The 57,671-nt window shown below is 63.4% G+C and carries 42 protein-coding genes; 25 read left to right on the top strand and 17 right to left on the bottom strand.

The window, feature by feature from the left end; translation table 11 throughout:
* Positions 1–122: 122 nt before the first annotated feature.
* The 4 genes from G559_RS0118930 to dctM all read left to right on the top strand — a co-directional run bounded on the left by G559_RS0118930 (position 123) and on the right by dctM (position 4,839).
* The gene (locus tag G559_RS0118930) at positions 123–1,472 is read left to right on the top strand and encodes an NCS2 family permease (protein WP_028629753.1); all 1,350 of its coding nucleotides are present in this window, start codon (positions 123–125) and stop codon (positions 1,470–1,472) included.
* Positions 1,473–1,840: 368 nt separating this feature from the next.
* Positions 1,841–2,836, top strand: coding sequence for a C4-dicarboxylate TRAP substrate-binding protein DctP (gene dctP, locus G559_RS0118925; RefSeq protein ID WP_028629752.1), 996 nt, complete (start codon positions 1,841–1,843; stop codon positions 2,834–2,836).
* Between the two features lie 75 nt (positions 2,837–2,911).
* Complete coding sequence (locus G559_RS0118920) at positions 2,912–3,559, top strand: TRAP transporter small permease (protein ID WP_028629751.1); 648 nt, start codon at positions 2,912–2,914, stop codon at positions 3,557–3,559.
* A complete protein-coding gene (gene dctM, locus G559_RS0118915) occupies positions 3,556–4,839 on the top strand; it encodes a C4-dicarboxylate TRAP transporter large permease protein DctM (RefSeq protein ID WP_028629750.1) in 1,284 nt (427 codons plus the stop codon). The genes G559_RS0118920 and dctM overlap by 4 nt, the downstream gene beginning before the upstream one ends.
* A 144-nt stretch (positions 4,840–4,983) precedes the next feature.
* Here dctM and uraH read toward each other — a convergent pair whose 3' ends face one another.
* On the bottom strand, positions 4,984–5,337 hold the full coding sequence (gene uraH / locus G559_RS0118910; RefSeq protein ID WP_028629749.1) for a hydroxyisourate hydrolase: 354 nt from the start codon (positions 5,335–5,337) through the stop codon (positions 4,984–4,986).
* Positions 5,338–5,760: 423 nt separating this feature from the next.
* Between uraH and puuE the strand changes: the two genes are divergently transcribed.
* From puuE to G559_RS0118880, 6 genes are all read left to right on the top strand, one after another.
* On the top strand, positions 5,761–6,690 hold the full coding sequence (gene puuE, locus G559_RS0118905) for an allantoinase PuuE (RefSeq protein WP_028629748.1): 930 nt from the start codon (positions 5,761–5,763) through the stop codon (positions 6,688–6,690).
* On the top strand, positions 6,687–7,202 hold the full coding sequence (gene uraD / locus G559_RS0118900) for a 2-oxo-4-hydroxy-4-carboxy-5-ureidoimidazoline decarboxylase (RefSeq protein ID WP_028629747.1): 516 nt from the start codon (positions 6,687–6,689) through the stop codon (positions 7,200–7,202). Before puuE ends, uraD begins: the two co-directional genes overlap by 4 nt.
* 162 nt (positions 7,203–7,364) lie before the next feature.
* Positions 7,365–7,868, top strand: coding sequence for an ureidoglycolate lyase (locus tag G559_RS0118895; protein ID WP_028629746.1), 504 nt, complete (start codon positions 7,365–7,367; stop codon positions 7,866–7,868).
* A gap of 52 nt (positions 7,869–7,920) precedes the next feature.
* Positions 7,921–9,237 (top strand): urate hydroxylase PuuD, encoded by a 1,317-nt coding sequence (locus G559_RS0118890; protein ID WP_028629745.1) that lies wholly within the window; start codon positions 7,921–7,923, stop codon positions 9,235–9,237.
* 215 nt (positions 9,238–9,452) lie between these two features.
* Positions 9,453–10,799 (top strand): nucleobase:cation symporter-2 family protein, encoded by a 1,347-nt coding sequence (locus G559_RS0118885; protein WP_028629744.1) that lies wholly within the window; start codon positions 9,453–9,455, stop codon positions 10,797–10,799.
* 212 nt (positions 10,800–11,011) lie between these two features.
* Positions 11,012–11,824 (top strand): hypothetical protein, encoded by an 813-nt coding sequence (locus tag G559_RS0118880; protein WP_051246783.1) that lies wholly within the window; start codon positions 11,012–11,014, stop codon positions 11,822–11,824.
* A 238-nt stretch (positions 11,825–12,062) separates the two neighbouring features.
* Here G559_RS0118880 and G559_RS0118875 read toward each other — a convergent pair whose 3' ends face one another.
* The 5 genes from G559_RS0118875 to moaA form a co-directional block, all read right to left on the bottom strand.
* On the bottom strand, positions 12,063–12,872 hold the full coding sequence (locus tag G559_RS0118875) for an outer membrane protein OmpK (RefSeq protein ID WP_051246772.1): 810 nt from the start codon (positions 12,870–12,872) through the stop codon (positions 12,063–12,065).
* A 123-nt stretch (positions 12,873–12,995) separates the two neighbouring features.
* On the bottom strand, positions 12,996–13,316 hold the full coding sequence (locus G559_RS30460; protein WP_155945739.1) for a hypothetical protein: 321 nt from the start codon (positions 13,314–13,316) through the stop codon (positions 12,996–12,998).
* A gap of 236 nt (positions 13,317–13,552) precedes the next feature.
* Positions 13,553–14,371 (bottom strand): substrate-binding periplasmic protein, encoded by an 819-nt coding sequence (locus G559_RS0118865; RefSeq protein WP_028629741.1) that lies wholly within the window; start codon positions 14,369–14,371, stop codon positions 13,553–13,555.
* Between the two features lie 74 nt (positions 14,372–14,445).
* Complete coding sequence (locus G559_RS0118860) at positions 14,446–15,804, bottom strand: 8-oxoguanine deaminase (RefSeq protein WP_028629740.1); 1,359 nt, start codon at positions 15,802–15,804, stop codon at positions 14,446–14,448.
* A gap of 159 nt (positions 15,805–15,963) precedes the next feature.
* Positions 15,964–16,959 (bottom strand): GTP 3',8-cyclase MoaA, encoded by a 996-nt coding sequence (gene moaA, locus G559_RS0118855; protein ID WP_028629739.1) that lies wholly within the window; start codon positions 16,957–16,959, stop codon positions 15,964–15,966.
* Positions 16,960–17,160: 201 nt separating this feature from the next.
* On the opposite strand from moaA, the gene G559_RS0118850 reads away from it, so the two are divergent.
* Positions 17,161–17,790, top strand: a complete 630-nt coding sequence (locus G559_RS0118850; RefSeq protein ID WP_028629738.1) for a TetR/AcrR family transcriptional regulator — start codon at positions 17,161–17,163, stop codon at positions 17,788–17,790.
* Positions 17,791–17,892: 102 nt separating this feature from the next.
* On the opposite strand, the gene G559_RS0118845 is transcribed toward G559_RS0118850, so the two are convergent.
* The gene (locus G559_RS0118845; protein ID WP_028629737.1) at positions 17,893–18,330 is read right to left on the bottom strand and encodes a GlcG/HbpS family heme-binding protein; all 438 of its coding nucleotides are present in this window, start codon (positions 18,328–18,330) and stop codon (positions 17,893–17,895) included.
* Positions 18,331–18,691: 361 nt separating this feature from the next.
* Here G559_RS0118845 and gcl point away from each other — a divergent pair, with 361 nt between their 5' ends.
* The 6 genes from gcl (at position 18,692) to G559_RS0118815 (ending at position 26,431) form a co-directional block, all read left to right on the top strand.
* A complete protein-coding gene (gene gcl, locus G559_RS0118840) occupies positions 18,692–20,467 on the top strand; it encodes a glyoxylate carboligase (RefSeq protein ID WP_028629736.1) in 1,776 nt (591 codons plus the stop codon).
* Between the two features lie 132 nt (positions 20,468–20,599).
* Complete coding sequence (gene hyi / locus G559_RS0118835) at positions 20,600–21,382, top strand: hydroxypyruvate isomerase (RefSeq protein ID WP_028629735.1); 783 nt, start codon at positions 20,600–20,602, stop codon at positions 21,380–21,382.
* A gap of 16 nt (positions 21,383–21,398) precedes the next feature.
* Entirely contained in the window at positions 21,399–22,289 is an 891-nt protein-coding gene (locus G559_RS0118830; protein WP_028629734.1) for a 2-hydroxy-3-oxopropionate reductase, read from the top strand.
* Positions 22,290–22,692: 403 nt separating this feature from the next.
* Positions 22,693–23,973, top strand: a complete 1,281-nt coding sequence (locus tag G559_RS0118825; RefSeq protein ID WP_028629733.1) for a glycerate kinase type-2 family protein — start codon at positions 22,693–22,695, stop codon at positions 23,971–23,973.
* A complete protein-coding gene (gene pyk, locus G559_RS0118820) occupies positions 23,963–25,378 on the top strand; it encodes a pyruvate kinase (protein ID WP_028629732.1) in 1,416 nt (471 codons plus the stop codon). The genes G559_RS0118825 and pyk overlap by 11 nt, the downstream gene beginning before the upstream one ends.
* Before the next feature lie 144 nt (positions 25,379–25,522).
* A complete protein-coding gene (locus G559_RS0118815) occupies positions 25,523–26,431 on the top strand; it encodes an urea transporter (protein WP_051246770.1) in 909 nt (302 codons plus the stop codon).
* Between the two features lie 279 nt (positions 26,432–26,710).
* Here G559_RS0118815 and G559_RS0118810 read toward each other — a convergent pair whose 3' ends face one another.
* The 6 genes from G559_RS0118810 to recQ form a co-directional block, all read right to left on the bottom strand.
* Positions 26,711–28,834 carry a FimV/HubP family polar landmark protein gene (locus G559_RS0118810; protein ID WP_051246767.1) on the bottom strand — a complete coding sequence of 708 codons (2,124 nt, stop codon included), beginning with the start codon at positions 28,832–28,834 and terminating at the stop codon, positions 26,711–26,713.
* Between the two features lie 271 nt (positions 28,835–29,105).
* Positions 29,106–30,509 (bottom strand): DHA2 family efflux MFS transporter permease subunit, encoded by a 1,404-nt coding sequence (locus tag G559_RS0118805; RefSeq protein ID WP_028629729.1) that lies wholly within the window; start codon positions 30,507–30,509, stop codon positions 29,106–29,108.
* Positions 30,509–30,943: a MarR family transcriptional regulator gene (locus G559_RS0118800; protein WP_028629728.1), complete on the bottom strand. Its 435-nt coding sequence runs from the start codon at positions 30,941–30,943 to the stop codon at positions 30,509–30,511. The genes G559_RS0118805 and G559_RS0118800 overlap by 1 nt, the downstream gene beginning before the upstream one ends.
* 78 nt (positions 30,944–31,021) lie before the next feature.
* On the bottom strand, positions 31,022–32,038 hold the full coding sequence (locus tag G559_RS0118795) for a DUF2804 domain-containing protein (RefSeq protein WP_028629727.1): 1,017 nt from the start codon (positions 32,036–32,038) through the stop codon (positions 31,022–31,024).
* Positions 32,039–32,125: 87 nt separating this feature from the next.
* Positions 32,126–33,238, bottom strand: a complete 1,113-nt coding sequence (locus G559_RS0118790) for a GGDEF domain-containing protein (RefSeq protein WP_051246779.1) — start codon at positions 33,236–33,238, stop codon at positions 32,126–32,128.
* A gap of 164 nt (positions 33,239–33,402) precedes the next feature.
* Positions 33,403–35,526: a DNA helicase RecQ gene (recQ, locus tag G559_RS0118785; protein WP_028629725.1), complete on the bottom strand. Its 2,124-nt coding sequence runs from the start codon at positions 35,524–35,526 to the stop codon at positions 33,403–33,405.
* 144 nt (positions 35,527–35,670) lie between these two features.
* Between recQ and G559_RS0118780 the strand changes: the two genes are divergently transcribed.
* The 4 genes from G559_RS0118780 (at position 35,671) to lapD (ending at position 39,379) form a co-directional block, all read left to right on the top strand.
* Complete coding sequence (locus G559_RS0118780) at positions 35,671–36,258, top strand: UPF0149 family protein (RefSeq protein ID WP_028629724.1); 588 nt, start codon at positions 35,671–35,673, stop codon at positions 36,256–36,258.
* Positions 36,259–36,270: 12 nt separating this feature from the next.
* Positions 36,271–36,672: a YbaN family protein gene (locus G559_RS0118775; RefSeq protein ID WP_036997579.1), complete on the top strand. Its 402-nt coding sequence runs from the start codon at positions 36,271–36,273 to the stop codon at positions 36,670–36,672.
* 61 nt (positions 36,673–36,733) lie between these two features.
* Positions 36,734–37,429: a cysteine protease LapG gene (lapG, locus tag G559_RS0118770; RefSeq protein ID WP_051246764.1), complete on the top strand. Its 696-nt coding sequence runs from the start codon at positions 36,734–36,736 to the stop codon at positions 37,427–37,429.
* Between the two features lie 3 nt (positions 37,430–37,432).
* Positions 37,433–39,379, top strand: coding sequence for a cyclic di-GMP receptor LapD (gene lapD / locus G559_RS0118765; protein ID WP_028629721.1), 1,947 nt, complete (start codon positions 37,433–37,435; stop codon positions 39,377–39,379).
* A gap of 188 nt (positions 39,380–39,567) precedes the next feature.
* Here the strand turns inward: lapD and G559_RS0118760 are convergent, their stop codons facing one another.
* Positions 39,568–39,906, bottom strand: coding sequence for a hypothetical protein (locus tag G559_RS0118760; protein WP_028629720.1), 339 nt, complete (start codon positions 39,904–39,906; stop codon positions 39,568–39,570).
* Between the two features lie 60 nt (positions 39,907–39,966).
* On the bottom strand, positions 39,967–49,995 hold the full coding sequence (locus tag G559_RS0118755) for a retention module-containing protein (RefSeq protein WP_028629719.1): 10,029 nt from the start codon (positions 49,993–49,995) through the stop codon (positions 39,967–39,969).
* A gap of 467 nt (positions 49,996–50,462) precedes the next feature.
* Between G559_RS0118755 and G559_RS0118745 the strand changes: the two genes are divergently transcribed.
* From G559_RS0118745 to G559_RS0118735, 3 genes are read left to right on the top strand one after another with little or no spacing between them, the layout of a single operon-like run.
* Positions 50,463–51,818: a TolC family outer membrane protein gene (locus tag G559_RS0118745; RefSeq protein ID WP_028629718.1), complete on the top strand. Its 1,356-nt coding sequence runs from the start codon at positions 50,463–50,465 to the stop codon at positions 51,816–51,818.
* A gap of 22 nt (positions 51,819–51,840) precedes the next feature.
* Entirely contained in the window at positions 51,841–54,000 is a 2,160-nt protein-coding gene (locus G559_RS0118740; protein WP_028629717.1) for a type I secretion system permease/ATPase, read from the top strand.
* Between the two features lie 11 nt (positions 54,001–54,011).
* Positions 54,012–55,364, top strand: a complete 1,353-nt coding sequence (locus G559_RS0118735) for an HlyD family type I secretion periplasmic adaptor subunit (RefSeq protein WP_028629716.1) — start codon at positions 54,012–54,014, stop codon at positions 55,362–55,364.
* 308 nt (positions 55,365–55,672) lie between these two features.
* Here the strand turns inward: G559_RS0118735 and G559_RS0118730 are convergent, their stop codons facing one another.
* Complete coding sequence (locus tag G559_RS0118730; RefSeq protein ID WP_028629715.1) at positions 55,673–56,275, bottom strand: tRNA-uridine aminocarboxypropyltransferase; 603 nt, start codon at positions 56,273–56,275, stop codon at positions 55,673–55,675.
* A gap of 138 nt (positions 56,276–56,413) precedes the next feature.
* A complete protein-coding gene (locus G559_RS0118725) occupies positions 56,414–57,307 on the bottom strand; it encodes a LysR family transcriptional regulator (RefSeq protein ID WP_028629714.1) in 894 nt (297 codons plus the stop codon).
* A gap of 114 nt (positions 57,308–57,421) precedes the next feature.
* Between G559_RS0118725 and G559_RS29090 the strand changes: the two genes are divergently transcribed.
* A partial coding sequence (locus G559_RS29090) for a hypothetical protein (protein WP_036997578.1) occupies positions 57,422–57,671 on the top strand: 250 nt, incomplete at its 3' end.

Genomic DNA, 57,671 nt, shown 5'->3' with positions numbered 1-57,671 from the left:
CTTCCTGACCCTGCGGTCAAGTATTAAGGGGAGTGCACCACTCACGCCATCCGCCTCAGTCAGTCCGGAGCCAACTCCAGGCTCTGGGTGAACAAAACAAAAGAGATGAGGAGTACCACGCTGTGGAAAGCATCAAACAACAAGAACAAGGAACGTACGCTGCAACACCGCCCTCCAATGGCCTGCTTGAACGTCTCTTCAAGCTCAGCCTTCACGGCACCACCGTGAGAACCGAACTGGCTGCAGGCCTGACCACCTTCATCACCATGGCCTACATCATTTTCGTCAACCCGAACATCATGGCCGATGCCGGGATCGATCATGGCGCAGCCTTCGTTGCTACCTGCCTTGCCGCAGCCTTCGGCTGCCTCCTCATGGGTCTTTACGCCAACTGGCCGGTGGGTCTCGCCCCGGGCATGGGCCTGAACGCCTTCTTCACCTACACCGTGGTCAACACCATGGGCTACAGCTGGCAGATCGCGCTTGGCGCGGTGTTCCTCTCCGGCGTGCTGTTCATGATCCTCACCTTCTCGCGCATCCGCGAATGGCTGCTCAACAGCATCCCAAGCAGTCTGCGGTTCGCCATGGGCGCTGGCGTCGGCCTGTTCCTCGGGCTCATCGGCCTGAAGACCGCCGGTATCGTAGTTGCCCATCCGGCCACCCTGGTGCACATCGGTGATCTGACCTCCCCCGGTCCGCTGCTGGCCGCCATCTGCTTCCTGATGATCGCCGTGCTGGAATACCGTCGTATCTTCGGCGGCATCCTGATCAGCATCCTCACCGTCACCCTGGTCGGCGTGGGTCTGGGCATCGTCAAATTCGGCGGCGTGTTCTCCATGCCCCCGAGCCTGGCGCCGACCTTCATGGCCATGGACATCACCGGCGCGTTCGACGTGACCATGGTCAGCGTGATCCTCGCTTTCCTCTTCGTGCACATGTTCGACACCGCCGGCACCCTGATGGGCGTGGCCCAGCGTGCCAACCTGGTGCAGGAAGACGGCCGCATCGAGAACCTGTCCAAAGCCATGAAGGCAGACAGCGCCTCCAGCGTGTTCGGCGGCGTGCTCGGCGTACCGCCGGTCACCAGCTACGTTGAGAGTGCTGCCGGCGTGGCCGCTGGCGGTCGCACAGGTCTGACTGCCGTAACCGTGGGCATCCTGTTCATCGCCGCCATGTTCTTCGCCCCGCTGGCCGGCATGATCCCCGCCTACGCCACCGCCGGCGCACTGATCTACGTTGCGATGCTGATGATGGGCGGCATGGCCCACATCGACTGGAAAGAACACACCGAGACCATTCCGGCCATCGTCACCGTGATCATGATGCCGCTGACCTTCTCGGTCGCCGACGGCATCGCGTTGGGCTTCGTGACCTACGTCGTAATGAAGGCCTTCACCGGCAAGTACAAGGATGTGTCGGTAAGCCTGTATGCACTCTGCGCCATCTTCGTGGCGAAGTTCATCTTCCTGTAACCGATCAGCCACCGCGAAACCGAGCCCTGTCGCAATGCGACAGGGCTTTTCATTTTCGCCTGATGAAAAGCCCGACCAAGTCTGGCGGATTTCCGCCACCAACCGCACGCAATACGGCGGGAACCCGCCACGCAAACCTCCTCTTCACGCCCCTTCAGCACCCGCCCTCCCTTGATAATCGTGGCTTGCAGACTGCTGGCACAGTGCTTGCCATGTGATCGGCAAGCGAGCCAACAAGAACAAGCCAAGCCGCGTTTTCACGATCCAACCGACCAAATCGCGGTTGCCGCCTAGACTCCTTCTTGTTGCCTCGCTCGGACCGCCCCCGGCTGTCCGGACCTGATCTAGAACAACAAGAGGATGCATCAATGTTCAAACCTGCTCTGAAAGCGCTCGCCTGCGCCCTCGCGCTGGGTGCCGCCGGCCTGGCCCAGGCCGCCGACCCCATCGTGATCAAGTTCTCCCACGTCGTGGCCGAGCACACCCCCAAGGGTCAAGGCGCATTGCTTTTCAAGAAGCTTGCGGAAGAACGCCTGCCCGGAAAGGTGAAGGTGGAGGTCTACCCCAACTCGTCGCTCTTCGGTGACGGCAAGGAAATGGAAGCCCTGCTGCTGGGCGACGTGCAGCTGATCGCACCGTCCCTGGCCAAGTTCGAGCAGTACACCAAGCAGGTGCAGTTGTTCGACCTGCCCTTCCTGTTCAACGACATCCAGGCCGTGGACCGCTTCCAGCACAGCCCCGAAGGCCAGAACCTGCTCAAGTCGATGGAAAACAAGAACATCACCGGGCTGGGTTATTGGCACAACGGCATGAAGCAGCTCTCGGCCAACAAACCCCTGCGCGAACCGAAGGACGCCCGCGGCCTGAAGTTCCGCGTACAGGCCTCGGCCGTGCTGGAGGAGCAGTTCAAGGCCGTGCGTGCCAACCCGCGCAAGATGAGCTTTGCCGAGGTGTACCAAGGGCTGCAGACCGGCGTGGTCAACGGTGCCGAGAACCCCTGGTCGAACATCTACTCGCAGAAAATGCACGAGGTGCAGAAGTACATCACCGAGTCCAACCACGGCGTGCTCGACTACATGCTGATCACCAACACCAAGTTCTGGAACGGCCTGCCGGCGGACGTTCGCTCCGAACTGGAGAAGATCACCGTGGAAGTGACCAACGAGGTGAACAAGCAGGCCGAGGCGCTGAACCAGGGCGACAAGCAGCGCATCATCGATGCCAAGACCAGCGAGATCATCGAGCTCACTCCCGAGCAGCGCAACGAATGGCGCGAGGCCATGAAGCCGGTGTGGAAGAAGTTCGAAGCCGAAATCGGTCCTGATCTGATCAAGGCTGCCGAAGCCGCCAATCAGGCCCAGTAAGACGCCCCGCCCGGGGTTGGCGGTTTTCCGCCAGCCCCGAGCAAACGACGCTTCTGCCATCGGGAGATGCCATCCATGAACGCTCTGCGGCGCGTCTGGGACCACTTCGAGGAAGGTTTCATCGCCTTCCTTCTGGCGGCCATGACGCTGGTGACCTTCGTCTACGTCATCCTCAATAACCTCTACACCGTCTTCTACGACCTGGCCGACCGCTGGGAGGCCGCCAGCGAAGCGCTCTTCGGCATCGGCGACAGCATCCTTGCCATGGCCCAGGCCATGACCTGGAGCAACTCGCTGACCAAGGCGCTGTTCGCCTGGCTGATCTTCTTCGGCCTTTCCTACGGCGTGCGTACCGCCGGCCACATTGGCGTCGATGCCCTGGTCAAGTTGACCACCCGCCCGGTGCAGCGAGCCCTGGGAATCATCGCCTGCCTGTGCTGCCTGCTTTATGCGGGACTGCTGGCTGTTGCCAGCTTCGAGTGGGTGCAAACCCTTTTCACGGCGGGAATCGGCGCCGAAGACCTCGGCCACTACGGCGTCCAGCAATGGCACATCGGCCTGATCGTGCCCGTGGGATTCGGCCTGGTCTTCATCCGCTACGCGGAAATTTTCGTTCGTATCCTGCAGAACCGGCAGACCGGTCTAGGCCTCGCCGATGAGGCTGCCGAGGCGCTCAAGCTGACCGAGCACGACGAGCCACAGCACAAGGAAGACAAGCAATGACTGTCCTGTTTCTCTTCTTCCTGCTCTTCCTGTTGATGTTCATTGGCGTACCCATTGCCATCTCGCTTGGCCTTGCCGGTTCGATGACCATCATGCTGTTCAGCCCGGATTCGGTGCGATCCCTGGCGATCAAGCTGTTCGAGACGTCCGAGCACTACACCCTGCTGGCAATCCCCTTCTTCCTGCTGGCTGGGGCCTTCATGACCACCGGTGGTGTGGCGCGGCGCCTGATCGACTTCGCCAACGCCTGCGTCGGCCACATCCGCGGCGGCCTTGCGATTGCCGCGGTGCTGGCCTGCATGCTCTTCGCCGCGCTGTCCGGCTCCAGCCCGGCCACGGTGGCCGCAGTGGGCTCCATCGCCATCGCCGGCATGGTGCGCTCGGGTTATCCGCAGGCCTTCGGCGCGGGCATCGTCTGCAACGCCGGTACCCTGGGCATTCTCATTCCGCCTTCAATCGTGATGGTGGTCTACGCCGCCGCCACCGAAACCTCGGTGGGCAAGCTGTTCATGGCCGGCGTGATTCCCGGCGTCTTGCTTGGCTTGGTGCTGATGGTGGCGATCTACATCATCGCCGTGAAAAAGAACCTGCCGGCGCTACCGCGCGCCACATTCCGCGAATGGCTGAACGCCGGGCGCAAGGCCCTCTGGGGCCTGCTGTTGATGGTGATCATCCTGGGCGGCATCTACAGCGGCATGTTCACGCCAACCGAAGCCGCGGCCGTGGCAGCCGTCTACTCGGCCTTCATTGCCCTGTTCGTCTACAAGGACATGAAGCTCAGCGAGGCGCCGAAGGTGCTGCTGGAGTCCGGCAAGCTGTCCATCATGCTGATGTTCATCATCGCCAACGCCATGCTCTTCGCACACGTGCTGACCACAGAGCAACTGCCCCAGCAGATCACTGCATGGGTGATCGATGCCGGCCTGACGCCAGTTACCTTCCTGCTGGTCGTGAACATCGTGCTCCTGATTGCTGGCGCCTTCATGGAACCCTCGGCAATCATCCTGATCCTGGCCCCGATCCTCTTCCCGATCGCGATGAAACTGGGCATCGACCCCATCCACCTGGGCATCATCATGGTGGTGAACCTGGAGATCGGCCTGGTGACACCGCCCGTGGGGCTGAACCTCTTCGTCACCTCGGCCGTGACCGGCATGCCGCTGACCTCCACCATCCGGGCCGCGATGCCCTGGCTGATGATCCTGCTGGCCTTCCTCATCCTGGTCACCTACGTACCCTGGATCTCCCTGGCCCTGCCGAACTGGCTGGGCATGACCTGATCCCTTGCGCATCTCCCCGTGATGCGTTTCAGCCCGGCCTTGCGCCGGGCTTTTTTATGAACACCGTCTGCACTTTCCTGCAGACGAAAAAAAGCCCGCAGTGTGAACGGGCTAGAAAGACTCCAGTGAGTCGAGGGTAACGAACTAGCTACCGCGGTAAGTGGAGTAGCTGTAAGGGGAGATCAGCAGCGGCACGTGATAGTGGTCCTGTTCGGAGGAGATGCCGAAGCGCAGCACGACCACGTCGAGGAAAGCCGGCTCGGCCAGCTGAACGCCACGCGCGCGGTAGTAGTCACCCGCGTGGAAATGGATCTGGTAGACGCCGCTCTGGTAGTCGGCACCCTGCAGCAGGGGCGCATCGCAGCGACCATCGTCATTGGTGGTGGTGGTGGCGACCAGCTCCAGGCCCGCGTTTTCTACGCGATAGAGCTCGATCTTGATGTCACGGCCAGGGCAACCGTGGGCGGCATCCAGTACATGCGTGGTCAAACGTCCCATTGCTCGCTGGGCGTTCTTCGGGCCGGTGCGCTGGCCGCGATCGAAACGCCACACCTCCTCTGCTTGTTCATATCGGTGCGTGGTCAGGGCTGAGGCCCCGGTACGGTGCGCAGAATAACATGCACCTGACAGAATGTAAGACATAAACAAGAAAAATTGTACACAATTACAGCAACAAATCCCGCCGAGCCTGCGTCGCACCACAGTCATTCGAAATTTACGCGTACCGTCCACCCAGCGGGCCTTACATCGAATCTACCTGACCATATGGGCAGGTTTCTTGCTTGGTGTCTGGATAACGAATCAGGTGATTTTTTGATTTACAAAACACAAGACAGTTTGTATACAATCACCCCATCCACGGTCGCGCACCACTCCCCAGGCTGTCGCTGATCGTCCAACAGACAAGAAAGGAAGACTGCAGTGAGCGCTGAGTACCCACGCGACCTGATCGGTTACGGCAACAACCCTCCCCACCCGCATTGGCCGGGTGAATCCCGCATCGCCCTGTCCTTTGTCCTGAACTACGAGGAAGGCGGCGAACGCAATGTGCTCCATGGTGACAAGGAGTCCGAAGCCTTCCTGTCCGAGATGGTGGCCGCCCAACCGCTACAGGGCGTGCGCAACATGAGCATGGAATCCCTCTACGAATACGGTAGCCGCGTCGGCGTCTGGCGCCTGCTCAACCTGTTCAAGCAGCACGACATTCCGTTGACCGTCTTCGCCGTCGCCATGGCCGCACAGCGCCATCCGGACGCGATCCGCGCCATGGTCGAGGCCGGCCACGAGATCTGCAGCCACGGCTACCGCTGGATCGACTACCAGTACATGGACGAGGCCCAGGAGCGCGAGCATATGCTCGAAGCCATCCGCATCCTCACCGAACTGACCGGCGAACGCCCGGTGGGCTGGTACACCGGCCGCACCGGTCCGAACACTCGCCGCCTGGTGATGGAAGAAGGCGGTTTCCTGTATGACTCGGATACCTACGACGACGATCTGCCCTATTGGGACGCCGCCAGTACCACGGAAAAACCGCACCTGGTCATCCCCTACACCCTGGATACCAACGATATGCGCTTCACCCAGGTGCAGGGTTTCAACAAGGGCGACGACTTCTTCGAGTATCTGAAGGACGCCTTCGACGTGCTCTATGCCGAAGGCGCCGCTGGCGCGCCGAAGATGCTCTCCATCGGAATGCACTGCCGCCTGCTGGGCCGCCCGGCACGCCTCGCCTCCCTGGCACGCTTCATCGAATACGTTAAGGGCCATGAGAAAGTCTGGTTCGCCCGCCGCGCCGACATCGCCCGTCACTGGCACGCCACCCACCCTTTCAAAGAGCAAGCGAAATGAGCCGCTTCCAGACCCTGACCCCGTCCACCCTGTCCCGCGATGCCTTCGTCAAGGCGTTCGCCGACATCTATGAACACTCGCCCTGGGTCGCCGAGAAGGCCTTCGACCTGGGCCAGGACGCCCACATCGACGACATCGACGGCCTGCACCAACGCATGGCCGACCTGTTGCTCAGCGCCAGCCATGAAGCCCAGCTGGCACTGATCAATGCTCACCCGGACCTGGCCGGCAAGGCTGCCGTCCGCGGCGAGCTGACCGAAGCCAGCACCAGCGAACAGGCCGGTGCCGGTATCCACGAGTGCACGGCTGAAGAGTTCGCGCGCTTCACCGAACTGAACGACGCCTACAAGGTCAAGTTCGGGTTTCCTTTCATCATGGCGGTGAAAGGCAGCAACCGGCACCAGATCCTGGCGGCCTTCGAGGAGCGGATCCACAACACTCCTGAAGCCGAATTCGCCAGGGCGCTGGCCGAGATCAACAAGATCGCGCTGTTCCGTCTGCAGCAGATGTAAGCCGCAGGCGCACCGCCCCAATCAAGACCGGGCGGCCTTAGGCCCGCCCATCGGCTCTCCACCGATTCGGAGAGCCAGGAGAGAGGATGGAATGACCACCCTCTTTCCCGGCCCCTCCCCCGCTCGCGGGATGGGAACCAGCAACGAACAAGTAGAACAGCCATGCGAACCCTGAAGATCGAGCCCCTGACCAAAGAAGCCTTCGCCCCCTTCGGAGATGTGATCGAAACCGAAGGCAGCGAGTACTTCATGATCAACAACGGCTCCACCCGCCGTTATCACAAGCTGGCAACGGTCGAGACCGCCCAGCCCGACGACAAGGCGATCATCAGCATCTTCAGCGCCGAATCCCTCGAGATGCCCTTGCGCATCCGCATGCTGGAACGACACCCGCAGGGCAGCCAGGCTTTCATTCCGCTGCTCGGCAATCCCTTTCTGGTCGTGGTCGCGCCGCTTGGCGATGTGCCTGTACCGGGTTTGGTCCGTGCCTTCATTTCCAATGGCAGGCAGGGCGTTAATTACCATCGCGGCGTCTGGCACCACCCGGTGCTGACGATCGAAAAGCGGGATGACTTCCTGGTGGTTGATCGCAGTGGTTCCGGTAACAACTGCGACGAGCATTACTTCACCGAGGACGAACAGCTCCTCCTCAACCCCCACCACTAATAAGAGAAGCCCAACGATCGGCGTGCCGGTCGGCGGGAAAGAGGTAACAACTGTGGAAGCACATTTGACCGAATGGCTGAACCTGGGCATTCGCTGGGTTCACATGATCACTGGTATCGCCTGGATCGGCGCGTCCTTCTATTTCGTCTGGCTCGAGAACAACCTCAACCGCGCCAACCCGCGCGACGGTCTGTCGGGTGATCTCTGGGCCATCCACGGTGGCGGCATCTACCACCTGGAGAAATACAAGCTCGCTCCGCCGAAAATGCCCGACAACCTTCACTGGTTCAAATGGGAAGCCTATTTCACCTGGCTGTCAGGCGTCGCCCTGCTGACCGTGGTGTTTTACCTGAATCCGACCCTGTACCTGATCGCACCCGGCGTGGATATCGCCCCGGCTGCCGCCGTCGCCATCGGCATCGGCTCGCTGGTCGCAGGCTGGTTCATCTACGACTTCCTCTGCGATTCGCCGCTGGGCAAGACCCCCGCCCTGCTCGGTCTGATCCTCTTCGTGCTGGTGATCGGCGCGGCCTGGGGCTTCACCCAGGTATTCAGCGGCCGTGGTGCCTACATTCATGTCGGCGCCCTGATCGGCACCATCATGGTGGGCAACGTGTTCCGCATCATCATGCCGGCGCAGCGCGCCCTGGTTAAGGCGATCGAAGAGAACCGCACCCCTGACCCGACCCTGCCGGCCAAGGGCCTGCTGCGTTCGCGCCACAACAACTACTTCACCCTGCCGGTGCTGTTCATCATGATCAGCAACCACTTCCCGAGCACGTACGGCAGCCAGTACAACTGGCTGATCCTGGCCGGAATCGCGGTGATCGCAGTGCTGGTGCGCCACTACTTCAACACCCGCCACGAGAGCAACAAGTTCGCCTGGACTCTCCCCGCCGGCGCCCTTGGCATGATCTGCCTGGCCTTCGTCACCGCGCCGAACTACAAGGCCGCTGAACCGAGCCTGGCCGTAGAGCCTGCCCACCAGGAGCATGCTGCTCCGGCAACCAGCACCAGCGCTGCCCCCGCCAGCGCCGAAAGCAAGCCGCAGGCTGCCGCCCCGGCGCAATCCGCTCAGGCCGCCCCGGCCCAGGCCAGCGCCAGCGGCAATGACTTCGGCAAGGTCCACACCGTGATTCAGGAACGCTGCACCGTCTGCCATTCCGCCAAGCCCACCAGTCCGATGTTCACCTCGGCGCCGGGCGGCGTGATGCTCGACACCCCGCAGCAGATCCAGATGCTCGCACCGAAGATCCAGGCTCAGGCAGTCGCCACCCAGATCATGCCGCTGGGCAACATCACCCAGATGACCCAGGAAGAGCGTGACCTGATCGGCCGCTGGATCGCACAAGGCGCGAAGACCAACTAAGCGCCCCCTGCAAGCAAGACCACGGCGGGTGGTGACCCCAAGCACCACCCGCGCTTCAAGCCTGCCCCAGGCAGGCTTTTTTTCTTCCAGCAGTACCCGCAGTACCCCTGCCAGGTGTCACCCACCCGGCCGCAACATGAATACCCGGCACGCCGCACCCACGAGGCGCGGCATTGCCAAGCGACTTACAAGAACAAAAGCGCCCGAGGTGTTGCATGACCACTCCGACAGAGCGAGAGATCGCCCTTTCGCCCGCTGACCAGCGCCTGCCCCTGATGCAATTGCTGCTTGTCGGCTTCCAGCATGTCCTGCTTATGTACGGCGGCGCCGTTGCCGTACCCCTGATCGTCGGCCAGGCCGCCGGTCTTTCCCGTGAAGAAATCGCCTTCCTGATCAACGCCGACCTGCTGGTTGCCGGCATCGCCACCATTGTGCAATCCATCGGCATCGGCCCGGTGGGCATCCGCATGCCGGTGATGATGGGGGCCAGTTTCGCCGCCGTCGGCAGCATGGTCGTGATGGCCGGCATGCCCGGCGTCGGCATCCAGGGTATTTTCGGCGCCACCATTGCCGCCGGCTTCTTCGGCTTGCTGCTGGCCCCCTTCATGTCACGCATCGTGCGCTTCTTCCCGCCGCTGGTGACCGGCACCGTGATCACCTCCATCGGCCTCACGCTCTTCCCGGTTGCAGTCAACTGGGCCGGCGGCGGTAACACGGCCACGCAGTTTGGCGGGCTGGAATACCTGTCTATCGCGGCCCTGGTACTGGGCACCATCCTGTTGGTGAACCGCTTCCTCAAGGGCTTCTGGGTGAATGTCTCGGTGCTGGTCGGCATGGCCCTGGGCTACGCCCTGGCCGGCGCCTGCGGGATGGTCAACCTCGATGGCCTGGACGAAACGCCCTGGTTCCAGATCGTGGAACCCATGCACTTCGGCATGCCGAAGTTCGAGCTGGCCTCCGTGTTGTCGATGTGCCTGGTGGTAGTGATCATCTTCGTCGAGTCCACCGGCATGTTCCTGGCCCTGGGCAAGATCACCGGTCGCGAGGTCTGCCCCAACGCCCTGCGCCGCGGCCTGATGTGTGACGCTGGCGCGTCCTTCCTGGCCGGCTTCTTCAACACCTTCACCCATTCCTCCTTCGCCCAGAACATCGGCCTGGTACAGATGACCGGCGTGCGCAGCCGCTACGTGACGGTCGCTGCGGGCGCCTTCCTGATCGGCCTCAGCCTGCTCCCGAAGGCCGCCTTCCTGGTGGCCTCGATCCCGCCAGCAGTGCTGGGTGGCGCGGGCCTGGCGATGTTCGGCATGGTGGCCGCCACCGGTATCAAGATCCTTCACGAGGCCGACATCGGCGATCGCCGCAACCAGTTGCTGGTCGCCGTGAGCATGGGCATGGGCATGGCGCCGGTCGTACGCCCCGAACTCTTCGCCCAGCTCCCCCACTGGATGGAGCCCATCACCCATAGCGGCATCGCCATGGCCACCGTCAGCGCCCTCACCCTGAATCTGCTGTTCAACATTCTCGGGGAGAAGGGTCGCAGCCGGCAGTACGTCGCCCACTGACCTGAAGTTGCTCCCATCCGGCCGTTCCCATGAGGTACAGCCGGACTTCAACAGCCCGCCTACCCGGCGGGCTCTTTTAACCTCAGAACCCGGTGACGGCCGCCCTCGCGCGCTGCCGTTCAGGGGAAGGCTTTTCCGCTTTCAGCTCAACAACAAAAAGAAGGAGTACCCGAATGCGTCGTTACACCAGTCTGGCGCTTGGCGCCGCCTTGATGGCCGCGGGCCCAACCGGCTTCGCCGCGGAGGACGGCAAGTTCTTCGAGTGGATGAACAACAGCGTCGGCTTCCGCTACGGCCAGCAGTTCACCAATCCGAACAACCCGAACAAGTTTGCGAAACGGGCCTACAGCTTTACCCATGCCGACGGCTACCGGTACGGCAGCAACTTCTTCAACCTCGATGTATTCCTCTCCGACAGTCGCGACCCGCGCAAGGGCACCGACCACGGTGGCAGCGAGGTCTACGCGGTCTACCGCCATCAACTGTTTGCCTCACGGGTATTCGACCAACCGCTGGGGACCGGCCTGATCAAGGACTACGCCTTCACCTTCGGCTTCGACGCCAACCGCAACAACAACCTGGCCTCGGCCAAGAAACGCGCCCTGGTGTTCGGCCCTACCCTCAAGTTCAACGGTGCCGGCGTGCTCGACCTGAGCCTGATGTACTACCGGGAGAAGAACCACTCGGGCATCCCCAACGCCAAGCATCCGGACCACACCTTCGACGCCACGTACATGGTCAACCTGACGTGGCTCAAGCCCTTCCAGCTCGGCGAGCACGACGCCAAGTTCCAGGGGTTCGTCAACTACGTCGGTGAGAAGGGCGAGGATTACTTCGACAAGGACACCGCCCCGGAAACCCTGATGCGCACCTCGCTCATGGTCGCTGCCATGCCCGGAGCAAAGCGCAAGCCGAACCTGTGGCTGGGTGTCGGCTACGAGTACTGGCACAACAAGTTCGGTGTCGACGGTGGCCGTGGCAGCCGCACCTCGACGCCGACGGTGAACCTGGAGTTCACCTTCTGAGTTAAGGCCCGCCGCAAAATCGCTCGGTTTGTGGTGGAGTGACCTCATCTGTTGCAGGGACGAATTTGTTCGCCAAGCAGGCCAACGGCCTGCCCTCCGGTGCAATACCAGGCTGGGGGTCGCTGCGCGGCCCCTGGCGAATGAGTTCGCCCCTACAGAAACAGCCATGGCTCCCCTCCCATCCTGAACGGGCGGACGGCGCCGCGCGCCGTCCCCCTCGTCTTGTTACGCAATGCGATCAGAAGTGCGCCTTGACCAGCAGGCTGGCGGTGTTCTGGTCGGTGCCATCGAGGATCACGTCACCCAGGAAGCTGTCGTTGTCGATACCGTACTTGTCCTTCCAGTAGTCGTATTCGAAACCGACGTAGAGCTGCTTTTCACCCCAGCCCATAGCCTTGCCCAGGTCGTACTTCACCTGCGGGTTGAAGTGCAGGTTGGCGTGGTAGGTGCCGCGGCTGTTTTCGTCGTTGTCCACCACCCAGTCCATGAAGCCATCGATCAGGATGTCGGAATTGCCCACCGGAATGGTGTAGCTCCACACCGGGGTGATCTGCCAGACGTTGTCGCCCGGGCGGCTGCCATCGGTAGTGCGGTTGTAGAAGTTGACCTGGAAAAAGTCGAAGCCAGGAATGGCCAGGTCGAAGCCCGGGCCGATCAGGTAGGACTCGACGTCGCCTTCACCGAACTCGTAGGTCATGGCCAGCAGTACGTCGGTAACCGGACCGAACTGGATCTTCTGGTCGAAGATCTTGCCCAGCGACAGGCGCGGCTGGAATTCACCGTAATAGGTGTTGTCACCAACGAGATCGTCCTTGTCACCGTTGTAGAAGATCTTGTCGAGGAAGAAGAAGTTATCGCCGTACTTCCAGCCATCCGCGTGCTCGAAGGTCACCGTCTGCTGGATCTCCGGGTTGATCTTGAAGTTCTGGCCGTAGAGGTAGCTCAGGCTGTTGTTCTGCCAGAACAGCAGGTCACCGGCGATCGCCTGGCCGCCACCGAGCAATCCGGTCGTGAGGGCGAGGCAGTGCGGCAGATACTTGGCTTTCATGGTTTTTTCCTTGTTTTAGTGGGTTTCAGGTTTTTCCGCCCCGCGCCCACCCAAAGACCGCCCTGGGCATGAAGGCAGGCTGCAGGCAGGTTCGGGATTGAAGGGGGTTGCGCGCGCCGAGTGTCAGCCGGTCAGGTCGAGGCTGGAGTGGCGGGCGATGCTGGACGGGCTGTCTTCAGCGTTGCGCTGTTCGGCTGCGTCCAAGGCGTTCCGCTGGACTTCGCTCATCGAGGCCAGGGGTTCGAGTACGTGTGCGCTTGCGTCTTTAAGGACGAGGCCGGGCGGTCCGAGCAGGCCGCCAACAATCAGCGTCGACGCGGCAATGCCGGAGAAGTATGCAGATAGTCGGCCGAAAGCTGTGAAGCGGGAGTACCTCGTCCCTGGGCGATCCTCCAGGTGGTGACTGAGGTCGGAGCGAACCCCGGAAATGTCGGATGAACTCATGGGTAAAGCCTGCCTATTGTTCTTGTCGGTCGTTGGCTTACACGGGTGCCGATGAACACCCCATGTAGTTACTTCATCAGAAAAAGCTGATCTTGCGGTCAGGATTTTCCGAATTATATACACGCGGCGAACGTCACAAACAACACTTTCTTTCAGAATTGTGTACAAAACCGCCAAACAGAATAACCAAACAGCCTTCCGAGCGCTCTGCTGCGGCACTTCCAGGCCAATCGCAGTCAGGGGTTATCCTTCTCTTTCTGGCGTTTCAGGAAGTCGATCTTCCACTGCTCCATGCCGAGGTACTCTGAATCCAGGTTGGACTCCACCTGGTAGCGCGCCTTGAGCGCATCGACTTCCTGCCGGTGCTCAGCGAGGAAGCGATCGAAGCGCGCTATCAGCTCCGGATACCTGAGGCTGGAGAGATTGAAGGTTCCACGGGTGTGGGGCAGGTTCGGATCGAACACCAGGGCACCGGGGCGCGCACGGATGTTGTCCAGGTAGTAGGTGGCGACCACGACGTTGTAGTAGGCACCGTCTGCCTGCTGCTTCATTGCCTGCTTGATCATCTGGCCCAGATCGGCGCTGCGCACCACCTGGGTCTGACCGCCATCGATACGGTCCTGGTAGGTCCAGGGCGTCCAGCCATCCACCACCGCCAGCCTCGCCAACTGATCGATTCCCTTGCCCTGCCGCTTGGGCGGCACAAGCACACCGTCGACGTACTGCACCACCGGCAGGCTGTAGGCGATGTCCTTGTTGCCCTTCAGGTCACCGGCCCACTTGGCGTTATCCGGGTACTTGAAGTCGATGCTGCCATTGAGCAGGTGCTGAGTGAGCTGATTGACCGGCAGGGCCTGGTACTGAATGTCCAGCCCGGCTTCGCGCGCGAACAAGTCGAGCACATCACGGGCAAAGCCCTGGTACTCGCCCTGGTCGCTGATCCAGTAATGGGGTTGGAACGACTGCTTTTCGACACCGATTACGTAGGTCTGCGCCAAGGCGCCATTCGCGGACAACAGGCCGGCAGCCAGCCAGCCGAAAACCTGAGGTTTCATGACCTTCTCCTTGTTCTCATGTGGGCACGAACAGAAAAGGGGCGCGGCACCCGGCCACGCCCCATCAGGACGATTTACTCGCCCAGTACCAGTTGCCGCGCCAGTTGGTTGTGGCGTTCCAGTACACGCGGCAGGTCGACGGTGACCAGTTGGCCGTCGCGTACCACGACCTTGCCGTTGATCACGCTGGTGGAAACCTGGGTCGGCGTGCAGAACACCAACGCCGCGAGCGGATCATGGAGGGCGCCGGCGTAAGCGATATGGTTGAGGTCGAAGGCGACGAAGTCGGCCGCCATGCCCGGCGCAAGCGCGCCGATGTCGTCGCGATTGAGCACCTTGGCGCCACCCAGGGTGGCAATTTCCAGCGCCTCGCGGGCGGTCATCGCGTCGGGGCCGAAACCAACCCGTTGCAGCAGCAGTGCCTGGCGCACTTCACCGATCATGGTGGCACCGTCGTTGGATGCCGAACCGTCCACGCCCAGGCCGACCGGCACACCGGCATCGCGCATACGGCGAACCGGCGCGATGCCGGAGGCCAGGCGCATGTTCGAGCAGGGGCAGTGGGCAACGCCCGTGCCGGTGCGGGCGAAAAGCTCGATGCCATGCTCGTCGAGTTGCACGCAGTGGGCGTGCCAGACGTCGTGGCCGACCCACCCCAGGTCTTCGGCATATTCGGCCGGCGTCATGCCGAACTTTTCCCGGCTGTAAGCGATGTCGTTGACGTTTTCGGCCAAGTGGGTGTGCAGCGATACGCCGTACTGACGCGCCAGCACAGCGGCTTCGCGCATCAGGTCGCGGCTCACCGAGAAGGGCGAGCACGGCGCCACCACCACCCGCAGCATCGAGCCATGGGACGCATCGTGGTAGTCCTCGATCAGGCGCTGGGACTCCTTGAGGATGTCCGCTTCCTTCTCCACCACCGAATCCGGCGGCAGGCCGCCCTGGCTGCGGCCAACGCTCATGCTGCCGCGTGCGGCATGGAAGCGCATACCGATCTCGCCGGCGGCGTGAATGCTGTCATCCAGCTTGCAGCCGTTGGGGTAGATGTAGAGGTGGTCGCTGGAGGTGGTGCAGCCGGAAAGAATCAACTCGGCCATGGCGGTCTGGGTCGAGACGCCAATCATCTCTGGGGTCAACCGCGCCCAGATTGGATAGAGGTTGGTCAGCCAGTTGAACAGCTCGCCGTCCTGGGCGGCTGGCACCACGCGCGTCAGGCTCTGGTACATGTGGTGGTGGGTGTTGACCAGGCCAGGAATGACGACCTTGCCCTTCATATCCAGCACTTCGTCAGCGGTCTGAGGCAGCTCACTGCTTGGCCCGACCTGAACGATGCGATTGTCCTCGATGAACATCCCGCCCTGCCGGATCTCCCGGCGCTGGCCGTCCATGGTCACCAGAAGGTCAGCGTTCTTTACCAGTAGCGTCTTGCCCATGTGTGTTCTCCTTCGCCCTGGCGGGCGCTCTTGTTATCAGGATCTGATCAGAAAGGAATCGAGGCCCCTGGGACGCCATGGCAAGGCGCTTCATCGAACACAGCAGGTTTCCTGCGGCGAGCTGAAGCCACGCAGCCAGCGCTGATCCAGGGAACTCGATCAGCCGCCGGTCATGCTCATGAAGCGCACCACTTGCACCTGCTGGTCTGCTTCGAAGAAATGCCGCTCGGGCTTGAGCCTGAGCGCTTCGATCAGCGCCGCCCGCAGCCGCTCGCGGTCACCGGGATGCCGCCGGATCAGCGACTTGAGGTCCAGCGCGCCTTCGTGGCCAAGGCAGAGCACCAGCTTGCCTTCGGCGGTGACGCGCACCCGGTTGCAGTCGCCGCAGAAGTTGCGGCTATGGGGGGAAATGAAACCGACCTGGGTGCCGCTGCCGACCACCTGGTAGTAGCGCGACGGCCCGCCCGTGCGATAGCTGCTGGGCAGCAACTGGAAGCGCTGCTCCACCCGCTCGCGCACATCGTCCGACGTACACAGCGTGACCTTGCGCTCGTGACTGGAAACGCTGCCCAGCGGCATTTCCTCGATGAAACTGATGTCCAGGCCGCGTTCCACAGCGAAGGCCACCAGTTCCTGGACTTCATCGTCGTTACGGCCTTTCTGCACGACAGTATTGAGCTTGATGCGACGAAAGCCAGCCGCTCGAGCCGCGTCGATTCCAGCCAGTACCTGCTCCAGGCGGTCACGGCGGGTGAAGGCGGCGAAGCGTTCGCGCTTCAGGGAGTCGAGGCTGATATTCAGGCGAGTGACCCCAGCCCGGCGCAAGTCAGCAGCCATGTGCCCGAGCTGGGAACCGTTACTGGTGATGGCCAGGTCTTCCAGTTCCTCACGGGCGCCCAGACGCGCCAACAACGAGGTGAGGCCCTTGCGTACCAACGGCTCACCACCGGTGATGCGGATGCGCGAAACCCCGAGGCCAATGAACGCATCGGCGACGGCATAGAGCTCTTCGAGGCTGAGGATCTGCGCGCGGGGAGCGAAGACCATGTCCTCGCTCATGCAATAGGTGCAACGGAAGTCGCAACGGTCAGTGACCGAGAGGCGCAGGTAGGAAATTCGACGCCCGAAGGGGTCGAGCAAGTGGTTGTCTTGCATGGGTGAAGTCTGCCGCAACACACACCGGACAGGACTCCGGTGACATGGACGGATGCCGAATGGAAACAGAAGACCGTAATTTTGTATACAGGAAATTCATCCAGTGTCTCGCTTGAGGGCCTCGCAAAGCGGGTGATAACATGCCCGACCTCTCGCCGGCCGGCCTTCCTGGCGCCCGGGCGAGCCAAAAAAGGAGCCGATGTGAGCAGTATTCGCGAGCGCAACAGAGACCTGATCCTGCGCGCGGCCAGCGAGGAATTCGCCGACAAAGGGTTCGCCGCCACCAAGACGAGCGACATCGTGGCCAAGGCTGGCCTGCCCAAGCCCAACGTCTATTACTACTTCAAGTCGAAAGAGAACCTCTACCGCGAGGTGCTCGAGAGCATCGTCGAGCCGCTTTTGCAGGCGTCAGCGCCGTTCAACCAGACCGGTCATCCCTTCGAGGTGCTAACCGCCTACATTCGCTCGAAGATCCGCATCTCCCGCGACCTTCCTTACGCCTCCAAGGTGTTCGCCAGCGAGATCATGCACGGTGCACCACACCTCTCGCCCGAACAGACCGAGCAGCTCAACCTGCAGGCCAAGCACAACATCGAATGCATCCAGCGCTGGATCGACCAGGGCCTGATGGCCAAGATCGACCCTCATCACCTGCTGTTCAGCATCTGGGCCGCAACCCAGACCTACGCTGACTTCGATTGGCAGATATCTACCGTTACCGGCAAGTCCAGCCTCAGCGATGCCGACTACGATGCCGCCGCGGAAACCATCATCCGTCTGGTGATCAAGGGTTGTGAGGTCGAGGAAAAGGTTCAGGCCAAGAGCGCCTGATACCCCGACAAAAATCCCCTGAAAAAAATCGCCCCCACAAGGTACCAACCCTGTGGGGGCGAATTCATTCGCCGAGGGCTGCGCAGCAGCCCCTGCCTCGTATCAGGCCGCGCCGGCGTCCGCCTGCAGGCCCAACGCTTCCACCGCACTCACCGCGCACTGCTCGTCGATATCCGAGGTGTCACCGCTGATGCCGATGGCGCCGATCACGGCACCTTGACCATCGCGGATCAGCACGCCACCTGGCGCCGGTACCAGATTGCCGTCGGCGAGGTTGTTCACCGCGCCAATGAAGGCCGGGCGCTGCTGGGCGTCGGCGGCGATCAGGCGCGACCCCTTACCCAGCGCCACGGCGCCCCAGGCTTTACCGATGGCAATCTGCGGGCGAAGCATGCTGGCGCCATCCTCGCGCTGCAGGGTGATCAGGTGCCCGCCGGCATCCAGCACAGCGATGGTCAGCGGCGCCGTGCGCAGCTCCCGACCAACGGCCAGGGCGTGATTGGAAATGCTCACAGCGGTTTCCAGGGTCAGAGTGGTCATTTTCAAGCGTTCCTCGTGAGTGGTTGAACCTTGTGCGGCGTCGTCCGGGCCAGGGCTGGCGCACCCCTGGATCCACGCGGGCATTTTCCAGCCCGTCCTGCGACGCATCCGAAAGCTGTAGCCCACTATCCCATCGAACACAAAAAAATCAACAGATAGATACAATCAGATTCTTTTTTGTATACAGTGTGTTCGTCAGCGCTTTGAGTCTCCATGGTGAGGCCCGTGAAACGGGCGTTTTAAAAGAGTCGCCACCCTGCGACCTTTAACCTCACAAATGGCCTTGACCCTTCAGTCAGGTGCTGAATAGAATCCAGTCACGTAGCTTGTATACAATTTTCACAAGAAAGAGGCACAAAACATGGCCAAAATGAGAGCAATCGAGGCTGCCGTCCTGGTGATGCGCCGCGAAGGCATCGACACCGCGTTCGGCATTCCCGGCGCCGCCATCAACCCGCTGTACGCGGCCCTGAACAAGATCGGCGGCATTGACCATGTACTGGCCCGTCACGTCGAAGGCGCCTCGCACATGGCTGAGGGTTACACCCGCACCAACGCGGGCAACATCGGCGTCTGCATCGGCACTTCCGGCCCCGCCGGCACCGACATGGTCACCGGCCTGTACTCGGCGTCCGCCGACTCCATCCCGATCCTCTGCATCACTGGCCAGGCTCCGCGTGCTCGCCTGCACAAGGAAGACTTCCAGGCCGTCGACATCACCAGCATCGTCAAGCCGGTCACCAAATGGGCAACCACCGTTCTGGAACCGGGCCAGGTGCCTTACGCCTTCCAGAAAGCCTTCTTCGAGATGCGCAGCGGCCGTCCAGGCCCGGTGCTGATCGACCTGCCGTTCGACGTGCAGATGGCTGAAATCGAGTTCGACATCGACGCCTATCAGCCGCTGTCGGTCAACAAGCCGGCCGCCAGCCGTATCCAGGCCGAGAAGGCCTTGGCCATGCTGAACGATGCCGAGCGTCCGCTGCTGGTAGCCGGTGGCGGCATCATCAATGCCGACGCGTCGGACAAACTGGTCGAGTTCGCCGAGCTGACCGGTGTTCCGGTCATCCCGACCCTGATGGGCTGGGGCACCATCCCCGATGACCACCCGCTGATGGCGGGCATGTGCGGCCTGCAGACCTCGCACCGTTACGGCAACGCCACCGTGCTGGAATCCGACCTGGTATTCGGCATCGGCAACCGCTGGGCCAACCGCCACACCGGTTCCGTCGACGTCTACACCCAGGGCCGCCGCTTCATCCACGTCGACATCGAACCGACCCAGATCGGCCGCGTGTTCACCCCGGACCTGGGCATCGTCTCCGACGCCGGTTCCGCCCTGGACGCCTTCCTCGAAGTCGCCCGCGAGTGGAAAGCCGCCGGCAAGCTGAAAGATCGCAGCGCCTGGGTCGAATCCTGCCGCGAGCGCAAGCGCACCCTGCAGCGCAAGACCCACTTCGACAACGTGCCGGTCAAACCGCAGCGCGTGTACGAAGAAATGAACGAGTTCTTCGGCAAGGACACCTGCTACGTCAGCACCATCGGCCTGTCGCAGATCGCCGGCGCGCAGTTCCTGCACGTCTACAAGCCGCGCCACTGGATCAACTGTGGCCAGGCCGGCCCGCTGGGCTGGACCGTTCCGGCAGCCCTGGGCGTGGTCAAGGCCGACCCGACTCGTCCGGTCGTGGCACTGTCCGGCGACTATGACTTCCAGTTCATGATCGAAGAGCTGGCCGTGGGCGCGCAGTTCAACCTGCCCTACATCCACGTCCTGGTGAACAACTCCTACCTGGGCCTGATCCGCCAGGCGCAGCGCGGCTTCGAGATCGACTTCTGCGTGCAGCTGTCCTTCGAGAACATCAACGCACCGGAACTCAACGGCTACGGCGTGGACCACGTCGCAGTGGTCGAGGGCCTGGGCTGCAAGGCGATCCGCGTGTTCGACGCCAACGACCTGCAGGCCGCTTTCGCCAAGGCCAAGCAACTGATGGAAGAGTTCCGCGTGCCGGTCGTGGTCGAGGTCATCCTGGAGCGCGTCACCAACATCTCCATGGGTACCGAGATCAACGCCATCAACGAGTTCGAGGAACTGGCCCAGCGCGGCGTCGACGCCCCGACCGCCATCTCGCTGCTGGATTGATCGCTCTGACTCCCCTCTCCCATTGGGAGAGGGGCCGGGGGTAAGGGATGTTCGAGGCGACTCGGTGCCCCCCCTACCCCAATCCCTCGCCTATTCGTGGTGGGAGAGGGAGCTAGATTTGAGGAGACATTCATGCCCCGTTTTGCTGCCAACCTCTCCATGCTGTTCACCGAAGTGGACTTCCTGGACCGTTTCGCCGCTGCTGCCGAAGCCGGCTTCAGCGGTGTCGAATACCTCTTCCCCTACGACTTCCCGGTAGAGGAAATCCGTGCCCGCCTGGACGCCAACAAACTGGAGCAGGTGCTGTTCAACCTGCCCGCCGGTGACTGGGCAAAGGGTGAGCGCGGCATCGCCTGCCACCCCGACCGCGTGGAAGAATTCCGCGCTGGCGTGGACAAGGCCATCGCCTACGCCAAGGTGCTGGGCAACTTGCAGATCAACTGCCTGGCCGGCATCCGCCCGCAGGGCTTTGACTGCGCCACCATCGAGCAAACCTTCGTGGAGAACCTCAAGTTCGCCGCCGAGAAGCTCCAGGCCGCTGGCATCAAGCTGGTGATGGAAGCCATCAACACGCGCGACATCCCTGGCTTCTACCTGAACAACACCAAACAGGCCCTGGCCATCCGCGAGAAAGTGGGCAGCGCCAACCTGTTCCTGCAGTACGACATCTACCACATGCAGATCATGGAAGGAGACCTGGCGCGCACCGTCGAGTCCAACCTCGCTGCGATCAACCATGTGCAGCTCGCCGACAACCCGGGCCGCAACGAGCCGGGCACCGGCGAGATCAACTACCGCTTCCTCTTCCAGCACCTGGACCGCATCGGCTACCAGGGCTGGGTCGGCTGTGAGTACAAGCCGGCTACCACTACCGTTGCCGGCCTGGGCTGGCTGAAAACCCATAACGCCATCTAAGAAAGAGGTACATCACATGGCCAAGATCGGATTCATCGGCACCGGCATCATGGGCAAGCCCATGGCTCAGAACCTCCAGAAAGCCGGCCACACCCTGTTCTTCTCGGAGCATTTCGACAAGGCCCCGGCCGACCTGCTGGGTGACAACGGCATCGGCCTGGCCAACCCGAAAGAGGTTGCCCAGGAAGCCGAGTTCATCATCATCATGGTGCCGGACACCCCTCAGGTCGAAGACGTACTGTTCCGCAAGGACGGCGTAGCTGAAGGCGTAGGTGCCGGCAAAGTCGTGATCGACATGAGCTCCATCTCTCCCACCGCAACCAAGACCTTCGCCGAGAAGATCAAGGCCACCGGCGCCGCCTACCTGGATGCCCCGGTTTCCGGCGGCGAAGTAGGCGCCAAGGCCGCGACCCTGAGCATCATGGTCGGTGGCTGCCCGAACGCCTTCGAACGCGCCCTGCCGCTGTTCCAGGCCATGGGCAAGAACATCACCCGCGTGGGTGCCAATGGTGATGGCCAGACCGCCAAGGTGGCCAACCAGATCATCGTCGCCCTGAATATCCAGGCGGTTGCTGAAGCCCTGCTGTTCGCCGCCCGTAACGGCGCCGACCCGGCCAAGGTGCGCGAGGCCCTGATGGGCGGCTTCGCCGGTTCCAAGATCCTTGAGGTCCATGGCGAGCGTATGATCAAGGGCACCTTCGATCCGGGCTTCCGCATCAGCCTGCACCAGAAAGACCTGAACCTGGCACTGTCCGGCGCCCGCGAGCTGGGCCTGAACCTGCCGAACACCGCCAACGCCCAGCAAGTGTTCAGCACCTGCGCGGCGCTGGGTGGCAGCAACTGGGACCACTCCGGCCTGATCAAGGGCCTGGAGCACATGGCCAACTTCTCGATTCGCGAGGAGTGATGTTTCGTAGGACGGGGCGGACGAAGCACTGCCCATCGAGCCGGCAGCTCCCGCGATGGCCAGCGCCCGCCCTCCCCGTCCTACGACCCCTTTCGACCCTCCTGATCCGCGGTGACACGGCGCCAAGGATCAGGAAGGTCGATTCCAGTCCCGAGCCGCTGTACGCGGCGGCTCGGGACTGAAATCGGCCTGAAGGCCAGGCATTGCCGATGCCTGGCACGCAGCACACAAAGGACCCGTTCAAGAGCGAGCGAGCTAGAGAAGAACAAGGCGAGAATGGCTGAAGACGCGGAGTTTACGAGCGGTAAATGAGCAGTCCGAAGCCATTTCTCAACGCAGTTATTCCGACGCGCAGCCGATCTTGAGCGGGTTCCAACAAGAATCCAGCGCCCCGGAGCCTGCCATGCCCCTCGATCCCAAAGCCTTCCTGCGCGACCTGTTCGCCACCGCCATCGCCGCCGCCCACCCCCGCCAGGTGCTGGCTGATCACTTACCCGCCGATCGCTCCGGCCGCGTCATCGTCATAGGCGCCGGCAAGGCCGCTGCCGCCATGGCCGAAGTGATCGAACGTGAATGGCAAGGCGAAATCTCCGGCCTGGTAGTGACCCGCTACGGCCATGGCGCCAACTGCAAGAAGATCGAAGTGGTCGAGGCCGCCCACCCAGTGCCCGACGCCGCCGGCCTGGAAACCGCCCAGCGCGTACTTGAGCTGGTGAGCAATCTCAGTGAGTCCGACCGGGTGATCTTCCTGCTCTCGGGCGGTGGTTCTTCCCTGCTCGCCCTGCCCGCCGAAGGCCTGACCCTGAAAGACAAGCAGGCCATCAACAAGGCCTTGCTGAAATCCGGCGCCGCGATCTCCGAGATGAACTGCGTGCGCAAGCACCTCTCGGCAATCAAGGGCGGCCGCCTGGCCAAGGCCTGCTGGCCGGCCACCGTCTACACCTACGCGATCTCCGACGTACCGGGTGACGAGGCTACGGTGATCGCCTCTGGCCCGACCGTGGCTGACCCGACCACGTCAGCCGAAGCCCTGGCAATCCTCGCCCGCTACGAGATTGACGTACCGGCCCACGTGCGCGCCTGGCTGCAGGACCCGCGCTCGGAAACCGTCAAGCCGGGCGACCCTTGCCTTTCCCGCAGCCACTTCCAGTTGATCGCCACCCCCCAGCAGTCCCTGGATGCCGCCGCCGAGAAAGTCCGCGCCGCCGGCCTCACCCCGCTCATCCTCGGCGATCTGGAAGGCGAATCCCGCGAGGTGGCCAAGGTTCATGCTGGCATCGCCCGCCAAGTGGTGCTTCACGGCCAGCCGATCACGCCGCCGTGCGTGATCCTCTCTGGCGGTGAGACCACCGTGACCGTACGCGGCAACGGCCGTGGCGGGCGCAACGCCGAGTTTCTGCTCAGCCTGACCAACACCCTGAAGGGCCTGCCCGGCGTCTACGCACTGGCCGGCGACACCGACGGCATCGACGGTTCGGAAGACAACGCCGGCGCCATCATGACCCCGTGCAGCTTCGGCCGCGCGGCCAAGCAAGGCCTTTCCGCCAGCGACGAACTGGACAACAACAACGGTTACGGGTATTTCGCCGCCCTCGGCGACCTGATCGTCACTGACCCGACCCGCACCAACGTCAACGACTTCCGCGCCATCCTGATTCTCGAGAGCCCTGAAAATGACGCCTGACAAGAAAGTAAAAATCCTCGCCACCCTCGGTCCGGCTATCAAAGGAATCGACGACATCCGCCAACTGGTGGAAGCCGGCGTCAACCTGTTTCGCCTGAACTTCAGCCACGGCGAGCACGCCGACCATGCCCAGCGCTATCAGTGGGTGCGTGAGGTAGAGCGTCAGCTCAACTACCCCATCGGCATCCTGATGGACCTGCAAGGTCCGAAGCTGCGCGTGGGCCGCTTCGCCGACGGCAAGGTCAACCTCGAGCGTGGCCAGGCCTTCCGCCTGGACCTGGATAACACCCCGGGTGACGCACGCCGGGTCAACCTGCCGCATCCGGAAATTATTGAAGCCCTGGAACCCGGCATGAACCTGCTGCTGGACGACGGCCGCCTGCGCCTGCAGGTGACCGCCAAGCACGCCGATGCAGTGGAAACCGCCGTGATCGCCGGTGGCGAACTGTCCGACCGCAAAGGCGTCAACGTGCCGGAGGCCGTACTGCAACTCTCGCCGCTGACCGCCAAGGACCGTCGTGATCTGGACTTCGGCCTGGAGCTGGGCGTGGATTGGGTGGCCCTGTCCTTCGTGCAGCGCCCCGAAGACATCATCGAAGCCCGCGAGCTGATCCAGGGGCGCGCCTTCCTCATGGCCAAGATCGAGAAGCCGTCCGCCGTGGTGCACCTGGAAGAGATCGCCCGCCTCTGCGACGCCATCATGGTTGCCCGCGGCGACCTGGGCGTTGAAGTGCCGGCCGAGAATGTGCCGCGCATCCAGAAAGACATCATCCGCACCTGCCGCCAGCTCGGCCGGCCGGTGGTGGTGGCCACCCAGATGCTGGAATCCATGCGTTTCTCCCCGGCACCGACCCGTGCCGAAGTGACCGACGTGGCCAACGCCGTGGCTGAAGGCACCGACGCCGTGATGCTCTCCGCCGAGACCGCTTCTGGCGACTACCCGCTGGAAACCGTGCAGATGATGAGCAAGATCATCCGCCAGGTGGAGAACGGTCCGGACTTCCAAAGCCAGCTCGACGTCAGCCGCCCGCAGGCCGAAGCCACCTCCTCGGACGCCATCAGCTGCGCCATCCGCCGCATCAGCAGCATCCTGCCGGTGGTTGCCCTGGTGAACTACACCGAGTCCGGCAGCTCCAGCCTGCGCGCTTCCCGCGAGCGGCCCAAGGCGCCGATCCTCAGCCTGACGCCGAATCTCCACACCGCGCGTCGCCTGACCGTGGCCTGGGGTATCTATTCGGTCGTCAACGAACGCCTGCACAAGGTCGAGGAAGTCACCAGCACCGCGCTGGAGATCGCCCAGGCCCAGGGCATGGCCAAGCGTGGCGACACCGTGGTGATCACCGCTGGCGTGCCGTTCGGTCAGCCGGGCAGCACCAACAGCCTGCGGATCGAAACCCTGAACTGATGTAAAGCACCCCGAGCGACGGGGTCCAAAGAGAACCCGCGCTCCCCGCACCGGCCCCGATGCCGGGCGTTAACAGAAATCCCATCTGGCCACGGCCAGTTAGTCGGCGCCCTTTCACCGGGGCGCCTCTTTTTTCAAGCTGCCATGTACCGACTGCCTCTACGACCCGAAGTCCGTAGCTGGGCGACTGCCCAGTTGAACGGTTTTAGCCAGATTTTCCTCCAGCGCCACCCTGCTTGCGGCGCGCTGATCCTGCTCGCCATTGCCGTTGGCGCCCCCAACCTGCTGGGCGGTGCCCTGCTCGGCGGTGCCGCTTCCTGGCTTACGGCCGTGCGCCGTCGCTTTGCCCCTGAAGACATCGAGGCCGGACTCTACGGCTACAACGGTGTCCTGCTCGGCCTACTGCTCAGCGCCCGCTTCGAGCCTTCGCTCTACCTCGCGCTGCTGATCCTCTGCGCCAGCGGCCTGTCCAGCCTGCTGCTCAACCCCCTGCTCAAGGCGACGCGCCAACATAATTGGCTGCCGGCCTACACCTCGCCTTTCGTCGGCCTCGGCTGGCTGTTGCTGACCCTGAGTGGCCCGCTGGAGCTGACGCCAGCCCTTGAAGCCGCCGCAACGCTGCAACCCGGCTGGATCAACACGGCGCTGGCGTTCGTGCGGGGCATCGGCCAGGTAATGTTCCTCGACCAACCCCTCGCCGGAGCCCTGGTGCTGGGCGCGCTCTTCCTTGCCGGTTGGCGGGTAGCGCTCTGGGCGCTGCTGGGCTCGATTACCGCGCTGGTTCTCGCCTTGCTCCAGGGCATGCCGATGCAGGCGGTACTGGGTGGCCTGTTCAGCCTGAATGGCGCGCTGATCGCTTTGGCCCTGGGCAAGGATTTGCGCCGTCCCTGGTGCGCCCTCGCCGGCATCCTGCTGGGTGTCACGCTGCAACCCGGTTTCGAGGCCATCGGCCTGCCAGCCATGACCGCCCCTTTCATCCTTGCCTGCTGGTTGGTATTGGCCACCAAGCGGGTGATCGGGCTGGCACAGCCTGCACCGTCGCGGACGTCGTAGGGGCGAATTCATTCGCGATGTCGGCGTTAGCTGTTGCGAGAGATTCACCATAGGGCCAAGAGCTTGTAGGAGCTGGCTTGCCAGCGAAACGCGGCCATTCGCTGGCAAGCCAGCTCCTACGGGCAATGCAGCTTCTTGCAACACGCACCAATTCATTCGCCAGGCTGGCCGGAGCGCTGCCCATCGGGAGCCCTGCATGGACTGCATTCGATCGTTGGAATCTCCCCGAATGAAGAAGCCCGGATCAAGTCCGGGCTTCTTCATTCAGGCTGAGGCGTTTCAGGCAATCTTCGCGAGTAGGTCGCGCGCTTCCTGTTTCTGCTGATCGTCGCCTTCGCTGATGACCTCGTTGAGGATGCTGCAGGCCGCTTCGATATTGCCTTGCTCGATATAAGCCAGCGCCAGATTGAGCTTGATGAGGTTCTCCTGGCGAGCATCCAGCTTGTCCAGATCGTCCAGGCTGGCGATAGGGTCGACGAACTCGGCGGTGAGTTCGTCCAGGCTCTCCGCCTGGGCGAGCTCCGGCAGCTCACCGAACGGGCTGAGCGTGTCGGCATCCAGGGTCAGCTCGTAGACTTCCGGCAGCTCCTGGAGATTGGTGGGGAAGCCCACGTCGTCGTCCACCGTCGGGAAGGCCTGGACCACAGACGCCTTGCGCTTGGGTTCTGCGGTCTTGAAGGGGCTGACCTCTTCCCAGTCGGCATCCAGCGGATAGCCGTCGAAGTCGGCTTGCAGGCCATCGATTGGCTCGTTGCTCGCTGCTGCCAGTGTCGGTGTGGCTTCTTCCAGCACGAATACGGGATCTGTCGAAGCAGTCGCCGACGCCACGCCGGCGTAGCGGGCACGAATGGTGGCCAGTCGATCTTCATCCGCGTGCAGCTCGCGCAGGGCCGCCTCTTCAAGGGTGAAGGCCACCGGCTCACGCAGTTCGCCAAGCACTTCCAGCAGGCGATAACGCAGCTCCAGGCGTTGAGGCTCCTGGGCGACAGCCGGGCGCAGTACGGCCAGGGCTTCCCGCCAGCGGCCATAGGCGATGTAGATGTTGGCGCCCTCCAGGGCATCGGAGTGGGCCTTGGCACTGGGCACCGAGACGACCTGCAACGGCGCAACGGCAGCCTGGGCGAATACCGGAGCAGGGGCGGCCGGTTGCACGTCCTGATGACGATGCTGGAAGGCCACCTTGGCCTTGCCTGTGGTCTGGGCTTCTTCCAGCTCCTGCTCCTGGGCTTCGCGACGGGAGCGACGCAGCAGCACCCAATCCAGCAGGAACAACAGAACCAGGCCGGACACCATGATCGCCCACCAGAAGGGGCTGATGCCGGAGCTGTTTTCCTGCACCGGCATCGGCGCGGTTTGCTCGGCGGCCTGGGCGGAAGGGATCATTGCGGGAGCCGGGGACGGCTGGACTTGCGGTGCCTCGACAGCTGGAGCGGTGGTGATTTGCTGGACCTGGGTCTGCAATGCCGACATCTGCTGATCGCTGCCACTCAATTGCTGTTGCATGGCGTCAAGCTTGGCCTGCAACTCAGCAATATGCTGGCGCAGTTCAGCGCGCTCGGCGTCACCCTCGGCAATGCTGGAATCTACCCGCTGTTGGGCCTGGGTCAACGCTTCCAGGGTCGGACCGGACGGTGCCACGACAGCAGGGACTAGCGCCTCGATCGGTACGGCCGCCGGGATTGTGGCGACAGGTGCCGGGGCACTGGCCAGCACGGCGCTATCCGGCAGCAGCAGCGACTGGCCGGCATGGAGCAGGTTGATATCACCACCGGGGAAAGCCTGGGGATTCAGGGCGTAAATGCCGTCCAGCATCTGCTGCTGGGTCACGCCACTGCCCGAACTGAGTCGCTTGGCGATCAACCAAAGGCTGTCACCCCGTGCAACCTGGTAGGACTTGCCCTGGGTGGCCGCAGGGGCCGGCTTGGGTTGTACCGGCGCCACGCTCGAGGTTGCGACAGGCACCGCGCGAGCTGGGTTGATCGGCGCCGCATTGGCGGTATAGGCGGAACCGGGCGGGTCCAGCAGCAAGGTGTATTCGCGCAGCAGCTTGCCATTGGGGCGGGCCACTTCGACGATGAAATTCAGGTAGGGCTCTCGGACCGGCTTGTTCGACACCACACGGATGCGACTTCCCGAGCCACGGATCACCGGGCTGAAGCGCAGGTCGTTGAGGAAGATGAAACGGTCGACACCGGCACGCTCGAAATCGTCGGCGGACGCCAGCCTGACCTTGATCTCGCTGTCATTGAGGTCGCCGACCTCTAGCAACTCGATTTCGGCATCCAGCGGTTGGTTGAGGGCGGAGTGCAAGGTGATTTCGCCTAGCCCCAGCGCGGGCACCAGGCCTGAATAAAGTGCAGAGCCAGATGCAAGCGTCAGAAGGAGCTTGTGAACCCTTGCCATACGTCCTCCCCGGTCATTCGCACTCACGAATCACGCCTCTGATGTCCCGCCCGGGCATCCTCGAAACGTCGTGAAAACCTTGACCTCAAAACAACAATGATAGCGGGATGCCGCTCCCTATCCATCCCACTCAAGACCCATGGCACCGGGCTTCTCGCTCCCTTGCCCGTCGTAATGGCAGCTGGCCACAGACCTGCGTTGTAGCTTACTCCACAATCCACAGAATTTCGCTATTGGGCTTGACAAATTTTTCGTCGTGCGATTTGCAACCTCACTTCCTTGCAGGACGCACGCCTCGCGCCGGCACTACCGCCAGGAGGAAAAGCAGCGCAACCAGCCAGAAACTCTGCTCGAACGCCAGCGCTTCGGCCACGGCATCGCCGCCTCCGGCGGTGTGGCGCCACTCCAGGAAGAAGGTAAGCAGGTTGACCCCGAATGCGCCTCCCAGCTGACGAACGAACGTGATGGCGCCGGCGCCCAGGGCCAGTTCTTCCGGACTGAGGACATCCAGCGCCCCTGTGCTCATGGCCGGCAGAAGCAACCCGAGCCCAAGCCGGCCGACACAGGCCCAGCCACAGAGCGCCAGGAAGGATGTCCCCTCCCCCATCAGACCCAGTGCGGCCGAAGAGAGCGCGAACACCAGCAGGCCCACGACCAGCATGAAAGCAGCCGACAGACGGTCGCTGGCCCATCCACCGAGAAAGGATGCCAGCCCCAGCACAACGCCGGTCGGCAACAGCAGCAGACCGGCCTGACCCGCGCTGTAACCCTCCACGGTTTGCAGGAAGAGCGGGATCAGGTAGGTAGACCCGTACAACCCCAGACCGAGCACCAGGGCGACCCAGCTGGCGTTGCGGAACGCAGCATGACGCCAGAGCTGCAGTGGCAGCAAAGGCTTCTCGCAGGCACGGCTGCGGTGCAGGAAAGCCGCGGCACATACCAGGCCGAGCGTCCCCGTCAACCAGGTGCTCGGCGCCAGCCAGCCAAAGCGCTGGGCCTCGGCCAGTGCGCCGAGCAGGGCGAACAGTGCGATGCAAAGGAGGGCGAATGCCCGCAGGTCCACGCCGGGTGTATTGCGGTCGCGAACACTGGGCATCAACCATTGCGCGCCTATTAGCGCCAACAAACACAGCGGCAGCGGCAGCCAGAACACCGCGCCCCAACCGAACTGGTCGATCAGATAACCGCCAATGGTCGGCCCCAGCGTCGGCGCCACCATGATGCCCAGCCCATAGATCCCCAGGGCTAGGCCACGGCCACCCTCGGAATAGACGCGGAAGATCAGCACCATCGCCAGTGGCTGGATGATGCCGGCACAGGCCCCCATGACAATGCGCAGCGCAATCAGCTGCCAGGCAGAAGTAGCCACCAGCGCCAGGAGCGACGCCAGGCCAAACAAGCCGAGTCCGAGCTGCACCGTACGCCGTGCCCCCAGCCGCGCTTGAAACCAGGCCGCCAGCAGCAGGCCAGCCGTCATGGCGGCGAGGAATCCGGTGGCAAGCCATTGCGCCAGCGGCCGGCCGATGTCGAAGTCGTCCATGATCGCCGGCAGTGCGACGTTGATACTGGTGGAAGCAAGGATCATCGCCATGCTGCCGAGCATCAACAAAGCCAGTAGCCATTGCGGATAGCGGGCACCGAAGCGCCCGTGCAGCGCCTCAAGGTCCTGCCCCATCAGAAGTTGTCCAGGTTCGCCAGTATCCGCGCGTGAACCTGCTGGCAATGGCGCAATTCTTCTTCGTCGATACCGGCGAAGAGCTCCTGGCGCAATTGGCTGGAGATGGCTTCGATCTTCTCGATCAACGGGCGAGCCGGCGGGCACAGGGCAATCTTCTTCGCCCGGCGGTCCTCGATGACGGCCATGCGCTGAATCAGGCCCTGAGCTTCGAGGCTGTCCAGCAGGCGAGCCAGGGTCGGGCCTTCGACGCCGACGCTCTTGGCCAGCTCGCGCTGGGTGGGCAACTCTTCAAAACGGGATAGGTGCAGCAGCACCAGCCAACGAGCCTGGGACAGCCCGAGGCCGGCGAGACGACGGTCGAGCTCGGCGCGCCAAGCGCGAGACATCTGCGCAAGCTGCATAGCGAAACGGTGTTGATCGGGATAGGACATCGAAATTGACTCGGACTTCTTATACTAATAATTAGCCAGCTAATCATAGCCGAATGCCGCGAGCAAGCCCCCCCTGCCCTACCACTTCACATACTGGTCCTCGACGAAACCCCACATACGCTCGATTCGCACCGGCGGACGCCCGATCGGCCGCAGGGTGCCGCTGAAGCAGCCGAACACCTGCTTGAAATTACTTGCAATGAAACCGAGGTTCAGCCGCTCCTGATGCAACCCTGCCCCCTCGAAAGTCAACGCCACCTGGCCGTCATGCGAGGCGATGGTCCAGGCCTTGAGGGGCTGGTCACGATCGAAGGCGAAACGCACGGAATCGACTTTGAGCAGCTCCCCATCCAGCCAGAAACAGTTCTCGGTAAAACTGGTCTCGTTCACCCCGCACGACAGGTTCAGTCCAACCCGTAGCCCATCGGCCAGGCCGGACAGGCAGGCCCAGTTCCAGTGGGTTTCCGGGCGCATATAGCCGGCCGACCAATCGTGGTGGGCGTAGGCGCCGATCTGCCCGAGATCGAAGTTGCCCAGGACACTGTTCACCTGCCCCCGGCAGGTGACGCCCGCCACCTTCTGCGCATATACCCAACCGTCCACCGCCGTCGGCGTGCAGATGCACATGGGCTGGAAGGCAGGCTCCCGCTCGCTGAATCGCGCGTCGATGCGAGTGCCGTCATCCAGCTCCACCAGAAGCCGCTTCTCCCCCGTATCGCCACGATTCTCCAGGCGCAGCAGGTTGCGGCCCTGGCGTAGCTCGCAGACACCCTCGTCCGGCGTCTGGGAAAACGAGGTGCCCATCCCCAGCGGCAGCTTGAATTGGCGCTCGATCATGCGCCCACTGGCCGGATGGAAGAGATAGACGAAGCCGACACCCGCCAGGCTCAGGTCGGCCAGGGCGCAGCCGCCGATCAATTCGTTGCTGAGCAGGCCGAAGTACTGGAATTGGTGGAAGCGACGCCACTTGGCCAGCGCACCGCGGCGGCGCCCCATGGGCGAGCGAAAGTCGAAGTCGCGGTAGTTGATGACGCCCGGTGCGGCGGGAAAGATGCCGTAATGCGGTCGGCCATCGGCCTGGATCAGCTTGTCCATGCAGGTCGCTCAAGGCGGGAGGAGCGGCGATGCTAGCACCGGCCGCGGCCTTGGGCAGTCACGGCGCGCGCCATCCGGAGCGACTATCTATGCCACGACCCGGTTACGGCCGAAAGCCTTGCCTTCATAGAGCGCACGATCCGCGTGTTCATACAGCTCGTAGAGCTTGCCCAGGGGCATGCCTGGAATCGGATGAATGCAGGCAACGCCGATGGACATGGTCAACACCGGCGCGGTGGGTGACGCCTCGTGGCGAATGGACTGGCCCTCCAGCGCCGCGCGCAGTGTCTCGGCGCAGCGACGCGCCTCCTGTTCGCCGATGTCATAGAGCAGCACGGCAAACTCCTCGCCTCCCAGACGCACAGCCATGTCCAGAGGCCGGCGCGCGGTTCCTTCCAGCACCCGGGCCACTTGCTGCAGTACCTGGTCACCGGCCTGGTGGCCGTAGCGGTCGTTGTACGCCTTGAAGTGGTCAACGTCGCAGAGCAACAGCGCCAGCCCGTGCTTTTCGCGCTGGGCCTGGCGCCACAGGCGCTCCAGCTGACGATTGAAGCTGCGGCGGTTATGGAGACCGGTCAGGCTGTCATGATCCGCCAGGACCCGCATCAGGCGGCTGATAAGGAAGTGCTCGCGAGACTTGAATTCCAGCAGGTAGCAACCGACGGCGCCCGCCACATTGCCGAACAACAGGAACAACAGGTTGTTGATCAATCGCGGCCAGGGCAGCCCGGCCCAGAGCTCCAGGCCCACATAGGCCAGCAGGATCACCAGCGAAACGCCCAAGGCCTCCACCAGCCGCAGCCCCACCAGGAAATAGGCAGCCATGCACACCAGCACCAGCCCTTCATAGGGGAATGACGGATCGCTGCGATGGGCGATGGCTACCACCGCACCGGCGCCTATTCCCAGAGCACCGATACAAACCAGGCTCAGCGGCGCCAGCAAGTTGCGGTGGCGGCGCTGGAGCATCAGCACGCCGCACACCAGCAACAAGCCCAGCACGCCCAGTCGCACGGCCAGCATCCACCAGCGCTCCTCGCTGCTGATCAGATAGAAATCGAGCACGGCGAACGCCAGCCAGATCAGCAGGCCGACGCCAAGGGCAATGCGCTTGAGATCGAAATTCTCTTCAAGGAAATAGTCGCGGTACTCACGCTCCAAGGAGGGCGAGAAACGCAGATGCCGAAACCCCAGGGCCATTTGATCGGCATAGGGATTGGGGCGGACGTCATTGAGCCAGGCAGTATTGCTGTAGGACACGTCTACCTCTTCTGTCGGAGGCCTCTGACGCACATTAGCCGGTCGTGCGCGGCGTCACAAGTTTGTCGCTTTATCCCGCCATTTTTACGTCAAGTTCGAACCGATCAGGTCTCGAATTCCGCCTGCAGGGCCGCCCGCACGCAATGCAGCACGCCATCAGGCACCCGGCCTGCGAAAAGCTCGGCCACTTCTGCCACCGGCGGCAGCTCACCTTCGCCGTCCAGGAAGGCATCCTGGATCTCGCCCAGCAGTTCCTCCGGCAGGTCCAGCGCCTGCTCCAGACTCAGTTGCTGGTTGCCGATGGTCTCGGCCAGCAGGCTGTAGACATTCTTCTCGCTGCAATTGAGCTGACGGGCGATCTGCGCCGGGGTCATGCCCGCACGAGCCAGGCTCACCAACTCGTGGCGCAGGTCGGCAACGGCCGGCGGCGCTTCTCCGGTACCGCTCAGTACCTCGAGGAAGGCCTCTCCATAGCGTTCCAGCTTGCGCGCACCCACACCGCTGACCTGGGCCATCTCGGACAGGCTGCGCGGCTTGCTGCGTAGCATCTCCAGCAAGGTCGCATCGGGGAAGATGACGTAGGGCGGCACGCTGTGTTCTTCCGCCAGCTTGCGGCGCAGCGTACGCAGGGCTTCCCACTGCTCGCGCTCCTCGCCCCGCACCAGTTGGCTGGCAGCGCTGGCGGTTGGTTTGGGTGCTTTGGTCGACAGGTCGCGGCGCAACTCCAGTCGCACCTCGCCGCGCAGCAGCGGGCGACAAGCCTCGGTCAACCGCAAACCGCCGAAGCCTTCCAGGTCCACATCGGCCAGGCCGCGGGCGACCAACTGCCGGTAAAGGGTTCGCCATTCATTCTCGGACAGACTCTTGCCCATGCCGAACACCGACAGGTGCTGGTGGCCAGAGGACCTCACCTTTTCGTTGTCACGCCCCAGCAACAGGTCGACCAGATGGCCGACGCCATAGCGCTGGCCGCTGCGGTAGATAGCCGAGAGCGCCTGGCGCGCCGGTTCGGTGGCATCCCAGGTCTGTACGCCGTCGGTGCAGATATCGCAGTGGCCGCAGGGTTGGGGCAACTCCTCGTCGAAGTAGGTCAGCAGTGCCTGGCGGCGGCAGCGGGTTTCCTCACAGAGCGACAGCATGGCGTCCAGCTTGTGCTGTTCGATGCGCTTGTGGCGTTCGTCACCCTCGGAGTTGCTCAACATCTGCTTGAGCAGCAGCACATCCTGCAGGCCATAGGCCATCCAGGCATCCGCCGGCAGGCCGTCGCGGCCGGCGCGACCGGTTTCCTGGTAATAGGCTTCGAGGGACTTGGGCAGGTCCAGGTGGGCAACGAAGCGCACGTTGGGTTTGTCGATGCCCATGCCGAAGGCGATGGTGGCGACCATGATCAGCCCTTCCTCATTGAGGAAGCGCTTCTGGTGAAACGCCCTCAGGTCGTTGGGCAGGCCCGCGTGATAGGGCAGCGCAGGGAATCCCTGCTCGGACAGGAAGGACGCCACCTCCTCCACTTTCTTGCGCGACATGCAGTAGACGATGCCGGCATCGCCCCGCCGCTCGGCCAGGAAGCCCAGTAGCTGCTTGCGCGGCTGATCCTTGGCGACGATGCGATAGAAGATGTTCGGCCGGTCGAAGCTGGACAGGAAACGCTCGGCGTTCTGCAGGTGCAGGCGCTGGACCATCTCCTCGCGAGTACGCATGTCGGCGGTGGCGGTCAGCGCCATGCGCGGGACATTGGGGAACAATTCGGCCAACTGGCCGAGTTGCAGGTATTCCGGACGGAAATCGTGCCCCCACTGGGATACGCAGTGGGCTTCGTCGATGGCGAACAGGCCGATCTGCAGCCGCTGCAGGAATGCCAGCATTCGCGGCTGCACGAGGCGCTCAGGCGCGAGGTAGAGCAGTTTGATCTCGCCCCGGCGAATGCGATCGGCGATCTCCCGCTGGGCTTCAGCGGTCAGCATGGAGTTCAGCGCCACGGCCGGCACACCCAGTTCATCCAGGGTGGCAACCTGGTCCTCCATCAGCGCGATCAGCGGCGACACCACCACCGTCAGGCCCTCGCGCAGCAGCGCCGGCACCTGGTAGCAGAGCGACTTGCCGCCGCCGGTGGGCATCAGCACCAGGGCATCGCCACCCGACGCCACACGTTCGATGATCGCGGCCTGGTTGCCACGGAAAGCGTCGTAGCCGAATACGTCTTTGAGGATGCGCAGTGCCTGATCGAGCATGGGGGTCTCCGGAACAAGCCGCGCATTATACGTCAGCCGCACCGGCAAGATGGCCACGCCCATCGCCCATCGCGCGTGCCTTTTGCCGCGGACCTCGCACTCGACTAGAATTCAGCGTCGTTTATCCCTCAAGGTAGTCCCACGATGTCCTTCGCTGCGCAATTGTCCCGCCTGCAAGCCTTTCTCGACGCCGATGACCTGCACGAGGAGGCTCTGGACTATGTGGCCACCCACGGCTACCTGACCGCCCTGTCGATCTGCCCGGACCAGGTGCCCGAGCGTGAATGGATCGACGCCCTGTTCGCAGAGCCGCCGCACTACCGCAGCGACGCCGAGCGCGAAGAGATCGAAACCACCCTGCTGGCCCTCAAGGCCCACATCGCCCGCCAACTGGCCAGCGATGAAGACCCCGAACTGCCGTGCGACCTGGACCTGGGCAGTGACCCGGACGACTCCGACCTGCGCGGCTGGTGCATCGGCTTCATGGAAGGCGTGTTCCTGCGTGAAGAAGCCTGGTTCGAGAACGCCGAGGAAGAAGTCAGTGAACTGCTGCTGCCGATCATGGTGGGCTCCGGCCTGTTCGACGAGCAGCCCGAGTTCGCCGACATCGCCAAGGACCGCAACCTGGTGGACGAGATGATCGAGCAGATCCCCGAACTGCTGACCGCCCTCTTCCTGCTCTGCAACGCCCCGGAAGAAAAGCCCGCCCTGCTCAAGCCCCGCCACCACTAAGGCCAGGCGCGCATGGCGCACAGCGATATCCAGCAGCAGCGCCACCCGGCGCTGCGCATGGTCCTCCTGATCATCGGCTGGCTCAGCGTTGTGCTGGGCGTGATCGGCATTTTCGTGCCGGTGCTGCCTACCACGCCCTTCCTGCTGCTCGCCGCGGCCTGCTTCGTACGCAGCTCGCGGCGTTTCTACCTCTGGCTGGTGGAACACCCGAAACTCGGGCCCTGGATTCGCGACTACCTGGAAGGCCAGGGCATCCCCCTCAAGGGCAAGGTCTACGCCCTGGGCCTGATGTGGACCAGCATCACCCTCTCCTGCTTCCTCGTGCCCCTGCCCTGGGCCCGTGGCTTCATGCTCACCAGCGCCGTGCTGGTCAGCGTCTACATCCTTCGCCAGAAAACCCTGCGCAGCCACTGAAGCCCCGGCAGATCGCCGATTTCCGCCTAGACTCTGAGCATCCTGGGCGGAGAGACGGCTGATGCGGCAACGGTGGGCAGCAAAGGAACTGCGGAACCCCTCGTGGCTGGCATGGCAAGGCGGCTGCCTGCTCGCCGGTTTGCTGCTCTGCCTGGCCAGCGTGCTGGCCAACTGGGACTTCGAGCTGATCCTGCAGAACGCCTCGAAACGCTACGGCGACCTCGGCCCGGCCAAGGCGCGCATTCTTGCCTGGAGCGAGCTGATCCAGGGCAGCGCCGACCTGCCCGAGGCCGACAAGCTCAGCGCGGTGAACCGTTTCTTCAACCGCCAGATCCGCTTCACCGACGATATCCGCACCTGGCGCGAGAACGACTACTGGGCCACCCCGGTCGAGGCCCTGGTGAAGGGGGCAGGCGACTGCGAGGACTACTCCATCGCCAAGTACTTCACCCTGCGCCGGCTCGGCATTCCCGCCGAGAAGCTGCGCATCACCTACGTCAAGGCCCTGCGCCAGAACCAGGCGCATATGGTGCTCACCTACTACAAGACCCCGACCGCCGATCCCCTGGTGCTGGACAACCTGATCGGCGAGATCCGTCCCGCCTCCCAGCGCACCGACCTGCTGCCGGTGTATGCCTTCAATGCCGAGGGCCTCTACACCGGCGCCAAGCGCGCCGGTGATACCAAGAAACTGTCGCGCTGGCAGGACCTGTTGAAAAAGATGCGAGCCGAGGGCTTCGCCATTGGAGAGGGTTAGTTCATGTCGTTACTCAAGCAACTGTTCCTGGCCATCTGCCTGCTGCTCGCACTGGCCTTCGCCGGCAGCTTCCTCGCCGGAGTCGAAAGCTCCCGCGAGCAGTTGCTCAGCCAGTTGCGCTCCCATGCCCAGGACGCGGCGACGGCGCTTGGCCTGTCGATGACGCCCCATGTCGACGACGCGGCAATGATCGAACTGATGGTCAGCTCCATCTTCGACAGCGGTTACTTCGCCAGCATCCGAGTGGTGCGCATCCCCGATGGCGGCGTCATTGCCGAGCGCCGCACCACCACGACCAGCGAACAGGTGCCCAGCTGGTTCGCCAACCTGGTCGATCTGCGGCCCCAGGGAGGCGATGCGCTGATCATGCGCGGCTGGCAACAGGCGGCGCGGGTGGAGGTGCTCAGCCATCCCCAGTTCGCCCTGGCCAAGCTTTGGGACAGCGCAGTCGGCAGTCTCGCCTGGCTGCTGCTCTGTGGCCTGCTCAGCGCGCTGGTCGGCGCGTGGTTGCTGCGTACCCAACTGCGGCCGCTGGACAACATGGTCCAGCAAGCCGAAGCCATCAGCCGCCGAGAATTTCTAGCCCTGCCGAAAGTGCCGCGCACGCCGGAGCTGCGTCGCGTGGTACTGGCCATGAACCAGATGGTGGACAAGCTGCGCAACCTCTTCGCCGAGGAAGCCGCACGCAGCGAACGCCTGCGCGAAGAAGCCTATCAGGACAGCCTCACGGGCCTGGCCAACCGTCGTCAGTTCGACATTCGCCTGGCCAACCAGTTGGTGCCCAACGACCAGAACGCCGCCGGCTACTTGCTGCTGCTGCGGGTCAACGACCTGGCTGGGCTCAACCAGCGCCTCGGCGGTCAGCGCACCGACGCCTTGATTCGGGATATCGGCGAGCTCCTCCAGGACCTTGAACAGAAGCGCGGCACCCCCGACTGGCTCGCCTCACGCAGCCGCGGCGGTGAGTTCTCGCTGCTCGCCCCCGGTCTCAACAGCGAAGACATCGAGCACCTGACCGCAGAGCTCGCTGATCGCCTGGAGAACCTGCATGCCACTGGCGCCAGTGACCGCAGCCCGGTAGCCCTGCTGGGTATCGCCGCCTACCGACCGGGGGAAGACATCCATAAGGTCATGGGCCGTGCCGATCAGGCGCTGGCCCAGGCGGCCCAAAGCACGGACCGACCCTGGGTCCGCCTGGACGACTACGACGCCGCACCTGGTCAGAGCCTGCACGACTGGCGGGTCTGGATCGACGACGCACTCAACAAGGGCAAGCTGCGCCTCTACTTCCAGCCAGTGGGCCTCTGTACGAATGCCGCGCAAATCCTGCACCACAAAGTGCTGGCGCGCCTGCTCGACCCCCAGGGCGAAGCCGTCCCCGCCGGACGCTTCCTGCCCTGGATCGAACGCCTGGGCTGGGCCGCGCGCTTCGACCTGGCGATGCTGGAGCACTGCCTGGCGCATCTGCAGCAGACGCCTTCGCCTATCGCCCTCAGTCTGTCAGCCGCCAGCCTGCAACAGGGCGACAACCGCGAACGCCTGCTCGCGTTGCTGAAGAGCCATCCACAGCAAGCGGCGCTGCTCACGCTGGAACTGGATGAGCGCCATCTACCGCCCGCGAACGAGCTCGGGCAGATCTGCCAGGCAATTCGCGAAACCGGCTACAGCGTGGGCCTGCAGCACTTCGGCGGACGCTTCAGCCTGATCGGCAACCTGGCCCACCTGGGGCTGGCCTACCTGAAGATCGACGGCACCTACATCCGCACCATCGACCAGGAAAGCGACAAACGCCTGTTCATCGAAGCGCTGTTCCGCGCGACCAACAGCATCGACCTGCCACTGATCGCGGAGATGGTGGAAACCGAGGGGGAGCTGGAGGTGCTCAAGGAACTGGGAATCCAGGGGGCCATGGGCCGACTGATCGGCGCACCGGCGCCCTGGCATGAGTAACCGGCCCTGCCTGTGATGATTGAAAGACTCTGACTAGCCGGGTGAAGTCGGCGTTTCGGTAGGTGGTGAGCTGCTTGCGAACCATCGCGCTCGGACTGTTCGCGAGCAAGCTCGCTCCTACAAGTTCGGAGGTGAACCCGGCGTAGACGCGCGAGCGTTGGCTTTGCACGCGTCCAGGTGCAACCCGTTCACTGCGGCAAGCGCGTCTCGTCGGGCACCAATCCGCCCAGATCCTCCACCTGCGCACGGGCGTAGGCACGGTGCTGGAGCTTGTGACGAGCAGGTTCCGGCAGGTCGGTGTAGTTCATCAAGCCCCGACTCACCAGTACCTGCACCAGGTCCTCGATCACCCGCACCAATTCCAGGTCGGAATGCTGCAAGGACATCAGGTGGTCATGCAGGCTGCGGCTGGCGAACCAGCTCTGCACCTCCGGGTCGTTGGCCGGCATGCTCTGGGTCATGCTCTCGAAGGGCTCGTGTTCCACCCGCAGCACTCTGCCTTTTTCGTCGCGTTGCACGAAAACCATGGTTCCCTCCCTTTGCCATCGAGAATCGGGGCCGCCCTGAGAGCGGCCCCCTTCCGCCGATCAGACATCCACCTTCAACGAACCGTCATCGAGCATGTGCGAAATCACCGAGGCGGTATCCGGTGCGCTATATGCGGCCATCAGATTCACCCCTTGCAGCACGATGGTCTGTCCTTCCCCGCCCGCCGCCGCCGCGTTGCTGTCCACCGTGATGGTGGTGTTGGCACCGAAGGCCATGGTCAGGTAATCGTCCAGGCTGCCTACATCGCTGTGCTCGCCACTGAGCAATTGCGACAGGTCCAGCTTGTCCACGCCCGGGTTGAAGCCGGCGATGGTGGTGACGCCACTGTCGCCAGGCAACCACTTGAAGGTATCCGCCCCGGCGCCGCCATCGAGCAGGTCGTCGCCGCCATTGCCAGCGAGTACGTTGTCGCCGCTGTTGCCGGTGAGCACGTCATCGAAGCGCGAGCCCAGCAGATTCTCGATGTCGATGAGGGTATCCAGGCCTCCGCCGCCGGTGTTCTGCTGGCCAATCAGAGCCAGATCCACTGCAACACCCACATTGGCGCCGTCGTAAGACACCGTGTCGCTACCGACCCCTCCGTCCATCACATCGTTGCCCAATCCCCCCACCAGCACGTCATCCCCCGCCATGCCGGAGAGATGATCACTGCCACTGGTCCCCTGGATCACATCACTGGTTGTGGTGCCTACGAAGGTGCTGCCCGCCTCCATCGTCACATGCAGCGACTGGGTCGAGGTGGAATCACCGTCTGCGTCCTTGATACCCACCTGGAAGTCCAGTTCGGTATCCAGTGTATTGCTCTCGGCGGTAATGAAGCCGATATCCGAAACCTTGAGCACATCGTTATCGGTTGCCGACGAGCCAAAGCTGGTTCCATTGGCTACATTCGAGGCGCCACCGCCCCCAAGCGCCGAATTGAAGTCGATGGCACTGGAGGTGGTGATGTCTTCGACGCTGGTGAGTATCTGTGCGCCGTAAATCTGCCAACTCTCGCCGGACGCATTGAAGTCGTTGCTCTCGATGACGATGGCCCCGTCATTGTTGCCCAGGGTAATGCCGTAGGCAGCCAGTGCCACGCTGTTGGCGGTCATGATGTCACTGTTGCTCACGACCAATGCTCGCGTGGTCTTGGTACCGCCCGCACCGATCAGCTTGAGCACGACAACCAGGTCTTCATTGCCAACCCCGTCGAACTTGAGGAACATCCCGGCCGCACGGGCAGACGGCTCGACGCCGAGGTTGCCCTTGGGATTCGAGGTATAGAAGTTCAGGTCCAGCACCTCGCCCTTGCCCAATGTGTCTCCGCCCACGCCATTGTCCAAGTTGCTCACGCTGACCCATGAGGTGCTCTGGCTGAACAGCTCGCCTTGACTGAAGACCGACGTGTTGTCCGTGCCGGCCCGCAGGTTATCTTCGTCGGTGCCGCTGCCGGGTTCGGAGTAGCTGGTGTACTGGACGTAGAAATCGTTATCCAGCTCCACCACCGACACCGCCGGCTGGGTATTGTCCGGTAACGTACTGTTTACCTCGTATCCGGAGATGCTCAGCGATGTACTGGTCTTGAAGATGGTGAAGCCCTGGATCGGCTCATTCAGCGACACCGTGTAGGTGCCGTTGGCCTTATCGAACACCAGCGTACCGGCAGCATCATCGAGCACGCCCGGGCTGGCCGGATTCGGCGCATACCGGAAGCTGATATCGAAGGTTGCTGTCGAGGCAGTTTCGGAAACCCAGGTGACAGCAGTCGACGAAATAGCGCTACCGCCGACGGTGCCGCTGAGACTGATGGAAGTGAAGTCCGAGTCCGTGGCCGAGAAAGGCCCACTGCCGCGGGTATCCGCACCGGTGCTGTAATCGAAGACGCCAGTCGCTCCACCAGGATTGCTGCTATTCGAGTAGACCAGGTTCGAGGCGGCCAGGATTGTCGGAATATCGTCTTCCACCTGGATAAGCAGATCTCCTGCCAACGGCAGGTTCCCGCTGCCATTGCTCGCCTGGAGGGCCCCTGTCAGATTCAGAGTGAGAATCTGGTCGTCACCACCCGCGCCGCCGGGATGGTCCAGCGCGCCCAGCAAGGTGAAGGTGTAGCTGCCATCGCTACCCACCTGCAGGGTGAAGACGGTATCCGCATCGGCCTTGGCGACCAGGGTGTCGCCCTCGCGTGAGTAGGTGACCGCAACGCCATCGGACGTCAGCACGGGCATCGCCTGTGGGGTAGCGGTCACGCTGAACTGCGCGCCAACCGGGGTGCCGACCAGCAGCTCGCCGAGATTGCCGGTCACCACGGTCGTCTGGGCATCACCGTCGGTGATGCCACCCGGCAGCTCGTCCTCGTCCACGCGGCCGATCACTGGCGAAGCGTCTTCGATCCGCACCGTCAGCGAGGCGCTCGACGGGTCTCCATCCTTGTCGATGATGCTATAGGTGAAGCTCTCGCTGGTGTCGGCCACCACATCGTTCGACGCGACGTAGGTCCAGGCGCCGGTGGTGAAATCGAAACTCAGCTTGCCGCCGCCAGGTGTGGTGATCGCACTCAGCACGTTGCCGGACAGACTGCCACCACTGCTCAGGCTTATGCTGCCGGCGCCATTCCAGTTGTAGGTGACGGTACCGATCTGGATGGATTGGATGCGGCCCGCACCATCAGCACCGAAGGCATCGTCATCACCGCCACCCACTGCGTTGTCGCTACCCAGCAGGACGTTGCCGGACACCACGTTGAAGTCCTGGCCACAGCCTTCGGCCACATCGGCACTGTCGTTCTTCGCATGCGGTGTATCGTCATCGACCTTGATATCCAGGGTGCCGTTGGTGGAGTCGCCGTCCTTGTCGGCGACCTGATAGGCCAGGGTGAAGAGCTGGTCGTTCTCCTGGTCGCCCAGCGCATGCTGGATGGGTGCGAGTTGGGTCACCCCGTAGGCACCAGTGGTGCTGTCGAGGGTTACTTCAATGACCGTGGTAGTGCCCTGTTTGATCAACAAGGTGGTGCCGGACTTCACATAGGTGAAGCCGTCAGGCGCGCCCGTGGTCAGCCACTGGACATCACCAGCGCCATCGGCACCGAAACCGAACCCTACGCTGCCCGTGGCATTCGCCGAGTCAGGATCGTCACCCGAGCCATTCGGAATTCCGCCGGGAAGGGCGTCGTCATCCAGTTGCACCACGACATTGCTGTTCACCGTCGGAGCGGCATCGCGGAAGCTGATGGCGCAGCCCAGATCGAGGGTCGCGCTGTCCTTGTCGCCGTCGCCATCGGTAATGGTGGCGGTCAGGGTGATCAGGTCGGCACTGGACAAGCCAGCCACCTGGTCAGGCCCGCTGTCCGGCGAATGAATGATCGCGCGCTGCTGGTCCAGGGTTACCGTGCCATCGGCGGCCACGCTCAGGCGGAACGCCACCTGCCCGCTGCCGCTGACCAGGCCGACGATGTCCGAACCAACCTTGGACAGCAGGATGCTGTTGCCCGTCGCGGTGTCCTTCAGCCCGCTGTCCACACCCACAGATTTCACATCCAGGCTGTAGGTGATGGCGTTGCTGACAGCCGCTCCGTCAGCGCCGAACACCGTCGTGAAGGCCCCGGCGAAGCTGGTGCTGGCATTGAGGCTAAGATTGGTCTCGTCCACCTGCGCGCCCAGGGCGCCCAGACTCGTCACGCTGATATCGGGCACGTCGTCGACGATGCTGACAGTCAGGCTGCCGGTGCCGGTGTTGCCGTTGGCATCGACAACCTGGAAGGTGAAGGTTTCCGTGAACTGCAGGTTGTTGCCGTTGTTGCCCGGATTGACCTTGGGCGCAGAGAGCAAGGTGTAGGTGTACGAGCCGTTGCTGCCGAGCACCAACTGGCCGTACTGGCCGTTGCCCGCTCCGACACCCAGGCTGAAGCTATAGGGCCCGTTGCCGCCACTGCCCACAAGGGTGCCGCTGGCGAACTCATCGTTGCTCGTTGGCGCGCTGCCAAAGCTCAGGGCGGCTTCACGCACATCCTGATCCGAGCCGGCCTGCACACTGCCGACCACCGTGTAATTGGACACATTAATGGTCAGGGTCGTGGTGCTCAGATCACCATCGGCATCGACAATGCTGTAGGTGAAGGTATCGACCGCGCCGGCCTGACCCACGGAGTTTGCATGGCTGGTGTAGGTGTAACTGCCGTCGGCATGCAGTACCAGGGTGCCCAGACCGGTATCGATGGGCACGCCGACATCTCCCGAAACCGGGGTCGACGTGTCATTACCGGTACGCACGCCCACCACACCGGTGGTCGGCGACGGACGTCCATCGGCACCGAACACGTCCGCCACCGAGCCCAGACCGGCGCCGCTGACCACATTGCCATTGACGCTGCTGCCTTCGCTGACCGATGCACCATCGGCCTTCGCCTGCGGCAGATCATCGACGATCTCGATGGTCGCCGTGGCCCAGGCGCTGGTCACGCCATCGCTAACGGTGATCTGGAAGCCATCCGTCTCCGGTCCGGCGCCATCGGTAGTGGCTTCGGTCAGCGTGTAGCTGAAGCTGTAGGTACCGTTGCTATAGCCGGTGATCTGCACGGTGCCATGGGCAGTGGTGAAGCTCTGTCCGACCAGACTGGTGAAATCGCTGGTGGTCAGGTCCACCGTCAGGCCGCCGACGCTGAGCGACTGCAGATCTCCCAGGCCATCAGGGTCGCCAATAGTGAAGGTGCCATCGACCTGAGTACTGCCATCACCGGCGCTGGAACCCTCCGGCAACCCCTTCTCATAGACCTGGGCCATTCCACCCTGGGCATCCGGGAAACTGACCTCAACCGTCGGTGTGTCGTTGCTGCCAATGATGGTGAGGGTCAGGGTCGAGTCGCTGGCGTCGCCATCGGCATCACGCATGCTGTAGGCGTAGTGCAGGACCACCTGCTCGCCCGGCTCCAGCGCTTCCACGGCCGCCGAACCATTGGCCAGTGCGAAGCTGTAGCTGCCATCGGCATTCAGGGTGACAACGCCATAGGGTGTACTTACCAGCAGGCTGCCGTTATCGCCCGGCGTGGCACCGGCTACGCCATTCCAACGAGTGAAGGCCTTGGTCTGGTCGGCACCACCGGCATCGTTGTCCAGCACGTTGCCGCCCAGGGTGGCGGGGACGCTGCCTTCGATGATGCTGGCGCTGTCGGCATATGCCTTGGGTGTATCGTCGTCCACATTGATGACCAGGCTGCCCGTGGCGCTATCGCCATCGGCATCCGTCACCTTGTAGGCAATGCTGAAGCTCACATCGTTTTCGTCATACCCGGCCGGATGCATGATCGGGTTGTTCTGAACGACGCTGTACGCACCGGTCGCCCAGTTCAGGGTCAGAGTCAGGACAGTGAGGCCGCCCTGCTTGATCAACAGGTTGTCGCCGTGCTTCTCGTAGCTGAAACCATCGGGCGCGCCGCTGGTAAGCAGCGTGATCGAACCAGGACCGTCCGCCCCGAAGCTATGCCCCAATTTACCGGTGACATTCGCGGTATCCGGCGTGACGTCGCCCATGCCATAGGCGTTGCCGCCTGGCAGGGCATCATCATCCAGTTGCACCACGGGGCTGGTGCTGACCATGGGCGTGTCATCATCCACCTTGATGTACAGCGAGCCATCGGCGCGGTCGCCGTCGCGGTCGACGATCTTGTACTCGACCTCGAAGGTCAGGTCGTTCTCGTCGTAACCGTTGGCATGCAGGATCGGTGCGTTCTGGGTGACGGTGTAGGCGCCGGTGAACTTGTCCAGGGTGATGGTGATAACGGTCACGTCGCCCTGCTTGATGAGCAGGCCGCCTTGGGTTTCCACATAGGTGAAACCATGGGGTGCGCCGCTATCCTGCAACTCGATCTCACCCGGGCCATCAGCACCGAAATCATGGGCGATGGTGCCGCTGGTGTTCCGAGTGTCGGGATCACTGTCGCCCTCGCCGCCGGGGTTGCCGTAGGGCAAGGCATCGTCGTCGAGGCAGACCTTCACGTAGGGATCGATGCTGGGCGCGTCATCCTTGAAGCTGATGGCGTTGCCCAGGTCGAGCGAGGCACTGTCCTGGTCACCATCGCCGTCTGTAATGGTGGCGTTCAGGGTGATCAGGTCGGTACCGGCCAGCCCTGCGGCCTGGTCCGGCCCGTCATTGGGGGTGTGGAAGATCGCCCGCGATTGATCCAAGGTTAGCGTGCCGTCAGCGGCCACACTCAGGCGGAACGCCAGTTGCCCTCCTCCAACCACGCGGCCGACGATATCCGCGCCTTCCTTGAACAGCAGGATGCTGCTGCCGGTCGCAGTATCGCGCAGGCCGCTGTCCACCCCTGGCGACTTCACATCCAGGCTGTAGGTAATGGCATTGCTCAGGGCTGCGCCATCGGCGCCGAACACCGACGAGAAGGCTCCGGCGAAGCTGGTGCTGTCGGTGGCGCCGAGGGTGGTCTCGTCGACCTGCAGGTCGAGCCCTTCCAGCCCCCTCACGCTGATGCTCGGCACATCGTCGATGATGTCGATGGTCAGGGTGCCGATGCCGGTATTGCCGTTGGCATCGGTCACCGTGAAGGTGAAGGTTTCAGTGAACTGCAGGTTGTTGCCGTTGTTGTCCGGATTGACCTTGGGCGCAGAAATCAGCGTGTAGGTGTAAGACCCATTGCTGTTGACTACCAACTGGCCGTACTGGCCGGTGCCGGCGCCAACGCCCAGACTGAAGCTGTAGGGGCCGTTGCCTCCGTTGGCTACCAGGGTGCCGCTGGCGAATTCGTCATTGCTGGTGGGTTCGCTGCCGAAGCCCAGGGCTGCCTCGCGGACGTCGTCGTCCGAGCCGGCCTTCACGTCGCCAACCACGGTGATGTTCGACAGGTCGATGGTCAGGGTCGTGGTGCTCAGGTCACCATCGGCGTCGACGATGGTGTAGGTGAAGGTATCCACTGCACCCGCCTGCCCCAGGGCGTTGGCGTGGCTGGTGTAGGTGTAACTGCCGTCGGCATGCAGCACCAGGGTGCCCAGGCCGGTATCGATTGGCACCCCCACGCCGCCAGCGGCCGGCGTCGAAACATCGCCACCGGTACGCACGCCCACCACGCCGGTCGCCGGTGAGGGTCGGCCATCGGCACCGAACACGTCCGCTACCGATCCCAAGCCAGCGCCACTGACCACGTTTCCGCTGACGCTGCTGCCTTCACTGACCGAAGCATCGTCGGCCTTCGCTTGCGGCACGTCGTCGACGATCTCGATGGTCACCGTGGCCGACGCATTGGCCAGCCCGTCGCCCACATTAATAAGGAAGCCGTCCGTCTCCGGACCAGCGGTGTCGGTGATGGCTTCGGTCAGGGTGTAGCTGAAGCTGTAGGTGCCGTTGCTGTAGCCGGTGATCAGCACCGTGCCATGGGCCGCCGCGAAGCTTTGCCCCACCAGGCTGGCGAAGCCGCTGGTGGTGAGGTCGACCGTCAGGCTGCCGACGCTGAGAGTCTTCAGGTTGGCCAGGCCGTCCGAATCCGCGACCGTGAAGCTGCCGGTGGTGATGTTGCTGCCGTCGCCCGCGCTGCTGCCATCCGCCAGGCCCTTCTCGAATACCTGGGCCAGCCCGCCCTCGGCATCCGGGGTACTGACCTCGATGGTGGGGATGTCGTTGCTGCCGGTGATGGTAAGGGTCAGCGTTGAATTGCTCGGATCGCCGTCGGCGTCCTGCATGGAATAGGCGTATTGCAGGGTGACCTGCTGGCCTTCGGTCAGGGCTTCCACCGCGGCCGAACCGTTGGCCAGCGCGAAGCTGTAGCTGCCGTCGGCATTCAGGGTGACCACGCCATACGGGGTGTTCACCTGCAGGCTGCCATTCTCGCCCGTGGTGGCACCTGCCACACCGTTCCAGCTGGTGAAGGCCTTCGGCTGGTCGGCACCGCCGACATCATTGCCCAGCACATTGCCGGACAGGCTCGACGGCACGCCGTTCTCGGTCAGGCCGCCGCTGTCCGGGTTGGCCTGCGGCACATCGTCGACGATCTCGATGGTCACCGTGGCCGACGCATTGGCCAGCCCGTCGCCCACATTAATAAGGAAGCCGTCCGTCTCCGGACCAGCGGTGTCGGTGATGGCTTCGGTCAGGGTGTAGCTGAAGCTGTAGGTGCCGTTGCTGTAGCCGGTGATCAGCACCGTGCCATGGGCAGCCGCGAAGCTTTGCCCGACCAGGCTGGCGAAGCCGCTGGTGGTCAGGTCGACCGTCAGGCTGCCGACGCTGAGGGTCTTCAGGTTGGCCAGGCCGTCCGAATCCGCGACCGTGAAGCTGCCAGTGGTGACCGTGCTGCCGTCACCCGCGCTGCTGCCATCCGCCAGGCCCTTCTCGAAGACCTGGGCCAGCCCGTTCTCGGCATCCGGGGTGCTGACCTCGATGGTGGGGATGTCGTTGCTGCCGATGATGGTGAGGGTCAGCGTCGAATTGCTCGGGTCGCCGTCGGCGTCCTGCATCGAATAGGCGTATTGCAGGGTCACCTGCTGGCCTTCGGTCAGGGCTTCCACCGCGGCCGAACCGTTGGCCAGCGCGAAGCTGTAGCTACCGTCGGCATTCAGGGTGACCACGCCATACGGGGTGTTCACCAGCAGGCTGCCATTCTCGCCCGTGGTGGCACCTGCCACACCGTTCCAGCTGGTGAAGGCCTTGGGCTGGTCGGCACCGCCAACGTCGTTGCCCAGCACATTGCCGGACAGGCTCGACGGCACGCCGTTCTCGGTCAGGCTGCCGCTGTCGGGGTTAGCCTGCGGCACATCGTCGACGATCTCGATGCTGACATTGGTCGAAATCGGTAGCCCCAGGCCGTCGCTCAAACTGATGAGGAATCCATCTCGCTCGTCGCCTGCGGCGAGGTCGGAAATGGGCCTGGTCAGCGTGTAACTGAAGCTGAAGGTGCCGGTGGAAGCGTCGAATCCTGTGATCCGAACCGTGCCAAAAGCCGCTTCGAACCCCCCGCCGATCAAGCTGGCAAGCGGGTGATCCGGGTCGATCTGCAGGTCCAGGCCACCAACGCCCAGGCTCTTCAACTTATCCAGGCCGTCAGGGTCCCGAATCGTGAAGGTGCCATGCACCACATTGCTGCCATCGCCTTCGCTGGAACCGCCAGGCAGGCCACGCTCGAACACCCGGACGACACCGCCCTCGGCATTGGGGAAATTGACTTCCACGGTTGGAACGTCATTTTGGCCGACGATGGTAATGGTCAGATTTGCGGAGCTCTGGTCGCCATTGCCGTCCTGGATGCTGTAGCCGAAGTCGATATTGACGGTTTCCCCTTCGCCCAGCCCTTCGACTGCCGGCGTACCGTTGGCCAGTTCGAAGTTGTAGCTGCCGTCGGGGTTCAGGGTCACCACACCATACGGGGTGCTCACCAGCAGGCTGCCGTTCGGACCGCTGGATGCACCGGGAGCTTGCCAGGAAAGGAACTGCGTCGGCAGATCGGGGCCGCCGTCGTCGTTATCCAGCACATTGCCCTGCACGCCTTCGCCGCCCTCTTCGACCGTCTGGGCATCATCTTCGGCGACCGGCACACCGTTGACCGGAGGTACGACGACCTCCAGTTCCTCTGCCGCGATGGCGACATCGGGATTGGGAAACTCGGGAACGGAGCCGATCGGGCCAGTAGGGAAGCCGATATTGGGATCGACCCTGCCTGCGGTCTCTCCCAGCAGCACAAAGGAGTGACCGCCACCGGCGTTACCGGAACCACCGCCACCCGAGCCCGGCCCTGCCGCAGTTGCTTCGGCTGCCTGGGTCGGGTCTACGCCCGCCTCGATGGCGGCCTGCAGCTTCTCGACGTCGGTGAGGTCCTGCTCGCTGGGTGTGGCGGCGGAATCAGCGGCGGCAGATTGGGTGGCATCTGGGGTGCCGGCCAGCAAGCTGTTGTTCAGTGCCATGCTGCTCTCGCGACCGAGCACCAGTTCCTGGCCGTTGGCCAGGGCCACTGCCACCGCGCCCTGGGCGCCGGTGACCAGTTGCTCGCCAGCGAATACCCGATCGCCTTCGGTGAGCAAGCGACGCGAACCATCCGCTGCCACGGCGAAGACTTCACCTACGACCTGCCGAACGACCCCGATTGATCCAGCCATGACTCCTTCCTCCCGCACCGCGTGCTGCCAAACGGGCAGCGCCGACACTAGTCAATGAGAGTCACAGCACGTCAAACCGGACATCGGTCCGATGAAGAAGCGTCAGAGAGAAGAGGCTCACACCCGCACAAAACCACGCAATGTCAATAAAACGTCACGCAGTCCGACGTCGCCCTACTCCGTCGGATTTACCCCGCCCTGAGTTCCTTGATATGTGCTTGACCACATTTGGCACCCACAAGTGGGGCCTGGAAGCCCCAAAACATGCGATCTGCTGGCAAAAAGATGTCTTGGATTTCCGACGAGTGCATAAGAATTTTTCCTGATAATCCATGTGAAAAATTCTTCTTAGCCCCTTCTAAAGTTGTTCTTAGCTCTGATGTTACAAGCCTGAAACGGTTTGCCATGGATTTTCGCCAATTTTTCGGCGCCAGGAAGCAAGAATCCGACATGGAGAACGACAAAAAATGCGCACTTTCACTCCCCTGTGGTCCAGCATTCTGCTTGCCATGGCTGCCACGCAAATCCAGGCCATGACGCTCACGGACGCGATCCAGAGCACCTTGGACAAACACCCCGAACTCCTCGCCAGCGCCCAGAATCGACTGGTCGCCGACGAAGAAGCGAAAGTCGCCAAAGGTGGGTACTTGCCGACCGTCGACCTGATAACCGGTGTAGGTCGGGAGCAGAGCGACAGCCCGTCCACACGAGCGCTCGGCGATCACAATAAGGAAACCCTGAATTTCCGTGATGCCGAACTGCGTCTGCGGCAAATGCTGTTCGATGGTTTCAACACGCCCAACGAGGTGGATCGCACCAAGGCCGTGGTCAATTCACGCGCCTACTTCACCCTGGGTACCGCCGAGAGCCTGGCACTGCGCACCGTGGAGGTGTACCTGGACGTGCTCAAGCGTCGTGAGATGGTGGCACTGGCCAAGAACAACCTGATGGCCCACGAGCGTATCCACGACCAGATCGGCCTGCGCAGCGAGCGCGGTGTGGGCAGCACCGCCGACCTCGACCAGGCCGAAGCGCGCCTGGCCCTGGCCAAGAACAACCTCTACACCGAGGAAGTGAACCTGGCCGACGCCGAAGCCAATTTCTATAGCGCCGTAGGCGTGCCGGCCGACGAACTGGTGACGCCGGCCACCATCAAGGGTGAGATGCCCGCCGACCTCGTGGCCGCGCGCCAGGGCGTGATGGAAACCAACCCTCTGCTGAAATCGGCCCAGTCCGATGTGCAGGCCGCCGAGAGCCAGTACGAATCCGCCAAGGCACCCTTCTACCCGCGCCTGGACGCCGAACTGGCCACCACTGCTGACGACAACGTGCAAGGTGACGAGGGTCACTACAACACCTGGCGGGCCGGTGTGGTGATGAACTACAACCTGTTCAACGGCATGCGCGACAAGGCCCGTCTGCAAGCCGCCGCCCACCAGATCAACCAGTCGATGGACATCCGCAACAACGCACTGCGGGTGCTGAACGAAAACCTTGCCCTGGCCTGGAACGCCATGGAAAACGCCCGCAAGCAGACCCCCGAGGCACGCGCCTACGCCGACTACACGGCCCGCGTCCGCGAGGCTTACCAGCAGCAGTTCGGCCTCGGCCAGCGCACCCTGCTGGACCTGCTGGACAGCGAGAACGAGCTCTTCACCGCCAACCGCCGCTATGTCGAGGTGCGCTACACCGAAGAGTTCTCCATGTACCGGGTGATTTCGGCCATGGGCGACCTGCTGCGCCGACAGAAAGTCGTGGTCCCGGCTGAAGCCGTCGCCCTCACCGAGGTGAGGAGCGAAGCCCAGTTGCCGGATATGAAGTGAACCCGCATGGGAGTCCAGGACCATGACCACCATGGAACGGACTGACAGTCCCAGAGATCCGCGCCAGGGCCATGACGACCCGCTGCTCGACGGCCTGCTGATCCTATGCCGGCTGCATGGTCGTGCCGCCAGCCGCGCCAGCCTGAGCAGCGGCCTGCCGTTGCCGGGCCAGCGCCTGTCAGCGGAACTGCTGCCTCGCGCGGCGGCGCGCGCCGGTTTGCAGGGTCGTCTGCTGCGCCGCGAACTGGACGCCATCTCGCCACTCAACCTGCCGCTGCTGCTGCTGCTCAAGGGCGGCCGCAGCGCGGTACTGACCCGGTTCGACGACAAGGGCCGCGCGCTGATCCTGCCCTGCGAAGCCGACGGCGGCGAGCAATGGGTGCCCCGCGACATACTGGCCCTGGAGTACAGCGGCCAGGCCCTGTTCGCTCGCCCGCGCCATGAACTGGAGGATGCCCACGCGCCGCTCGTGCCACGGGTAACCTCCTGGTTCCGCGACACCTTGCGGCTGTCCCGCTGGCTCTATGCCGATGCCATGCTGGCAAGCCTGCTGATCAACCTGCTGGGCATGCTGGTGCCGCTGTTCGTGATGCAGACCTACGACCGCGTAGTGCCCAACCAGGCCACCTCGACGCTCTGGGTACTGACCATCGGCCTGCTCATTGGCACTGGCTTCGACCTGCTGCTGCGGGTGCTGCGCGCCAACCTGCTGGACAACGCCGGCAAGAAGACTGACGTGGTGCTTTCGGCGACGCTGTTCGAGCGCATCATCGGCATGTCGATCAAGGCGCGGCCGGCCACCATCGGGGGCTTTGCCCAGAGCATCCACGACTTTCAGGGTCTGCGGGAATTCCTCACCGCGGTGACCCTCACCAGCCTGATCGACCTGCCCTTCTCGGTGCTGATGCTGCTGGTGATCGGCCTGCTCGGCGGGCCCCTGGTGGTGATCCCGCTGCTCGCCTTCCCGCTCACCGCGCTCTTCGCCTGGATCATCCAGACGCGACTGCGCGACACGGTGCAGCGCAGCCTGACCCTGGGCGCCGAACGCCAGGCGCTGCTGATCGAAACCCTCTCGGGCCTGGAAACCCTCAAGGCCTGCGGCGCCGAAAGCGAGCGCCAGCATCGTTGGGAACACACCCACGGCGCCCTCACCCGGCTCGACAGCCACGCCCGCTTCCTCTCTGCCCTGGCCACCAACGGCACCCTGTTCATGCAGCAGTTCGCCGGCCTGGCAGTGATCGTCGCCGGGGTCTACAGCATCATCGCCGGCAACCTCAGCGTCGGTGCACTGGTGGCCTGCTACATGCTCAACAGCCGCGTGCTCTCGCCACTCGGGCAGATCGCCGGGCTGATAACCCGTTACCAGCAGGCGCGTCTGACCATGAAATCCACCGACGCCCTGATGACCCTGCCCCAGGAGCGCGAGGCCATCCAGCAGCCGCTGGAACACCAGGTGTTCAAGGGCAACCTGGACGTTTGTCAGGTGGAGTTCCGCTACCCAGGGCAAACCACCCCGGCGCTCAACAAAGTCAGCCTGCGCCTGGCCGCCGGAGAACGCGTCGGCATCATCGGCCGCAGCGGCTCGGGCAAGAGCACCCTGGCACGCCTGATTCTCGGCTTCTACGCGCCAGACGAAGGCCAACTGCTGCTGGATGGCATCGACCTCCGGCAGACCGACATCGGCGACCTGCGCCAGCAGATCGGCTACGTCAGCCACGACCTGCCGTTGCTGGCCGGCAGCCTGCGCGACAACCTGACCCTGGGCGCACGCTACGTCAGCGACGAGCGCATGCTCGAAGTCGCGGAAATGACCGGCGTCGGCGAGCTCGCCCGCCAGCACCCGCAAGGTTACGACCGACCAGTGGGCGAACGTGGCCAACTGCTCTCCAGCGGCCAGCGCCAGGCCGTGCTGCTGGCCCGCGCACTGCTGCTCGACCCGCCACTGCTGGTGCTCGACGAACCCACCAGCGCCATGGACAACAGCAGCGAAGAACAACTGCGGCAGCGCCTGGCGACCTGGTCGGCGGGCAAGACACTGATCCTCATCACCCATCGCAGCTCGATGCTGGCGCTTGTCGATCGCCTGGTGGTACTGGACAACGGCCAGGTGGTCGCTGACGGGCCCAAGGACACCGTCATCGACGCCCTGCGCAAAGGCCGCATCGGCCAGGGCAATGCCTGAGGAGACACGCCATGGCCAGCGCAGAAAAGTCCACCCCCTACTTCGGTCGCCGCAACGGCGCCGATACCGCGTTCATGCCGGAAGTGGCCGGCGCCATGCTGGAAGACTCGCCACGGGCCACCCGCATCACGGTCTGGGTGGCGTGTACCCTGCTGCTGGTGGCGCTGATCTGGGCGCACTTCGCGGTGCTGGAAGAAGTGACCACCGGTGAAGGCAAGGCGATCCCCTCCAGCAAGGTGCAGGTGATCCAGAACCTGGAAGGCGGCATCGTCTCGGAAATCCTCGTGCGCGAGGGCCAGGTGGTGGACAAGGGCGCCGTGCTGCTGCGCCTGGACGACACCCGCTTCCTCTCCAACAAGGGCGAGAGCGAGGCTGACAGGCTGGCCCTGACGGCCCGCGTCGAACGCCTTTCAGCCGAAGCCGAGGGCCGCGAACTGGCCCTGCCCGAAGAGATCATCCGCGAGGCGCCGCAACTGGCCGAGGACGAAACATCGCTGTACCGGGCACGCGCCCAGCGCCTCGAAAGCGAGCAGCGCATTCTCAGCGAACAGCTGCGGCAGAAGAAGCAAGAACTGGCCGAGTTCCGTTCCAAGAGCGGGCAGTACCGCTCCAGCCTGGGGCTGATCCAGCAGGAGCTGAACATGTCCCAGCCCCTGGTGAAGGCCGGCGCCATCTCCCAGGTGGAGATCCTCCGCCTGCAGCGCAGCGCCGTGGAAACCCGTGGCGAACTGGAGGCGACCAACCTGGCCATCCCTCGCGCCGAATCGGCCATGTCCGAGATCGAGCGGAAGATGGAGGAAAGCCAGCTTGCCTTCCGCTCCGACGCCTTCAAGGAACTCAACGAGGTGCGCACCGAGCTGTCGAAGATAACCTCCACCGGCAAGGCCATCGATGACCGCGTCAGCCGCACCACCGTGGTGTCTCCGGTACGCGGGGTGATCAAGCAGCTCAAGGTGAACACCATCGGCGGCGTGGTGCAGCCCGGCAGCGATCTGGTGGAAGTGGTGCCGCTGGAAGACAGCCTGCTGATCGAAGCGCGCATCCGCCCGCAGGACGTGGCCTTCCTGCACCCCGGCCAGAAAGCCATGGTCAAGTTCACTGCCTATGACTACACCATCTACGGCGGCCTCAAGGCCGGCCTGGAGCTGATCAGCGCCGACACCATCCAGGACGAGGAAGGCAAGAGCTTCTACCTGATCCAGGTGCGTACCGATAAGAATCACCTGGGACAGGACGGCCACCCACTGCTGATCATCCCCGGCATGGTCGCCACGGTGGACATCATCACCGGCCAGAAGAGCGTGCTCGACTACCTGCTCAAGCCGGTGCTGAAAGCCCGGCAGGAAGCCATGCGCGAGCGGTAAGGCGATTCAGTCCCCTGGGCACTGTGGGGGCGATTTCAATCGCTAGGTCTGCGTTAGCGGTTGCGAGAGACTTACCATCGGGCCAAGAGCCTTGTAGGAGCTGGCTTGCCAGCGAAACGCGGCCATTCGCTGGCAAGCCAGCTCCTACGGGCAATGCAGCTACTTGCAACATGTAATGCAGACAGAGCCATTTCAATCGCCAAGCAGGACGAAGTCCTGCCCCTTCGAGTCCCTGCATTTCCCACCGACCCTCACCCCCAACCCTCTCCCAAAGGGAGAGGGAGCTGGCTTGTGCATCCCTTCGGGATTTACTCACCATCGCCGTGATTCTTCCTGAAGGTCTCCTCCCCCATCGCCTCGATCTGTCCCTGGATCAACGCCTCGAACGGCCGCAGCAGTTCATCGAAACGATTCGGCGCTTCGAGGATGTCGAGGGCTGCAACGATGGCTTCGAGGGTGGACAGGGCACCCGCCATGGGTGCCTTGCGCAGGCGGTAGCGGGAGGTCAGCCCCTCGGGCAGGGTCACTCGTGGCAGCGCTTCGAGCTCGGGGTTGAGGTAGAGCAACTTGCGCGCCTTGCGCCAGGTGCCGTCGGGCACCACCAGCAGCAGCGGGCGCGGATCGGCGGCCCCCATTTCACCCACCGGCCGGGCCGTCTCGCCGGGGAACAACAGGCAGGCGCGGAACCGGGAATCGGCGAGGGTCTCGGCCAGATCGGTGAAGCGCTCGCCCACGCGCAACTCCGCATTCGCCAGTCCCAGGGCAGCCAGGCGCGCGGTGTTCAGGGCATGGTTCACCTCGCTCGGATGCTGCAACAGCAGCACGCGGGTGCGGCTGGCCAGATACGGAATCAGCGGGCACAGGCAATGGGTTTCGGGGCGCTGGCAACGCGGGCATTGAGGGCGAGGCATGAAGGGTCTCCTGAGAGGCGCATTCTGCCACAGGGTGTCCGGGCGGCTACGCCACCCTTGGCCAATGAATTCGCCCCTGCAAGGAACTCGCGGGTGAGGTCGCCAAACGCAAAGCACATCCCAAAAACTCTGCGAGCGTCAGCGCAGGTTCAGTTGGGCCCGCAGCAGGTCACGGAAGGTGAGGATCAACGGTTCCTTCGCCCGCCCCCGGCGCAGGATCATGGAAAACGGTGCCTGGTAGCCGAAGGTGGCCGGCAGCAGGACCCGCAGGCGCTGCTGCTCGACCCAGGGCTGGGCATAGTGCTCGGGCAGGTAGCCGATGTAGGCGCCAGACAGCACCAGGATCAGTTGCGCTTCCATGGATTCCACGGTCGCCGCACTGTGCTTGAAGCCGTGGCGCGCCAGTTCTGCCTGGCTCCAGTAGCCACGCCCCACCATGCGCTGCTGGGTGATGAGCTCGCCGGGAATGCGCCGCTCGTTGTACAGCGGGTGGCGTTCACTGCAGTAGAGCCAGTGCTGTTCGCGGTAGAGCGGCTGGTAGACCAGGCCGTTCATCCGCGTGGAGAACGCGCCGATGGCCAGGTCCAGGCGGTTGTCGAGCACGCCGAGCTGCAGGTCGTAAGGGCTCATCACCGAGAGGTGCAGGTGCACCGCTGCGTGTTCCTGGCTGTAGGCGCCGATCACTTCAGCCAGCGGCAAAGCGGGATCGCTCACCGTGGAGTCGAGCACGCCGAGGTTCAGCGTGCCGCGCAGCTCGCCCTTGAGGGACGCGGAGTAGCGCTCGAAGCTTTCCAGTTCGCCCAACAGACGCAGGGTTTCCTGGTAGTACAGCTCGCCTTTGCTGGTCAGGCTGAACCCGCCGCGCCCACGGTGACAGAGCGTCAGGCCGACCTGCCCTTCCAGCTGGCTCATATAGGTGCTGATGGCCGAGGTGGAGAGGTTCAGCTCCTGCTGCGCGGCGGCGAAGCCCTGGTTGCGGACCACGCTGGCGAAGATGCGCAGGAGTTTCAGATCAGGCATGGCGGTGGACATGGAAGTACTCACGGTTCCGGGTGCGGTTGAACGATGTAGATCCTATGCAAAGGCCGCCCGCACGCCGATTCTTAATCCGGGGGATAGAAGGTTTGGCCCAGAGGAGGAATCGACATGCGAACGGCCTACGTTGAACAGCATAGTGCGAATGAACCGGTCCTGGCAGTGGCGCTGGAGTTGGCCAAGGCCAGTTGGAAAGTGGCGCTGAGCGATGCCCGGCGCAACCCCCGGCTGAAGACAGTCGACGCACCGCAGCCCCTGGCGCGCCTGGAGCAGGTGGTGCAAACGATCGCGGAGACGCGCGCGCTCTGGGCGTTGCCGGCGTCCGCCAGAGTGGTCGTGGTGTATGAAGCGGGCCAGGATG

The organism is Metapseudomonas resinovorans DSM 21078 (assembly GCF_000423545.1).
Lineage (GTDB): Bacteria > Pseudomonadota > Gammaproteobacteria > Pseudomonadales > Pseudomonadaceae > Metapseudomonas > Metapseudomonas resinovorans.
Note: the sequence above shows the minus strand (reverse complement) of the source record. Positions and strands in the feature narration are given on the sequence as shown.

Bases quoted from the DNA above. Each gene is read 5' to 3' on its own strand.
- dctP (WP_028629752.1), top strand. From the start codon at position 1,841: ATGTTCAAACCTGCTCTGAAAGCGCTCGCCTGCGCCCTCGCGCTGGGT.
- G559_RS0118920 (WP_028629751.1), top strand. From the start codon at position 2,912: ATGAACGCTCTGCGGCGCGTCTGGGACCACTTCGAGGAAGGTTTCATC.
- dctM (WP_028629750.1), top strand. From the start codon at position 3,556: ATGACTGTCCTGTTTCTCTTCTTCCTGCTCTTCCTGTTGATGTTCATT.
- uraH (WP_028629749.1), bottom strand. From the start codon at position 5,337: ATGGGACGTTTGACCACGCATGTACTGGATGCCGCCCACGGTTGCCCT.
- uraD (WP_028629747.1), top strand. From the start codon at position 6,687: ATGAGCCGCTTCCAGACCCTGACCCCGTCCACCCTGTCCCGCGATGCC.
- G559_RS0118895 (WP_028629746.1), top strand. From the start codon at position 7,365: ATGCGAACCCTGAAGATCGAGCCCCTGACCAAAGAAGCCTTCGCCCCC.
- G559_RS0118885 (WP_028629744.1), top strand. From the start codon at position 9,453: ATGACCACTCCGACAGAGCGAGAGATCGCCCTTTCGCCCGCTGACCAG.
- G559_RS0118880 (WP_051246783.1), top strand. From the start codon at position 11,012: ATGGCCGCGGGCCCAACCGGCTTCGCCGCGGAGGACGGCAAGTTCTTC.
- G559_RS0118875 (WP_051246772.1), bottom strand. From the start codon at position 12,872: ATGAAAGCCAAGTATCTGCCGCACTGCCTCGCCCTCACGACCGGATTG.
- G559_RS30460 (WP_155945739.1), bottom strand. From the start codon at position 13,316: ATGAGTTCATCCGACATTTCCGGGGTTCGCTCCGACCTCAGTCACCAC.
- G559_RS0118865 (WP_028629741.1), bottom strand. From the start codon at position 14,371: ATGAAACCTCAGGTTTTCGGCTGGCTGGCTGCCGGCCTGTTGTCCGCG.
- G559_RS0118860 (WP_028629740.1), bottom strand. From the start codon at position 15,804: ATGGGCAAGACGCTACTGGTAAAGAACGCTGACCTTCTGGTGACCATG.
- moaA (WP_028629739.1), bottom strand. From the start codon at position 16,959: ATGCAAGACAACCACTTGCTCGACCCCTTCGGGCGTCGAATTTCCTAC.
- G559_RS0118845 (WP_028629737.1), bottom strand. From the start codon at position 18,330: ATGACCACTCTGACCCTGGAAACCGCTGTGAGCATTTCCAATCACGCC.
- gcl (WP_028629736.1), top strand. From the start codon at position 18,692: ATGGCCAAAATGAGAGCAATCGAGGCTGCCGTCCTGGTGATGCGCCGC.
- hyi (WP_028629735.1), top strand. From the start codon at position 20,600: ATGCCCCGTTTTGCTGCCAACCTCTCCATGCTGTTCACCGAAGTGGAC.
- G559_RS0118830 (WP_028629734.1), top strand. From the start codon at position 21,399: ATGGCCAAGATCGGATTCATCGGCACCGGCATCATGGGCAAGCCCATG.
- G559_RS0118825 (WP_028629733.1), top strand. From the start codon at position 22,693: ATGCCCCTCGATCCCAAAGCCTTCCTGCGCGACCTGTTCGCCACCGCC.
- pyk (WP_028629732.1), top strand. From the start codon at position 23,963: ATGACGCCTGACAAGAAAGTAAAAATCCTCGCCACCCTCGGTCCGGCT.
- G559_RS0118815 (WP_051246770.1), top strand. From the start codon at position 25,523: ATGTACCGACTGCCTCTACGACCCGAAGTCCGTAGCTGGGCGACTGCC.
- G559_RS0118810 (WP_051246767.1), bottom strand. From the start codon at position 28,834: ATGGCAAGGGTTCACAAGCTCCTTCTGACGCTTGCATCTGGCTCTGCA.
- G559_RS0118805 (WP_028629729.1), bottom strand. From the start codon at position 30,509: ATGGGGCAGGACCTTGAGGCGCTGCACGGGCGCTTCGGTGCCCGCTAT.
- G559_RS0118800 (WP_028629728.1), bottom strand. From the start codon at position 30,943: ATGTCCTATCCCGATCAACACCGTTTCGCTATGCAGCTTGCGCAGATG.
- G559_RS0118795 (WP_028629727.1), bottom strand. From the start codon at position 32,038: ATGGACAAGCTGATCCAGGCCGATGGCCGACCGCATTACGGCATCTTT.
- G559_RS0118790 (WP_051246779.1), bottom strand. From the start codon at position 33,238: ATGGCCCTGGGGTTTCGGCATCTGCGTTTCTCGCCCTCCTTGGAGCGT.
- recQ (WP_028629725.1), bottom strand. From the start codon at position 35,526: ATGCTCGATCAGGCACTGCGCATCCTCAAAGACGTATTCGGCTACGAC.
- G559_RS0118780 (WP_028629724.1), top strand. From the start codon at position 35,671: ATGTCCTTCGCTGCGCAATTGTCCCGCCTGCAAGCCTTTCTCGACGCC.
- G559_RS0118775 (WP_036997579.1), top strand. From the start codon at position 36,271: ATGGCGCACAGCGATATCCAGCAGCAGCGCCACCCGGCGCTGCGCATG.
- lapG (WP_051246764.1), top strand. From the start codon at position 36,734: ATGCGGCAACGGTGGGCAGCAAAGGAACTGCGGAACCCCTCGTGGCTG.
- lapD (WP_028629721.1), top strand. From the start codon at position 37,433: ATGTCGTTACTCAAGCAACTGTTCCTGGCCATCTGCCTGCTGCTCGCA.
- G559_RS0118760 (WP_028629720.1), bottom strand. From the start codon at position 39,906: ATGGTTTTCGTGCAACGCGACGAAAAAGGCAGAGTGCTGCGGGTGGAA.
- G559_RS0118755 (WP_028629719.1), bottom strand. From the start codon at position 49,995: ATGGCTGGATCAATCGGGGTCGTTCGGCAGGTCGTAGGTGAAGTCTTC.
- G559_RS0118745 (WP_028629718.1), top strand. From the start codon at position 50,463: ATGCGCACTTTCACTCCCCTGTGGTCCAGCATTCTGCTTGCCATGGCT.
- G559_RS0118740 (WP_028629717.1), top strand. From the start codon at position 51,841: ATGACCACCATGGAACGGACTGACAGTCCCAGAGATCCGCGCCAGGGC.
- G559_RS0118735 (WP_028629716.1), top strand. From the start codon at position 54,012: ATGGCCAGCGCAGAAAAGTCCACCCCCTACTTCGGTCGCCGCAACGGC.
- G559_RS0118730 (WP_028629715.1), bottom strand. From the start codon at position 56,275: ATGCCTCGCCCTCAATGCCCGCGTTGCCAGCGCCCCGAAACCCATTGC.
- G559_RS0118725 (WP_028629714.1), bottom strand. From the start codon at position 57,307: ATGTCCACCGCCATGCCTGATCTGAAACTCCTGCGCATCTTCGCCAGC.